This is a genomic window from Streptomyces venezuelae, assembly GCF_008642355.1.
GTDB classification, from domain to species: Bacteria; Actinomycetota; Actinomycetes; order Streptomycetales; family Streptomycetaceae; genus Streptomyces; species Streptomyces venezuelae_B.
Genome location: NZ_CP029193.1, coordinates 3,697,351 through 3,753,019, shown reverse-complemented (window position 1 = coordinate 3,753,019; position 55,669 = coordinate 3,697,351). Strand labels below are relative to the sequence as shown.

Annotated in this window: 51 protein-coding genes, 2 pseudogenes and 1 riboswitch (2 of these 54 running past the window's edge); of the genes and pseudogenes, 25 read left to right on the top strand and 28 right to left on the bottom strand. The window is 71.2% G+C overall.

Annotation, left to right across the window (positions count from 1 at the left end; translation table 11 throughout):
- Together DEJ47_RS17275 and DEJ47_RS17270 are read right to left on the bottom strand one after the other, a co-directional pair.
- Positions 1-229, bottom strand: partial view of a response regulator gene (locus DEJ47_RS17275; RefSeq protein ID WP_150169358.1) — the start only. It extends 428 nt beyond the left edge of the window; only the first 229 of its 657 coding nucleotides appear in the window; it begins with the start codon at positions 227-229; its stop codon lies beyond the left edge, outside the window.
- A complete protein-coding gene (locus DEJ47_RS17270; protein ID WP_150175704.1) occupies positions 226-1,413 on the bottom strand; it encodes a sensor histidine kinase in 1,188 nt (395 codons plus the stop codon). The genes DEJ47_RS17275 and DEJ47_RS17270 overlap by 4 nt, the downstream gene beginning before the upstream one ends.
- A 383-nt stretch (positions 1,414-1,796) precedes the next feature.
- Here DEJ47_RS17270 and DEJ47_RS17265 point away from each other — a divergent pair, with 383 nt between their 5' ends.
- The 4 genes from DEJ47_RS17265 (at position 1,797) to DEJ47_RS17255 (ending at position 5,767) form a co-directional block, all read left to right on the top strand.
- The gene (locus DEJ47_RS17265; RefSeq protein WP_150169356.1) at positions 1,797-2,354 is read left to right on the top strand and encodes a GlcG/HbpS family heme-binding protein; all 558 of its coding nucleotides are present in this window, start codon (positions 1,797-1,799) and stop codon (positions 2,352-2,354) included.
- A gap of 74 nt (positions 2,355-2,428) precedes the next feature.
- Complete coding sequence (locus tag DEJ47_RS36940; RefSeq protein ID WP_223828393.1) at positions 2,429-3,031, top strand: ankyrin repeat domain-containing protein; 603 nt, start codon at positions 2,429-2,431, stop codon at positions 3,029-3,031.
- Positions 3,028-4,212, top strand: coding sequence for a YncE family protein (locus tag DEJ47_RS17260; RefSeq protein WP_223828392.1), 1,185 nt, complete (start codon positions 3,028-3,030; stop codon positions 4,210-4,212). The genes DEJ47_RS36940 and DEJ47_RS17260 overlap by 4 nt, the downstream gene beginning before the upstream one ends.
- Before the next feature lie 73 nt (positions 4,213-4,285).
- Entirely contained in the window at positions 4,286-5,767 is a 1,482-nt protein-coding gene (locus DEJ47_RS17255) for a M1 family metallopeptidase (RefSeq protein ID WP_398337585.1), read from the top strand.
- Between the two features lie 16 nt (positions 5,768-5,783).
- Here DEJ47_RS17255 and DEJ47_RS17250 read toward each other — a convergent pair whose 3' ends face one another.
- The 3 genes from DEJ47_RS17250 to DEJ47_RS17240 are packed head-to-tail and all read right to left on the bottom strand — an operon-like array spanning position 5,784 to position 7,738.
- Complete coding sequence (locus DEJ47_RS17250) at positions 5,784-6,293, bottom strand: GNAT family N-acetyltransferase (RefSeq protein WP_150169354.1); 510 nt, start codon at positions 6,291-6,293, stop codon at positions 5,784-5,786.
- A gap of 10 nt (positions 6,294-6,303) precedes the next feature.
- On the bottom strand, positions 6,304-7,392 hold the full coding sequence (locus DEJ47_RS17245) for a hypothetical protein (protein WP_150169352.1): 1,089 nt from the start codon (positions 7,390-7,392) through the stop codon (positions 6,304-6,306).
- Positions 7,370-7,738 (bottom strand): PadR family transcriptional regulator, encoded by a 369-nt coding sequence (locus tag DEJ47_RS17240; protein ID WP_150169349.1) that lies wholly within the window; start codon positions 7,736-7,738, stop codon positions 7,370-7,372. Before DEJ47_RS17240 ends, DEJ47_RS17245 begins: the two co-directional genes overlap by 23 nt.
- 347 nt (positions 7,739-8,085) lie before the next feature.
- Here DEJ47_RS17240 and DEJ47_RS37635 point away from each other — a divergent pair.
- Positions 8,086-8,768: pseudogene (locus DEJ47_RS37635) on the top strand (DUF397 domain-containing protein).
- 26 nt (positions 8,769-8,794) lie between these two features.
- Here DEJ47_RS37635 and DEJ47_RS17230 read toward each other — a convergent pair.
- The gene (locus DEJ47_RS17230) at positions 8,795-9,973 is read right to left on the bottom strand and encodes a helix-turn-helix domain-containing protein (RefSeq protein ID WP_150169345.1); all 1,179 of its coding nucleotides are present in this window, start codon (positions 9,971-9,973) and stop codon (positions 8,795-8,797) included.
- 146 nt (positions 9,974-10,119) lie between these two features.
- Between DEJ47_RS17230 and DEJ47_RS17225 the strand changes: the two genes are divergently transcribed.
- The 4 genes and pseudogenes from DEJ47_RS17225 (at position 10,120) to DEJ47_RS17210 (ending at position 13,005) form a co-directional block, all read left to right on the top strand.
- Positions 10,120-10,353 (top strand): hypothetical protein, encoded by a 234-nt coding sequence (locus tag DEJ47_RS17225; protein WP_150169343.1) that lies wholly within the window; start codon positions 10,120-10,122, stop codon positions 10,351-10,353.
- A 1-nt stretch (position 10,354) separates the two neighbouring features.
- A complete protein-coding gene (gene tgmB / locus DEJ47_RS17220) occupies positions 10,355-11,302 on the top strand; it encodes an ATP-grasp ribosomal peptide maturase (RefSeq protein ID WP_150169341.1) in 948 nt (315 codons plus the stop codon).
- Complete coding sequence (locus DEJ47_RS17215) at positions 11,299-12,456, top strand: methyltransferase domain-containing protein (RefSeq protein WP_150169339.1); 1,158 nt, start codon at positions 11,299-11,301, stop codon at positions 12,454-12,456. The genes tgmB and DEJ47_RS17215 overlap by 4 nt, the downstream gene beginning before the upstream one ends.
- Positions 12,457-12,524: 68 nt before the next feature.
- Positions 12,525-13,005: pseudogene (locus tag DEJ47_RS17210) on the top strand (DUF6879 family protein).
- 91 nt (positions 13,006-13,096) lie between these two features.
- On the opposite strand, the gene DEJ47_RS17205 reads toward DEJ47_RS17210, so the two are convergent.
- The gene (locus DEJ47_RS17205; RefSeq protein WP_125513572.1) at positions 13,097-13,672 is read right to left on the bottom strand and encodes a TerD family protein; all 576 of its coding nucleotides are present in this window, start codon (positions 13,670-13,672) and stop codon (positions 13,097-13,099) included.
- A 187-nt stretch (positions 13,673-13,859) separates the two neighbouring features.
- On the opposite strand from DEJ47_RS17205, the gene arfB reads away from it, so the two are divergent.
- The gene (gene arfB / locus DEJ47_RS17200) at positions 13,860-14,288 is read left to right on the top strand and encodes an alternative ribosome rescue aminoacyl-tRNA hydrolase ArfB (RefSeq protein ID WP_150169337.1); all 429 of its coding nucleotides are present in this window, start codon (positions 13,860-13,862) and stop codon (positions 14,286-14,288) included.
- A 43-nt stretch (positions 14,289-14,331) separates the two neighbouring features.
- On the opposite strand, the gene DEJ47_RS17195 is transcribed toward arfB, so the two are convergent.
- Positions 14,332-14,823, bottom strand: a complete 492-nt coding sequence (locus DEJ47_RS17195) for a flavin reductase family protein (protein WP_202456513.1) — start codon at positions 14,821-14,823, stop codon at positions 14,332-14,334.
- A 536-nt stretch (positions 14,824-15,359) separates the two neighbouring features.
- On the opposite strand from DEJ47_RS17195, the gene cdgB reads away from it, so the two are divergent.
- Both cdgB and DEJ47_RS17185 read left to right on the top strand, forming a co-directional pair.
- Complete coding sequence (gene cdgB, locus DEJ47_RS17190; RefSeq protein WP_150169335.1) at positions 15,360-16,997, top strand: diguanylate cyclase CdgB; 1,638 nt, start codon at positions 15,360-15,362, stop codon at positions 16,995-16,997.
- Between the two features lie 87 nt (positions 16,998-17,084).
- Positions 17,085-18,089: a carbohydrate-binding protein gene (locus DEJ47_RS17185; protein ID WP_150169333.1), complete on the top strand. Its 1,005-nt coding sequence runs from the start codon at positions 17,085-17,087 to the stop codon at positions 18,087-18,089.
- Between the two features lie 250 nt (positions 18,090-18,339).
- On the opposite strand, the gene DEJ47_RS17180 is transcribed toward DEJ47_RS17185, so the two are convergent.
- From DEJ47_RS17180 to DEJ47_RS17160, 5 genes are all read right to left on the bottom strand, one after another.
- Positions 18,340-19,188 (bottom strand): ketose-bisphosphate aldolase, encoded by an 849-nt coding sequence (locus DEJ47_RS17180; protein ID WP_150169331.1) that lies wholly within the window; start codon positions 19,186-19,188, stop codon positions 18,340-18,342.
- A gap of 68 nt (positions 19,189-19,256) precedes the next feature.
- Positions 19,257-20,192 (bottom strand): 1-phosphofructokinase family hexose kinase, encoded by a 936-nt coding sequence (locus DEJ47_RS17175; RefSeq protein ID WP_150169329.1) that lies wholly within the window; start codon positions 20,190-20,192, stop codon positions 19,257-19,259.
- Between the two features lie 154 nt (positions 20,193-20,346).
- The gene (nagA, locus tag DEJ47_RS17170; protein WP_150169327.1) at positions 20,347-21,486 is read right to left on the bottom strand and encodes an N-acetylglucosamine-6-phosphate deacetylase; all 1,140 of its coding nucleotides are present in this window, start codon (positions 21,484-21,486) and stop codon (positions 20,347-20,349) included.
- A complete protein-coding gene (locus DEJ47_RS17165) occupies positions 21,486-22,526 on the bottom strand; it encodes an ROK family protein (RefSeq protein ID WP_223828391.1) in 1,041 nt (346 codons plus the stop codon). The genes nagA and DEJ47_RS17165 overlap by 1 nt, the downstream gene beginning before the upstream one ends.
- Positions 22,527-23,107: 581 nt before the next feature.
- Positions 23,108-24,016 (bottom strand): SIS domain-containing protein, encoded by a 909-nt coding sequence (locus DEJ47_RS17160; RefSeq protein ID WP_150169325.1) that lies wholly within the window; start codon positions 24,014-24,016, stop codon positions 23,108-23,110.
- A 301-nt stretch (positions 24,017-24,317) separates the two neighbouring features.
- On the opposite strand from DEJ47_RS17160, the gene DEJ47_RS17155 reads away from it, so the two are divergent.
- Genes DEJ47_RS17155 through otsB form a run of 3 tightly spaced genes read left to right on the top strand, consistent with a single transcriptional unit; the run spans position 24,318 to position 26,757 of the window.
- Positions 24,318-25,535, top strand: a complete 1,218-nt coding sequence (locus tag DEJ47_RS17155; RefSeq protein ID WP_150175700.1) for an ABC transporter substrate-binding protein — start codon at positions 24,318-24,320, stop codon at positions 25,533-25,535.
- 9 nt (positions 25,536-25,544) lie between these two features.
- Positions 25,545-25,820: a DUF3263 domain-containing protein gene (locus DEJ47_RS17150; protein WP_150169323.1), complete on the top strand. Its 276-nt coding sequence runs from the start codon at positions 25,545-25,547 to the stop codon at positions 25,818-25,820.
- Between the two features lie 19 nt (positions 25,821-25,839).
- Entirely contained in the window at positions 25,840-26,757 is a 918-nt protein-coding gene (gene otsB, locus DEJ47_RS17145) for a trehalose-phosphatase (RefSeq protein WP_150169321.1), read from the top strand.
- Between the two features lie 181 nt (positions 26,758-26,938).
- Here the strand turns inward: otsB and DEJ47_RS17140 are convergent, their stop codons facing one another.
- The 3 genes from DEJ47_RS17140 to DEJ47_RS17130 all read right to left on the bottom strand — a co-directional run bounded on the left by DEJ47_RS17140 (position 26,939) and on the right by DEJ47_RS17130 (position 29,753).
- A complete protein-coding gene (locus DEJ47_RS17140) occupies positions 26,939-28,345 on the bottom strand; it encodes a trehalose-6-phosphate synthase (RefSeq protein WP_150169319.1) in 1,407 nt (468 codons plus the stop codon).
- A 129-nt stretch (positions 28,346-28,474) separates the two neighbouring features.
- Positions 28,475-28,729: a hypothetical protein gene (locus tag DEJ47_RS17135; RefSeq protein ID WP_150169317.1), complete on the bottom strand. Its 255-nt coding sequence runs from the start codon at positions 28,727-28,729 to the stop codon at positions 28,475-28,477.
- A 79-nt stretch (positions 28,730-28,808) separates the two neighbouring features.
- Positions 28,809-29,753 (bottom strand): glucosyl-3-phosphoglycerate synthase, encoded by a 945-nt coding sequence (locus DEJ47_RS17130; RefSeq protein WP_150169315.1) that lies wholly within the window; start codon positions 29,751-29,753, stop codon positions 28,809-28,811.
- 156 nt (positions 29,754-29,909) lie between these two features.
- Positions 29,910-30,057: riboswitch (SAM riboswitch) on the top strand.
- Here DEJ47_RS17130 and thrC point away from each other — a divergent pair.
- From thrC to groL, 4 genes are all read left to right on the top strand, one after another.
- A complete protein-coding gene (gene thrC, locus DEJ47_RS17125) occupies positions 30,051-31,406 on the top strand; it encodes a threonine synthase (protein WP_150169313.1) in 1,356 nt (451 codons plus the stop codon). It overlaps the preceding riboswitch by 7 nt.
- A 125-nt stretch (positions 31,407-31,531) precedes the next feature.
- Positions 31,532-31,807, top strand: a complete 276-nt coding sequence (locus tag DEJ47_RS17120; RefSeq protein WP_150169311.1) for a ubiquitin-like small modifier protein 1 — start codon at positions 31,532-31,534, stop codon at positions 31,805-31,807.
- A gap of 418 nt (positions 31,808-32,225) precedes the next feature.
- On the top strand, positions 32,226-32,429 hold the full coding sequence (locus DEJ47_RS17115) for a cold-shock protein (RefSeq protein ID WP_005315736.1): 204 nt from the start codon (positions 32,226-32,228) through the stop codon (positions 32,427-32,429).
- A 322-nt stretch (positions 32,430-32,751) separates the two neighbouring features.
- Positions 32,752-34,377, top strand: coding sequence for a chaperonin GroEL (gene groL / locus DEJ47_RS17110; protein WP_150169309.1), 1,626 nt, complete (start codon positions 32,752-32,754; stop codon positions 34,375-34,377).
- Between the two features lie 94 nt (positions 34,378-34,471).
- Here groL and DEJ47_RS17105 read toward each other — a convergent pair whose 3' ends face one another.
- Positions 34,472-35,752: an esterase/lipase family protein gene (locus DEJ47_RS17105; protein ID WP_150169307.1), complete on the bottom strand. Its 1,281-nt coding sequence runs from the start codon at positions 35,750-35,752 to the stop codon at positions 34,472-34,474.
- Between the two features lie 2,103 nt (positions 35,753-37,855).
- Between DEJ47_RS17105 and DEJ47_RS17100 the strand changes: the two genes are divergently transcribed.
- Together DEJ47_RS17100 and DEJ47_RS17095 are read left to right on the top strand one after the other, a co-directional pair.
- Positions 37,856-38,068 carry a hypothetical protein gene (locus tag DEJ47_RS17100; protein WP_150169305.1) on the top strand — a complete coding sequence of 71 codons (213 nt, stop codon included), beginning with the start codon at positions 37,856-37,858 and terminating at the stop codon, positions 38,066-38,068.
- A gap of 35 nt (positions 38,069-38,103) precedes the next feature.
- On the top strand, positions 38,104-38,316 hold the full coding sequence (locus tag DEJ47_RS17095) for a hypothetical protein (protein ID WP_150169303.1): 213 nt from the start codon (positions 38,104-38,106) through the stop codon (positions 38,314-38,316).
- Positions 38,317-38,330: 14 nt separating this feature from the next.
- Here the strand turns inward: DEJ47_RS17095 and DEJ47_RS36440 are convergent, their stop codons facing one another.
- From DEJ47_RS36440 to DEJ47_RS17075, 5 genes are all read right to left on the bottom strand, one after another.
- Positions 38,331-38,483, bottom strand: a complete 153-nt coding sequence (locus tag DEJ47_RS36440) for a hypothetical protein (RefSeq protein ID WP_190415447.1) — start codon at positions 38,481-38,483, stop codon at positions 38,331-38,333.
- Between the two features lie 23 nt (positions 38,484-38,506).
- Positions 38,507-38,776 carry a type II toxin-antitoxin system RelE family toxin gene (locus DEJ47_RS17090; protein WP_150175699.1) on the bottom strand — a complete coding sequence of 90 codons (270 nt, stop codon included), beginning with the start codon at positions 38,774-38,776 and terminating at the stop codon, positions 38,507-38,509.
- Between the two features lie 241 nt (positions 38,777-39,017).
- A complete protein-coding gene (locus DEJ47_RS17085) occupies positions 39,018-40,529 on the bottom strand; it encodes a PTS transporter subunit EIIC (protein ID WP_150169301.1) in 1,512 nt (503 codons plus the stop codon).
- 50 nt (positions 40,530-40,579) lie between these two features.
- Entirely contained in the window at positions 40,580-41,560 is a 981-nt protein-coding gene (gene murQ, locus DEJ47_RS17080; protein WP_150169299.1) for an N-acetylmuramic acid 6-phosphate etherase, read from the bottom strand.
- Positions 41,561-41,609: 49 nt separating this feature from the next.
- A complete protein-coding gene (locus DEJ47_RS17075; RefSeq protein WP_150169297.1) occupies positions 41,610-42,536 on the bottom strand; it encodes a MurR/RpiR family transcriptional regulator in 927 nt (308 codons plus the stop codon).
- A 132-nt stretch (positions 42,537-42,668) separates the two neighbouring features.
- Here DEJ47_RS17075 and DEJ47_RS17070 point away from each other — a divergent pair, with 132 nt between their 5' ends.
- Together DEJ47_RS17070 and DEJ47_RS17065 are read left to right on the top strand one after the other, a co-directional pair.
- A complete protein-coding gene (locus tag DEJ47_RS17070; protein ID WP_150169295.1) occupies positions 42,669-43,025 on the top strand; it encodes a hypothetical protein in 357 nt (118 codons plus the stop codon).
- On the top strand, positions 43,022-43,288 hold the full coding sequence (locus tag DEJ47_RS17065; protein ID WP_150169293.1) for a DUF4031 domain-containing protein: 267 nt from the start codon (positions 43,022-43,024) through the stop codon (positions 43,286-43,288). The genes DEJ47_RS17070 and DEJ47_RS17065 overlap by 4 nt, the downstream gene beginning before the upstream one ends.
- Here DEJ47_RS17065 and DEJ47_RS17060 read toward each other — a convergent pair.
- From DEJ47_RS17060 to DEJ47_RS17040, 5 genes are all read right to left on the bottom strand, one after another.
- A complete protein-coding gene (locus DEJ47_RS17060) occupies positions 43,245-47,972 on the bottom strand; it encodes a caspase family protein (protein ID WP_150169291.1) in 4,728 nt (1,575 codons plus the stop codon). The genes DEJ47_RS17065 and DEJ47_RS17060 overlap by 44 nt on opposite strands.
- Before the next feature lie 10 nt (positions 47,973-47,982).
- A complete protein-coding gene (locus DEJ47_RS17055) occupies positions 47,983-48,375 on the bottom strand; it encodes a hypothetical protein (protein WP_150169289.1) in 393 nt (130 codons plus the stop codon).
- A gap of 60 nt (positions 48,376-48,435) precedes the next feature.
- Positions 48,436-49,662 carry a Cmx/CmrA family chloramphenicol efflux MFS transporter gene (locus DEJ47_RS17050; protein WP_150175698.1) on the bottom strand — a complete coding sequence of 409 codons (1,227 nt, stop codon included), beginning with the start codon at positions 49,660-49,662 and terminating at the stop codon, positions 48,436-48,438.
- 131 nt (positions 49,663-49,793) lie between these two features.
- On the bottom strand, positions 49,794-50,870 hold the full coding sequence (locus tag DEJ47_RS17045) for a GNAT family N-acetyltransferase (protein ID WP_190415445.1): 1,077 nt from the start codon (positions 50,868-50,870) through the stop codon (positions 49,794-49,796).
- A 25-nt stretch (positions 50,871-50,895) separates the two neighbouring features.
- The gene (locus DEJ47_RS17040; protein ID WP_150169287.1) at positions 50,896-51,540 is read right to left on the bottom strand and encodes a hypothetical protein; all 645 of its coding nucleotides are present in this window, start codon (positions 51,538-51,540) and stop codon (positions 50,896-50,898) included.
- 108 nt (positions 51,541-51,648) lie between these two features.
- Here DEJ47_RS17040 and DEJ47_RS17035 point away from each other — a divergent pair, with 108 nt between their 5' ends.
- Positions 51,649-52,326 (top strand): maleylpyruvate isomerase family mycothiol-dependent enzyme, encoded by a 678-nt coding sequence (locus DEJ47_RS17035; protein ID WP_150169285.1) that lies wholly within the window; start codon positions 51,649-51,651, stop codon positions 52,324-52,326.
- Positions 52,327-52,377: 51 nt separating this feature from the next.
- Here DEJ47_RS17035 and DEJ47_RS17030 read toward each other — a convergent pair whose 3' ends face one another.
- Positions 52,378-53,310, bottom strand: a complete 933-nt coding sequence (locus DEJ47_RS17030; RefSeq protein ID WP_150169283.1) for a hypothetical protein — start codon at positions 53,308-53,310, stop codon at positions 52,378-52,380.
- Between the two features lie 173 nt (positions 53,311-53,483).
- Between DEJ47_RS17030 and DEJ47_RS17025 the strand changes: the two genes are divergently transcribed.
- Positions 53,484-55,669, top strand: the 5' portion of a protein-coding gene (locus tag DEJ47_RS17025; protein ID WP_150169281.1) for a heavy metal translocating P-type ATPase. The gene runs 136 nt beyond the window's last position; only the first 2,186 of its 2,322 coding nucleotides appear in the window; its start codon is at positions 53,484-53,486; its stop codon lies beyond the right edge, outside the window.

Below are 55,669 nucleotides of genomic sequence, written 5' to 3'. Positions count from 1 at the left end.
CCTCCACGCCGTCGATGCCCTCGCCGAGCTGCAGGTCCATCAGGACGACGTCCGGCGTCAGCTTCGCGGCCAGCGCCACCGCTTCCTCACCCGTGCCCGCCTCACCGACCACCTCGATGTCCGGCGCGCTGCCGAGCAGGGCGAGCAGGCCCGCGCGTACGACGACGTGGTCGTCGCAGACCAGCAGGCGGACCGGGGTGGGAGCGGGGGTGGGGGACGTGCCGGTCACTGTGTCTCCAACGGGATCAGCGGGATCAGCGGGATCGATACGGACAGGACCGCGCCCTCGCCGGGCGCCGACTCGATGGTCAGTGTGCCGCCGAGCTGGTGGGCCCGTGCGCGGATCGCGGGCAGGCCGTGCCCGCGTACGCCGGTGGTGGCGCCTGTGGCGGCGCTCCTACCCGCACCCGCAGCCGCACCTGAGGCCGCCCCCGGGGCGAAACCGCGGCCGTCGTCCGCGACGTCCAGGACCACCTGATCGTCGAGGAACGTGAGGGTCACCGCCGCCGTGGTCGCGTCCGCGTGTTCGCGTACGTTCGCCAGGGCGCCCTGCGCGATGCGCAGCAGCGCCGAGCTGACGCGGTCGGGCAGCGGCGGCGGGGCGCCCTCCGCGTGGAAGCGGACGGTGAGTCCCGCGCCCGACTCGCGCTCCGCGAGTGCCCGCAGTGCCTGTGCCACGCCGCCGCCGTCCGCGAGGTCGGCGGGTGCCAGGTCGTGGACGAAGCGGCGCGCCTCCGCGAGACCGTGCTCGGTGATCGACTCGGCGGTGCGGACGTGGGTACGGGCCTTCGCCGGGTCCGCGTCCCAGACACGGTCGGCGGCCTGCAACAGCATCTGCTGGCTGGACAGGCCCTGCGCGAGGGTGTCGTGGATCTCCATGGACAGGCGCTGGCGCTCGGCGAGGGTGCCCTCGCGCCGCTCCGTGGCGGCCAGTTCGCGGCGCGTACGGATCAGGTCGTCGATCAGTTCGCGCTGGCGGGCGGCCTGACGCTGCATGTACAGGAACACGGCGGCCGCGACGGCGGCCCAGGCGGGCGGCGCGAACAGCAGTATCGGGTCGAAGGAGCCCGCGAGCTTCAGCTGCGCGACGACCACGAACGCGGTCAGGACGGCCACCAGGAAGAGGGCGGCGCGCGGCGGCAGCGTACGGAGCCCCGTGTAGAAGAGCGGCACCGCGCACCACGCGAAGCTCGGCGCGAGTATGACGATCACGACCCAGACGGCCACGACCAGGCTCAGCCAGATCAGGCGGCGCGGCGCGGTGGGGCGGGCGCCGACGGTGGGGCCGAGTACGTAGAGGAGCGCGAGGGAGACCGAGAGCGCGATGATCCACGGCGTGCGGGGCTCGCCGGGGTGCCGCATCAGGAAACGCGCCAGCGACGACCCCAGGAGCAGGAAGAACGCGGTGTGCATGACGGCCGCGAGCCAGCGGGCGTCGGGGTCCGGGGCGCGGGGATCGAGGCCCGGGGCGTGGGGGTCGAGGCCCGGGGCGTGGGGGTCGAGGCCCGGGGCGTGGGGGTCGAGGCCCGGCGTGTGCTGTCCCACTGCGGGGCCTCCTTCTCGTACTGCCGTTCCCTATCGCCGTTCACCCAGTCGCTGAACTGGGCAAACACCCTCATTGTGGCCCGCCGGGACCCCGCAGGGGTCAACCGAACGGTTGACCCCCGTGTCGGCCGAGCAGCGCGCGGCAGCGAGCCGGTCCGTGGAGGGGTGGGACCCGGGTGCGGCCACAGCATTGAGTGCAGAGGCAAGAACCCCTCGAACGCCCCACGACTCGACCACCCCAGGAGCCCCCGATGCAGAAGCTCTCCCGCCGCACCCGCGTCCTCACCGTCGCCGCCACCGCCGCCGTCCTCGGCGCCGGCACCTTCGGCGCCGTCTCCGCCACCGCGGGCACCCCCGACGCCGCCGCCAAGGCCGCCGTCACCGCCGACGCCGGCAACAAGAACCTGACGCAGTCCACGCACCTCACGGTCGCCGCCGCCACCAAGGCCGCGCAGGCCACCCTCGACGCCGCGAAGAAGGAGAACCAGCGCGTCTCCGTCGCCGTCGTCGACCGCAACGGCAACACCATCGTCCAGCTGCGCGGCGACGGCGCGGGCCCGCAGTCCCCCGAGTCCGCCGTGAAGAAGGCGTACACCGCCGTGTCCTGGAACGCGCCCACCTCCGAGCTGACCAAGCGTCTGGAGCAGGCCCCGAACCTGAAGGACATCCCCGGCACCCTCTTCCTCGCGGGCGGCGCGCCGGTCACCGCCAAGGGCGCACCCGTCGCGGGCATCGGTGTCGCGGGCGCCCCGAGCGGCGACCTGGACGAGAAGTTCGCGAAGGCGGGCGTGGCGGCGCTCGACCGCTGATCTCCTTGCTGCGCAGGCTGTTCCCGGCCCCCGTGCCCGTCCGCGCGGGGGCCCGCACGACGAGGAGATCCGCCATGAACACCACCGCTGCCGACCGGCGGCTGCTCGACGCCGCACGGGCCGGGAACGCCGCCGAGGTGACCGCCGCCCTCGCCGAGGGCGCACGCGTCGAGGCCCGCGACACCGAGCTGCGCAGCCCACTGCTGCTCGCCGCGCTCGGCGACCACGTCGAGGCGGCCCGCGTGCTCGTCGCGGCCGGCGCGGACGTCGACGCGCAGGACCACCGTTCCGACAGCCCCTGGCTGGTCACCGGTGTGACGGGCAGCGTCGCCATGCTGCACGTGCTGCTGCCCGCCGGACCCGACCTGAAGCTGCGCAACCGCTTCGGCGGGATCTCTGTGATCCCCGCGTCGGAACGCGGGCACGTCGCGTACGTACGGGAAGTGCTGCGCGTCACCGACATCGACGTCGACCACATCAACGACCTCGGCTGGACCGCCCTGCTCGAAGCCGTGATCCTCGGCGACGGCGGCCGTCCGCACCAGGAGATCGTCGAGCTGCTCCTCACCGCGGGCGCGACGCCGGACCTCGCGGACCGGGACGGCGTCACGCCGCTGGCGCACGCGGAACGGCGCGGGTTCGACGGGATCGCGGAGCTGCTGCGGGACGCGTCGTGAGGGGGCGCGCGGCAGCGGCCCCGCGGGCCCGCGCCGTGGCGACGGCGGTACTGGCTGCCGCGGTCCTGGTGGGGTGCGGCACGGGTGATGACGGCCGCGCGTCGGCCGCCCCGGACCCCACACGCCCCACCGTCACCGACACCCTCCCCACCACCGACACCCTCCCCACCACCACACTCCCCGCCACCACCAAGACCCCCGAAGGCACCCTCCTGGTCGCCGACTTCGGTTCCGACACCGTCACCTTCGTCGACCCGGAGAAGGGCCCCGTCGACTCCGTGAAGGTCGGTCAGGCCCCCTACGGGCTGACCGTCGGCGAGGACGGCCGTGCCTGGGTGGCGACCGCCGAGGGCGTGGCCGTCGTCGACACCGTCACCCGCAAGCGCGTCGACCGCATCCCGTACGAGACGGAGACGGCCTCCGGGACAGGTCCCGTCACGACGGGCGAGTACCGCGGCGGCGGCATGGGCATCGCCCTCGCGCCCGACGGCGAACACGTCTACGTGGGCGTCAACGTCCCGGGCGGCGACGGGACCCTTGAGGTCATCGACACGGGCGAGCGCGAGGTCACCGACACCGTGCCCGTCGGGCGGCGGCCCTTCGACGTCGACGTGTCGCAGGACGGCCGCGAGATCTACGCGACCGGCCACGACTCCTTCGACGTGACCGTCGTACGCGCGGACTCGCTCGAGCCGCGCCGCATCGACGTCGCCCCCTACGGCACGGAGGGCGGCCTCGGGTCCTGGCTGAAGCCGCACTACGCGGCCGTGCGGCCCGCCGACGGCAAGCTGCTGCTGCCCTTCGAGGGCGAGAAGCTCGTCGTGCTCGATCCGCGCACCGGCGAGTACGACGTCGAGAAGATGACCGCCAACACGCACCAGCACGGCGTGACCGTCACGGACGACGGCACGCTGTACGCGGTCGGCACCGGGCCCATCGACCCGGACGCCGACGAGGGTCCGTCGCTGACGGTGCGGACGAAGAGCGGCAAGGAGCGGGTGATTCCGCTGGACGGGCCGCACGAGGACGTCGCCGTGTCCGAGGACGGCCGTACCGTGTACGTCACGGGCGGCTTCACCCGCGACGGCTACTGGAACGGCATCTCCGTCGTGGACACGGAGGACGGATCGGTGCGCCGACTCCCGGCGGGGGAGCGGCCGTTGGGCATCGCGGTGCTCTGACCTGCCTCCGCCGCGACATCGGGCGGCGGCCATACCGCCCCGCTCCGAACATTTGCCGCATAAGATCACCGGCGTGCACCTGCGATCCACGGCCGCCCGGGCCAACACCCGTGCCGCCACCCGAGCCGCCGCCCGACCCGCGACCCGAGCCGCCACCCTCACCTGTGCCCTCGCCCTGCTCGCGACCGTCTCCGGATGCAGCGGCGCGGGCGTCGACGGCACGCCGGGCGCCGACGGCGTGCGCGACCCGTACTTCCCCAGGCTGGGCAACGGCGGCTACGACGTGGCGCACTACGGCCTGACCCTCGGCTACGACCCCGACTCCCGGCACCTCACGGGGACCGCGGAGATCACCGCCCGCGCCACCAAGAACCTCAGCTCCTTCAACCTCGACCTCAAGGGCCTGGACGTCTCCGGCATCACCGTCGAGGGCAAGGCCGCCCGCTTCCAGCGCGCGGGCCACGAGCTGCGGGTCCGCCCGGCCGACGAGCTCGACCGCGGCGAGACGTTCCGCGCGGTCGTCCGCTACTCCGGCACACCGGAGACCATCACCGACGACGACGGCGCCGAGGAAGGCTGGCTGAAGACGGAGGACGGCGCGCTCGCGCTCGGCGAACCGGCCGGGTCGATGGCGTGGTTCCCCGGCAACCACCACCCGAGCGACAAGGCCTCGTACGACATACAGGTCACCGTTCCCAAGGGCCTGAAGGCCGTCTCCAACGGCGAGTTGACCCGCGAGTCGACGAAGAACGGCCGCACCACCTTCGCCTGGCACAGCGCCGAACCCATGGCGAGCTACTTGGCGACCGTCGCCATCGGTGACTACGAGATGCAGACCTCGACGACGAAGGACGGGCTGCCGGTCATCACGGCCGTCGACCCCTCGCAGGCGAAGGCGAGCAAGAAGGTTCTCGCGAAGATCCCAGACGTCATCGAGTGGTCCGAGTACAACTTCGGCCCCTACCCCTTCTCCTCCATCGGCGCGATCGTCGACCGCGAGGACGACGCGGGTTACGCGCTGGAGACCCAGAACCGCCCCGTCTTCCCCGGCGCCCCCGGCACCGACCTCCTCGTCCACGAGCTGGCCCACCAGTGGTTCGGCAACTCCGTCACACCCAAGTCATGGCGCGACATGTGGCTCAACGAGGGCTTCGCGACGTACGCGACGTGGCTGTACGACGAGGACCATGACGGGGACAGCGCGCAGAAGACCTTCGACGCGCTCTACAAGGGCGACTACTACGAGGACGAGGCGGACAACGAGGCGATCTGGGCGTTCCCGCCCGCCAGACCCACGGACGCCGCGAGCATCTCCGATCCTCCCGTCTACGACCGGGCCGCCATGGTCATCCACAAGATCCGGCAGGCCGTCGGCGACGACGCGTTCTACGACATCGTGCAGGGCTGGACGAAGACGTACCGGCACAAGAACGCGGACACGAAGGACTTCACGGAGTACGTGGAGCGGAACGCGGGCGGCGACGAGGCGCGCGACAAGGTCAGCCGGATCTGGGGCGACTGGCTGTACGGGGACGGCAAGCCGGACAGCCCCTGACCTGTGCATCTCCCTGTCAGAGGGGCTTGCGCAGGACCGCGCACGGGCGGTGCCGCGCGCGGTCCTCGCGGTGCCCGATGACGAGGTAGCCGAGCGCGGTCCAGAAGCGGAGCGCCTTCGGGTTGTTCTCCAGGACCGCGAGGCGTACGGCGTCCCGTCCCGCCGCCCGGAACCGCTCCTCGACGAGCGCCGCCAATTCCCTGCCCACCCCCGTGCGGTGGAGGTCGGCGTCGACCATGAGGAGCCCGATCCACGGGTCGGGGTCGGTGGGGTCCGGATGCCGGGCGAGGGTCAGTACGACGCCGACGAGACGGCCGCGCGAGCGGGCGAGCAGCACCTCGGCGTCCGGGTGCGCGAGTTCGTCGGCGAGGGCCTTGGCGACCTGCTCGACGCGGATGTCGTCGGGGTCGGGGAAGTCGCCGCTGAGTGCGAAGAACGCACGGTTCGACGCGTAGAGCCCGGTCACCTCGGTGAGGAGGTGGCCGGGCAGCGCGCCGTCGACGGCGACGAGCGGTTCGAGGATCATGCGGGGCAGGTTATGGCTTGGGGGCCGCGGGGTCCGCGAGGTCCGTCAGAGCCGCGCGTTGCTTGCGCAGGGTGCGCCATTCGCTGAAGGCACCCCAGGCGGCGCAGCCGAACGCCCCCACGTAGCAGGCGACCCAGCCGGACGCGCGCTCCTGCGGGTCGATCAGCTTGTCGACGGTGAGGACGCCGAAGAACACGGCCGAGGCCAGGGCGCCGTAGAACTTCTGGCGCGTGATGCGCTGCTGCCTGCGCGGGCCTTCGGAGAGGCGCAGGGCGTAGATCTCGACGTCGCCGAAGGCGTGCTCGGCGCGGATCGTTGCGGGCGCCGCGGCGAGGTGCTGGCGCACTTCCTCCACGTGGGCGCGGGCCTCGGCGGTCTTCATGCCGTGCCGCCCGCGCAGCAGCCCGTCCAGACGCCTCAGCCACTGCTCATCGCTCAGGCCACCCGCCGGGCGGGCGGGCGTGAACCAGCGGTTGATCCTCTCCTCCGGGAGCAGGAACGCGGCGACGGCCAACGGGACGCCGACCAGCATGAGGACCGGCGCGGGCACGCGGAACAGCCGCTCGTCGGAGAGCGTGTCGGCGAGGGCGACGGTTGCTGCGAAGGCGAGGGCCGCCCCCGCCAGGAACCACCACATGCCTCGGAACAGCCCGGCGGCACGGGCGACGAACGCGACGCATCCCGCCGAGACGCCCACGCCGATCCCCGTGATGGTCGCGACCGAGGACCAGTTCACGCCGACCCACAGGCCGTCCTGGATCCAGACGAGCCCGAAGACGGCGAACACGAGGAACCCCATGGAGCCGAGCGCGGCGGCGAGCCGTTCGGCGGGCCGCAGCCCACGGGTGTCGATCCCGGCCCGGTACGTCTCGCTGACCCGCTCGGCGGCGACGCCACGGGCGTACGCGGCCGGGTCCCCGAGCACCTCACGGGCGGGCTGCCCGGCCTCTTCGACGAGTTGGCGGGCCTCGGCGAGCACCTCGTCGGCGAACCCGACCGGCACTTCCTCGTCGAAGGCGAGCCGCACTCGAACGGCATCGGCCCAGTCCTCGTCCTCCTTGCGCGCCCAACTGATCTCAGGCGCGGTTGTCTTGCTCATGTGCTTCCCCCTCGGCCTCGGCCGGCAGGAGCGAGGCGACGGTACGGGAGAAGTTCCCCCATGCGGCCTGGTCGCGCCGCAGTCGTGCCTGCCCCTCCTCGGTGATCCGGTAGTACTTCCGCCCTGGCCCGCCGTCGCCCGCCCCCCACTCGACCTCGACGGCGCCTTCCTCTTCGAGGCGCGTGAGGGCGGGATAGAGGGTCGCGGGCTTCACTCCGTCGAGCCCCGCGTCGCCGAGCCGGCTGAGCAGGGCGTACCCGTAACTCTTCGGCTCGCCGTCGAGAATCCCGAGCAGACAGAGGGGGAGCGTGGCGCGGGTCCAGGCGGTGGGTGGGGTGACGGCCACGGGTTCCTCTCTTCGGCGTGCGGGTCGTGTTTTCGGTTTCGCGGACTATTCCAGTATCCAGAATAGTCGGGGTTCTGCAAAACTCCGTCCCGCCGCGGTCTCACCGAATCTCGAACCAGACGCTCTTGCCCCTGCCGTGCGGACGAGCCGCAGGCCCCAACAACCTTGCCCCGGGGCAAGGTTGTCGCCTTGAGTTCACCCGAGTGAGCGGACCGGCTCATCGCCACACGGCAGACGCGGGCCTGAAGGGAAAGTGACGATGCCGCTGAGAGAAAACCCCACCGCTCGACAGGCCAGACTGGGCGCCGAGCTGCGGAAGTTGAGGGAACTGGCAGGCAGGACGGCACGTGAAGCTGGTCGAGGCGCTGTGCGTCATCGTGGGGGAGTCGCGCGGGCAGGGCTGGTGGGACGAGTACAGGGGTGTGCTGCCGCCGGATTTCCTGAACATCGCGGAGCTGGAGCACCACGCAACGCATCTACGCAGTGTGCAGACGCTGAACGTGCCCGGTGTTCTCCAGACCGAGGAATACGTGCGAGCGCTGCACGCAGGCGTGCTTCCACGCTACCCGCCGCGGAAGTCGACGTACGCGTGGAGTTCCGACTGAGGCGCCGGAGGATCTTCGAACGGGACGATCCGCCGCCGTTCAACGCGATCGTGCACGAGGCGGCGTTGCGTATGCGCTTCGGCGGCCGAGAGGTCGCCAAGGGGCAGCTGGAGTACTTGCTGGAGGCATCGGAATGGCCGACGGTGACGGTCCGGGTCATCCCGTTCACCAACGAGCACTTCATCGAGGTGAGCAGCCCGCTGCTGTACGCGGGAGGCGTCGTGCCGCAGTTGGATACGGCGCAGATCGATACCCCCGTGAGCAATCACTTCAAGGGTGCGAACTGTGTCGAAGTGGCGCGGTTCGAAGGGCACCTCCTGCTCCGCGAGAGCGACGACCCGGACACGGTGATGGCCACCATGCCCGCGGGCCTGACCGCCTTGGTCCGCTGGCAGAAGTCCCGCCGAACTGACGACCGCGGTTGACCTAGGTCAGGAGGTCCCGCGCTCAGCTAGACCTTGATCCCCGACAGTTTCGACAGTCTCAACAACTCCGCGTTGCTCCGGCGGTGCAGGGACGACAGCACGCGGAACACCTCGCGGCCCATCGGATGGATGCGGGCGAACTGGGGAGCGGCGTTCCATGCGATCGACAGGTTCTCCAGGGCCCCGTCACGGTCCCCCGTGTCGAGCTGCGCCCGTGCCGCGTTGATGTACGTCGGTGCCACTCGCGTGGGTGGCATCCCCGTCAGAGCGGCGGATAGGTCGTCTGTGAGGGCCAAGGCTTCGCGTGGTCTGCCGAGATCCACGCATGTGGCCAATCGGTGGGTGAACACGTTCTGTGGGCCGACCGTCAGGCCGTGTACGTCCAGTTCGCGGCCTATCCCCTGGGCAGTGTTCAGGGCCGACCTGATGTGCCGGTCCGCTTCTCGCTTCGCTTCCCTCTTGTCCTTGAGCCTGCCCGCCAGGGTCATGCCGCGAAGGTTGAGGACGCATACGGCAATATCGCGATTGGTGCTGTCGAGCGCCCCCTGAGCCTTGGTGATGGCCATGTCCACGAGGCTGAGACCACGCTCGACGTCGCCGAAATTCAGGTACGTGCCTGCACGGTCCCGAGCCGCTATGGCCTCGCCCAGCGGATTTGGCTGCTGTTCGACTGCCCACCTCTGGCGCGTCACAGCCAGCTCCGCCATGTCCATCCAGCGGTGCCGCGCGGCGAGCCAATAGACGGTGCTGTAGACGTCCGCAAGCATCATCCAGGCGCCGGGATTGTTCGCGGTGTGCGCGTGCGTGGTGGCGTCCCTCAGCAGCTTGGGGAGCATGGGGAGCAGCTTGGTGACATCGGCCTTCTTGCGGTACCTGTCCATGGTGCCCAAGTGGGCGCTCAGCCTGCTGTCCTCGGTCGCCCCGGGGCCTGGTAGGTCGTAGTCCCTGATGGCCGCCCGCAGGTCCTCCAGGGGTTGTTTCGCCCGTCGTGCAACCGCTGCTGTTCCCAGCACCTCGGCCATGGACAGTCCCATGGGCTTGCCGACGGCGGCCGCTACCGCTGGGGTAAGCGTCCGGTCCCCTACCTCGATCTTGGACAAGAGGGAGACTGAGATATTCGCCTTCTTGGCCAGGTGTGCCTGTGACCAGCCGCGTTCTTTCCGGAGCGCTGCCAGATTCGCGCCCGGGGCGAGATCAGTGCTCATGTGCTCAGTCTCCTCGCGGAAACGGGTCCTGTCAGCCATCGTCACAGGCGGCACGGGTGCCCGAACGCCCGTTGTGCAAAACCTGTGCAAGTTCCCGCCAGTGCAGGGGCGTTGACTGGGCGTCGGCCACCCAGGAGGTAAACATCATGAGCACTGCCACCGGCACGCCCGTCCCGTTCGGCGTCCGTCACCTGATCTCGCCCCCGGCATCGAACAGTGAAGCGCCCGTCATCGCGTACAGCGAGAGGCTTCAGCTCAACGTCTCCGCCGAGGGCAACCCGTGGCACGCGATCACGGCCGAGATGCCCGAGACGCAGACCGAGACCAGCAACGGCGACGGCTCGGGCCCCGGCTCCGACTCCGGAACCGACCTGTACTGACATGGGATCCGTCCTCATCCTGACCGGCCGGGAAGACCTCACGGCCGACGCGGTGGTCGAGGAGCTGGTGAAGCGCGGGGAGACCGTCGTCAGGTATGACACTGCCGACTTTCCGACCGCTTCCCGTCTGGCCGCCTCCCTCACCGGAGACGGCTGGACGGGCCCCCTCACCGGCACCCGCACGGTCCGCCTGGAAACCGTCAAATCGGTGTGGTGGCGTCGCCCCGAGGAGTTCCGGACCCCCGACGACTGGCCCGGACACGCTCGGGCGCTCGCGGTCTCGGAAGCGCGATCGGGACTCCTCGGCGTTCTCGGCTCGTTGCCCGTCCGCTGGATCAACCACCCCTCGAGGGACGCCGCCGCGAACTACAAGCCCGTCCAGCTCGCCGTAGCTGCCCGCTGCGGACTCTGCGTGCCCCGCTCCATGATCACGTCCGACCCTGCATACGCCCGCACGTTCATGGGCGACGACATGGTTGTCTACAAAGGGCTCGGCGGTGGTGTGCTGGGCCCTGGGGGAAAGCGTCAGTTCCTCCCCGTGGTACTCGTCTCTGCCGAGCAGGTGGACGACGGGGTGAGCGGTACCGCCCACCTGTTCCAGGAGCGTGTGGAAAAGGCGTACGAGGTGCGCTTGACCGTGATTGGGGACCGCATGTTCCCAGTGGCCATCCACGCGGGCAGCGAGGCCGCGCTACTCGACTGGCGCACGGATTACCGGTCCCACAGGTACGAGGTGGCGAGTCTTCCCCCCGAGGTCGAGAAGCGGGTCCGCCGCCTCATGGACGAGCTCGGTCTGTTCTTCGGCGCGCTTGACTTCGCCGTCACGCCCGAGGGGCGTTGGGTCTTCTTCGAAGTGAACCCCAACGGCCAGTGGCATTGGCTTGCTGTCAGAGCCGGGGTGCCGCTCGTTGAAGCCATGGCTGATGCACTGCAAGGAGTGGCCGCATGACCGAAGCGCCCGAATGGACCGCCGCCGCTGGTGCCCTCGCCGACAAGGTGACCGCGAACGCGCCCGGATGGCATGAAGCGGTCAGCAACACCCCACGCCACCAACTCGTCCCGCGATGGTGGCGCCGAATCCTGGACAGCCCCACGCAGGAATGGGAGTTGGCGAGCCCGCCCGAGCGCTCCGCCGAGCTGCTGCGCGCCGCCTACACGGACGAGACGCTCGTGACCCGCGTCGGTCCCACACACGCCGACCACGCGGCCCCTGGCGAGCACGGGATGGGTGACCCCACCTCGTCCAGCACTCTGCCGGGACTCATCGTGTCCATGGCCCATCGACTCGATGTGCAGCCGGGGCAACGTGTGCTGGACGTGGGTACCGGTTCCGGGTACTCCGCCGCTCTGTTCGCGCGTCGCTTCGGGGACGAGTACGTGACGAGCGTGGACGTGGACCCGTACTTGGTCGAGGCTGCCCGGACGCGTCTCGCCGGGTTCGGGCGAACCCCTCGGCTGGAGGCTGTCGACGCGACGGGGGAACTCCCCGACACCGAGTACGACCGCATCATGGCGACCGTGTCCGTGCGACCCGTCCCCGCCTCGTGGCTCCGCGCGCTCCGCCCCGGGGGACGAGTCGTCACGACCGTTGCTCACACCGCCCTGCTGATCACGGCGGACATGGGCACGGACGGGATTGCGCGGGGCACGGTCCAGCCCGATCCGGCGACGTTTATGGAGACCCGGCGCGAGGCGGATTACCCGGGGAAGCTGGACGACGTGTTCGTGGCTGCCCGAGTGCGCGAGGGCGAGGACGTACGGGCCCCCGAGGGAGCGATTCCCGACCTGTGGCAGGAATGGCCGCTCCGGTGGCTGTTCGAGCTGAACACACCCGGGGTCGAGACCCGCGCGGCCACGTACCCGGACGACGGCCGGCGCGTGGTGTGGCTGCTCGCTGCGGACGGATCGTGGGCCCGGGCCGAGGACGGGACGTCGCCCGTGGTGCACCAGGGTGGCCCTCGCCGGCTCTGGGACGCCCTGGAACGTGTCCGCAGGAGGTGGGAGGAGAACGGCAGGTTCCCTCTGCACTCGTTGCGCGCGGAACTCTCCCCCAAGGGCAGCCGCCTGGTGACGCCTGACGAGTCTTGGCGTTTCCCCATCTGACACCGCCCTGTGTCGACGGGGGGAAGAGCTTGTCGAGATCCACGAGGATGTTCTGAGGGAGGGTGTCCATGTTCTTGGCCGGTGATGCGTGGGCCGCGCGCTTCGAGAACTTCCAACGGGAAGCGTGGCGCCTCGAGACCCTGCCGCAGTACCTCATGCCGCAGGAAGCGGAGGAGTTCCAGGTGTTCTGTGACGGCGTACGCATCGACCCCGCGACGGTCCACAACGAGTACACGGACCGACTCCGTCGACAGGCGGCGGAGGGGCGCGTTCAAGGACGCGTCCATGTCGTCACTCGTCCTCTGTCGCGGTATCTGCGGTTCGAGTTCTCCCAGTACTACCGGCCGCATCTCTTGGCCGGGGAGCAGATCCGCATTCTCGACGTGACCGGCCGACCCCACCCTCTTGAGGGGGTATGAGCCGGACGGGAAGCAGATCAACCGCGAGGTATTCGGGTGCGGCGATGTGACCCGGTTCATCGAGTACCAGCGAATCGCGGTAGCTGAGTCCCTGCCCTTCGAGGAGTACGCGAAGGGCCTTGGTCTTTGAACCTGAAAGGCGATGAAGAAGCCCCCCGGACGTAAGTCCGGAGGGCTTCGTGCTGACCAACCCGGCGTCAGCCCAGGTCGGGCGCCTAGAACTAGACGTTCACGCCGAAGTCCTGGGCGATGCCGACCAGGCCCGAGGCGTAGCCCTGGCCGACCGCGCGGAACTTCCACTCGGCGCCGTTGCGGTACAGCTCGCCGAAGACCATGGCGGTCTCCGTCGCGGCGTCCTCGGAGAGGTCGTAGCGCGCGATCTCCGTGCCGCCGGCCTGGTTGATGATGCGGATGAAGGCGTTCCGCACCTGGCCGAAGTTCTGCGAGCGGTTCTCGGCGTCGTAGATCGAGACCGGGAAGACGATCTTCTCGATGTCGGCCGGGAGGCCCTCGAGGTTCACGTTGATCTGCTCGTCGTCGCCCTCGCCCTGGCCCGTGACGTTGTCACCGGTGTGAACGATGGTCTGGTCCGGCGTCGCCTTGTTGTTGAAGAAGACGAAGTGCTGGTCCGAGAAGACCTTGCCCTGGGTGTTCACCGCGATCGCGGAGGCGTCCAGGTCGAAGTCGGTGCCAGTGGTGGTGCGGACGTCCCAGCCGAGGCCCACGGTGACGGCGGTCAGGCCCGGAGCCTCCTTGGTGAGCGAGACGTTGCCACCCTTGGACAGGCTTACTGCCATTGTTGGGAGTCCCTTCCCTCGTTGCATACGTACGGGCTTCGTACTGGGGACGAAGCTACCGTCACCCCTAACAACGCGGACCAGGGTCCCCAGGGTTCCGCATCGCTTTACTTTCTTTACCCGTCTCCGCGGAGAAGCGCGCGAAAAGCGTGTGACGTGAGCCCGACAGGCGCGGGACCATGGAGGCATGTCCGGTCCCCATGTCATCCGCGGCTCCGTCTCCCTGCCCGAGGCCGAGCTCATGTGGCGTTTCTCGCGGTCGTCAGGGCCGGGTGGGCAGCACGTGAACACGAGCGACTCCCAGGTCGAGCTGCGGTTCGACCTCGCGAACACGGACGCGCTGCCCGAGGTGTGGAAGCAGCGCGCCCTCGAACGGCTCGGGCCGCGGCTCGTGGACGGTGTCGTCGCCGTACGCGCGAGTGAGCACCGGTCGCAGTGGCGGAACCGGGAGATGGCGGCGACACGGCTGGCTTCTCTGCTCGCCGAGGCGACCGCGCCGCCGCCGAAGCCGCGGCGTGCGACGAAGATTCCCCGTGGCATCAACGAGCGGCGGCTTCGCAACAAGAAACAGCGGAGCGAGACCAAGCGGGGGCGCTCCGGGCGGGGCTGGGGCTGACCCCGCGACGTCGCGTCGCAGGGCGCCCTGCCAGGGGCGCGCGCTAGCCCAGGCTGCGGTAGCGGCCTCGGAAGTACGTGAGGGGGCCACCTTCGCCGCTCGGTACTGACGCGGTCAGCACGCGGCCGATCACCAGCGTGTGGTCACCCGCCGGCACCGACTGCTCCGTGCGGCACTCCAGCGTCGCCAGCGCGCCGCCCACCATCGGGGCGCCGGACGCGGAACCCCGTACGTAGGGGATGTCCTCGAAGAGGAGGCGGTCGCTGATGCGGCCCTTCATCGCGAAGCGGCCCGCGATGTGGCGCTGGCTCTCGGCGAGCACCGACACCGCCCACAGCGGCTGCTCGGCCAGCAGGTCGTCCATCCGGGAGCCCTCGCGCAGGCTGACCATGACCAGGGGCGGGTCGAGGGAGACCGAGAGGAAGGCCGTGGCCGTCATGCCCACGTCCTCGCCCATCGGGGCGGTCGGGTCGTCCGGGTCCAGGCCGGGCTCGCGCGCCGTCACCAGGACCACGCCCGCCGCCAGGCGGGACATCGCCGCGCGGAACTCGTCGTTGCTCACCCCATCAGCATGCCCATCCGGTGACGGGGAACGTGGGGCAGGCGGGGCCGGGAGAGTCTTCAGTACGTGAGCCACATCGTCGAAGCTAGCCCGTGGGTGTCATACAAAACATCGGGCTGTGGGCCCAGAGGGGTCCTAGGTCCGGCGGCGGACGTCCCGGCGGCAGACGCCCGCGCGGCCCGTGGCACGCAGTGCCGCGCCTGCGGTGGACTAGTCCAAGGGACTGGACCAACGGCGGCTGCTCACCTGTGACTTGAGTCACAGGACCCATATTTTGTTGACCCTGTGTACCGAGTGAGCTGCTCGCTGTGATTCAGTGACGGTGGCAATCAGACAATGGACGTCAGTGAAAGACACTGAGGGCACAAAGGCACAAGGTCAAGGTCACGGAAGACCACCGCCAACAGAGGTCCACACCGAAGATCACTGCACCGAAGAACACCGCACCGAAGAAGACTGCGGGCGCCGCGCATCCTGGAGTTGCTGTCGAGGTCTCGGGGAGAACGAGCATGGAGACCGAGTCGGAGCCGTACGTCCGTCTTGCGACCCTGCGGCAGCTGCACCAGGTGGTAGCGGAGCTGAACACGGCCCGGAGCCTGGCGGACACGCTGCAGACCGTCGCCGACGGAGTAGTCAACGGCCTTGGCTATGAATTGGCATGCGTCAATCTCGTGCGCCCGGACGGCGACCTCGTCGTCGCCGCCTTCGCCGGCAACCCCTCCGCCGAGGCCCTCATCACCGGACGCGTCGGCTCCCGCGACGCCTGGGAGCGCCGCCTCGCCATGGGCGAGGCCTGGGGAGCGCTGCGCTTCATCTCGTACACCGAGGGCTGGGTCCTCGACGACGACGACGTCCCGCAGTGGTACACCGAGGGCCCCGAACCGCGCTTCGAGGACGAGTGGCACCCCTCCGACCGCCTCTTCGCGCCCATGTACGCGACCGGCGCCGCCGGCGGCGAACTCCTCGGCGTGATCTCCGTGGACCGGCCCCGCAACGGCCGCAGGCCCGGCGCCTGGGGCCGCGAGGCCCTCCAGATGTACGCGTTCCAGGCCGCCATCGCGATCAGCAACGCCCGCCTCCGCGCCAACATGCAGCGCGCCCTGGTCCGCCTGGAGCGGGAACAGCAGGCACTGCGGGCCAGCGAGGAGTCGTTCCGGCAGGCCTTCGAGTACGCGCCCTCCGGCATGGCCATCGCCGAGATGGGCGGCGACCAGCACGGGCGGATCCTCCGCACCAACGACGCCCTCTGCCGCCTCCTCGGGCGGCCCGCATCCGCCATGCGGCGCTACTCGTTCTCCGACCTCGTCCACCCCGAGGACATCGGGACGCTGCTCCGCACCAGCGCCGAGGGCGGCCGCGCCGAACTGCGGCTCGCACGGCGCGACGGGACGTACGTGTGGGTGTCGCTGCGCAACTCCGTCGTCGCCGACGCCGCCGACGGGCCCCGCTTCCTGCTCACGCACGTCGAGGACATCGAGGACCGCAAGCGCCGTGAGCTGCAGCTCGCCCACCGGGCCAGCCACGACTCCCTCACCGGACTGCCCAACTCCGCCGAACTCCGCGCCCGCCTCAGCGCCCGCCTCTGTCGCAGGCCCCACGCGGGCCAGCCCAGCGCGGTGGACTCCCTCGACGCGGCCTACGAACACGGCTTTGACTTCGGGCACGCCTCCCACCAGCAGGAAGAGGGCTTCGACCACCACGTGCACACCGTCGCCCCCGAGGGCCGCGACGGCGACGTCGACGACGGCACGAAGGGTCTCGCCGTCCTCTTCTGCGACCTCGACGGCTTCAAGTCCATCAACGACCGCTTCGGCCACCACACCGGCGACGCCGTCCTCATCGAGGTCGCACGGCGTCTCACCAGCGGGGTGCGGGACGGGGACACCGTGGCCCGGCTCGGCGGCGACGAGTTCGTCGTCCTCGCCGACGGGCTCGGCCGCGCCGACGCCCAGGATCTCGCCGTCCGGCTGCGGAACGCGATCATCCCGCCGATCCGCGTCGACGGAAGAGCGGTCCGCGTAGGGGCAAGTTTCGGCATCGGATGGGCCCACTGCGGGATGTCGGCCGACGAAGTGTTGCACTCCGCTGACCAGCGGATGTACGTGGAGAAACGGTCACGTGCCAAACAGCACAGGCGGGCCGGATAGCGCCCTGGGTGAGGCCGACGCCACCCCTTGGCCGCCACGGGACCGGGTAGGCTCCCCGCGTCAGCGATGTGAGGGAGTGACCAGGGAATGACGCCCGGCAATAACGGCGAGAACACGCCGAGCGCGCCGCAGGGCGACGACGATCCGTTCGGCTACCTGTACGAGGACGGACAGGCCGCCGGAGCGACCCCGCCCGGCGGCGGGGGCGGCTACGGGTACCCGGGGCCCCGGTCCTCGTACAACCAGGTCCGCGCGGTCGGCGACCGGCGCCCGGCGTACGGCCAGCAGACCTACGGCGGCCAGCAGACGTACGGCCAGCAGGTCCCGCACCAGCAGACCCAGCAGCCCCAGCAGAGCTACGGGCAGCCCAACGCGCACTACACCGCCCCCGAGGCGCAGCCCGGCGGCGCGACCGTCGCGTCGCCGCAGTACGCGCCCGCGGGTGGTGGTGGCGGGGGGCGTAGCCGCGGGCCGAACACGAAGGGCCTGCTGATCGCGGCGGTCGCCGTCGTCGCGGTCGTCGCGCTCGGCATCGGCGCCGCGCTGATCACCGGCAACGACGACGACAAGGGCGCCGACGCGGGAGCGTCCAACACTCCGTCGCAGGCCGAGAGCGTCAAGCCCAGCGAGAAGCCGACCAAGAAGCCCGCGCCGAAGGCGGAACTCCCCGAGACGGACGCGAAGGCCCTGAAGCTGGAGGGCGGCACGACCACGGCGTCCGACATCAAGGGCGCCAAGGCGGGCGGCGGGGTGTACGTCGCCGGACTCAACAATGTCGGGGCGTCCGTGACGTGGACGGTCGACGACATTCCGAAGAGCGGGGCCTACACGCTCTTCGTGGGCTACGGCGTGCCGGGCAAGGACGCCGAGACCACCCTCGCGGTGAACGGCAAGGTCTCCGAGCGCAAGCTCCGCATGGGCAATTTCGCGAACGCCGAAGAAGGTGCCTGGGACAAGGGCTGGACGTACACCTACGTGTACGCGGAGCTGACCAAGGGCACCAACACGTTCACGGTCTCCTGCCAGCAGGGTGACCAGTGCGACGCCAACCTGGACCGGTTCTGGTTGAAGGCTGGTCACGTGAAGAAGTGACCGCGCGGACACCGACGCGAAGCGCCGCTCGACCGGGACCTTCCGGTGGAGCGGCGCTTCTGTTCGGTCCGAGGCTGGGGCCGGTCCGAGGCCGAGGACTCAGGGGCCCACACGGCGATGCTCGTGACCACGAAGGGGGTGGCGCTGGTTGCCGGACTGGTTCGACACCGTGCGCGTACCGCCGCGGCGGAAGTGGGCTGTACGGCGGCGATCGGGAGGGTGGCGGGTCCGATATGCAGAGGTAAACCCCTCAAGCCATGAACTGCTGGAAATGCGCCACCGTTTCCGCCACGGCCTCCCGCGCGGGCGCCATGTACTTGCGCGGGTCCACCGCCGACGGCTGCGCATCGAGGAACGCCCGCACCGCCCCGGTGAACGCGGTGTTGAGGGCCGTGCCCACGTTCACCTTCACGATGCCGGACGCGACGGCGCGGCGGATCTCCTCGTCCGGTACGCCACTTGAGCCGTGCAGGACGAGGGGGACGGGCACGGCGGTCGCGAGGGCGGCGATCAACCCGTGGTCCAGGGACGCCGTGCGCTCCGTCATCGCGTGCGAGGAGCCCACCGCCACCGCGAGGGCGTCCACGCCCGTCTCCGCGACGTACGCGGCCGCCTCCGCCGGATCGGTCCGCACCCCCGGCGCGTGCGCGTCCAGCGGCGCCTCACCCTCCTTGCCGCCCACCTCGCCGAGCTCCGCCTCGACCCAGATGCCGCGCTCGTGGCCCCAACGGACGGCGTCCGCCGTCGCCTTCACGTTCTCGCCGTACGACAGTTTCGACGCGTCGAACATCACCGAGCTGAAGCCCTCGGGGTGTGCGGCGCGCAGCAGCTCGACGTCCGTGACGTGGTCGAGGTGGAGGGAGAGCGGTGCCGACGACGCGCGGGCCACCGCCGCCGTCGCCGCCGCGATCGCGGAGAGGCGGCCACCGTGGAATTTCACCGCGTTCTCGGATATCTGCAGGATCGCGGGGGCCCCCGTCCGCTCCGCGCCCAGCGCGACCGCCTCCGCGTGCTCCAGGGTGATGACGTTGAACGCGGCGACGCCGTGACCCGCGGCGCGGGCCCCCGAGACGAGTTCGCCGGTGCTGACCAGTGGCACGGTTCTCCCCAGTTGCTCCAGGCCCCTCGCCATCGCTCCGGGCCGATTGCTTCAGGTGGTGCGGAGGTTCAGGCCGCGGTGACCTGCCCGGTCACCGCGACACGAGGCAGCAGATCTTCGTACGTTGCCGCATCGAACTCACCCGCCACCGGCGCCACCACCGTCGCCGCCGACAGGGCCACGGCGCGGGCCAGGCGATCCGGCCACGGGAGGTGTTCGGCGAGGCCCGACAGGAGGCCCGCGACCGCCGAGTCGCCGGCGCCGGTCGGGTTGCCGCGGACCCGCTTCGGGGGGCGGGCGCGCCAGCCGCCGTCGGCGGTGACCGCGAGGAGACCGTCGGCGCCGAGTGAGGCGACCACGGCGTGGGCGCCCCTGCGGCGGGCGTCGCGGGTGGCCCGGTCGGGCTCGTGGGAGCCGGTGAGCTCGGCGAGTTCGTCCGCGTTGGGCTTGACGACGTCGGGGCGGGCGGCGACGCCGCGGCGCAGCGGTTCCCCGCTCGTGTCGAGCAGGACGGGGACACGGGCCGCGCGTGCGGACCGTATGAGCAGGGCGTACGCGCCGACGGGGACGCCGGGGGGCAGGCTGCCGCAGAGGGCGACCGCGGCCATGCCGTCGCGGCGCACCAACTCCTCGTAGGAGTCGAGGAAGGCGGCCCACTCGGCGGGGGCGACGGCCGGGCCCGGCTCGTTCAGCTGCGTGGTGTCGCCGGTCGCCGCGTCGACGACGGCGACGGTGCGGCGGGTGGCGCCCGCGACCGGGGCGAGGGCGTCCGTGATGTGCGGCTCGGTGGCGAGGCGGTCGCGCAGGGCACGGCCGGTGTCGCCGCCCGCGAAGCCGGTGACGGTGACGTCGTGGCCGAGGGCGGCGAGCACGCGGGCGACGTTCAGGCCCTTGCCGCCGGGGCGTTCGGTCACCTCGGTGACGCGGTGCGAGGCGTGCGGGGTGAGCGCGGGGACGCGGTAGGTGATGTCGAGCGCGGCGTTCAGCGTGACGGTGAGGATCATCCGTACCACCCCCGAAGTGCCTGTTCGCTCGACGTTCTCAGTGACCTGCTCAGTGACGTTCTCAGAGCTCTGATCATGCCAAACAGAAGGCGGTTGGCCCAGGGGTGGGGGCCAACCGCCTTCTGTTCGGGTGGGGTTCGGGGGGCGTTGTCGGTTAAAAGGGTTCAACCACCCATTCACCCTTGCGCATCACGCCCTTGACGTCGAACGCCGCGTCCAGGACCACCAGGTCCGCGTCCTTGCCGGGCTCCAGGGAGCCCACCTTGTCGTACTGGCCGAGGAGCTTCGCCGGGTTCGCGGAGATGGCGCGGACGGTGTCCTCCACGGACAGCCCGTCGACGGTCACCGAGCGCTTGAACGCGCGGTCCTGGGTCAGGGTCGAGCCCGCGATCGAGCCGCCCTCGACGAGCCGCGCCACGCTGTCCTTCACCTCGACCTCCAGCGGGCCGAGCATGTAGCGGCCGTCGCCAAAGCCTGCCGCGTCCATCGCGTCGGTGATCAGTGCGACGCGGTCCGTGCCCGCGTGGTGGAAGGCCAGCTCGAAGGCGGCCGGGTGGAGGTGGGTGCCGTCGTTGATGAGCTCGACGGTGATCCGCTCGTCCTCCAGGAGCGCGGCGATCGGGCCCGGGGCGCGGTGGCCGAGGCCCGGCATGGCGTTGAACAGGTGCGTGGCGACGGTGGCGCCCGCGTCGATCGCCTCGACGGTCTGCTCGTACGTCGCGTCCGTGTGGCCGACGGCCGCGATGACGCCGTGCTCGGCGAGGAGACGTACGGAGTCGATGCCGCCGGGGAGTTCGGTGGCGAGCGTGACCATCCTGGCCTGGCCGCGTGCCGCGTCGAGGAGCTTGCGGACGTCGGCGGGGTCGGGGTGGCGGAGGAGTCCCTCGCTGTGGGCGCCCTTGCGGCACGGGGAGATGAACGGGCCCTCGAAGTGGATGCCCGCGAGGTCGCCCTGCTCGGCGAGTTCGGAGAGGATGCCCGCGCGCTGGGCCAGGAAGTCCATCTCGCCGGTGACGGTGGAGGCGACGACCGTGGTGGTGCCGTGCAGGCGGTGCGTGTGGATGCCCTTCAGCACGTCCTCGACGGTGCCCGAGGTGAAGGAGGCGCCGCCGCCGCCGTGGTTGTGGATGTCGACGAAGCCGGGAACCAGCCAGTGGCCGGTGAGGTCGATCGTCTCGGCGTCGGCGGGAGCGCTCCCGCGGATGCGGCTTCCCTCGACGATCACTCGGCCGTCGGTGAGGGTCCCGGTGGGCAGTACCACCTGTGCACCGGCGAGAACCTTGCTAGTGGCCATCAGGTGGGTACCTCCGTGGGGTGGGTGGTGTTGTCGGGGGTGGTGTTGTTGCGAGTGGTGTTGTCGGGGGTGGTGATATCGGGGGTGCTGTTGTCGGGGGTCGTGTCTTTCGAGGGTTCTTCGTCGACCAGGTCCCAGGCCAGCAGGCCCGCTCCCAGGCAGCCCGCCGTGTCGCCGAGCGCCGCGGGGACGATCTCCGGGAGCGTCTGGAACTGGACGACGCGCGCCGCGACGGCGGCCCGCAGCGGCGTGAACAACGTTTCCCCCGCCTCGGCCAGGCCGCCACCGATGATCAGGGTCTGCGGGTCCAGCAGAGTGAGGGCCGTGAGCAGGCCGTCGGCCAGGGCGTCGACGGCGTTCCGCCAGACCTGCTGGGCCCTCGGGTCGCCGGACTCCACGGCCTTCGCGCAGTCCGCGGCATCCGCCTCGGGGTCGCCGCTCGCCTCCGCCCACGCCTTGCTGACCGCCGACGCGGACGCGAGGCGCTCCAGGCAGCCGCGCTGGCCGCAGCCGCAGGGCGGGCCGCCGGGGCGTACGACGATGTGGCCGATCTCGCCGGCCGAGCCGTGCGCGCCCGGCTCGATGGCGCCGCCGATGCCGATGGCGCCCGCGATGCCGGTGCCGAGGGGCACGAACAGGAAGCGGTCGGCGCCCTTGCCGGCGCCGATGCGGCCCTCGGCGAGGCCGCCCGTGCGGACGTCGTGGCCCAGGGCCACGGGGACGCCTTCCAGGCGGGTGCTGAGGAGGTCCCGGAGGGGGACGTCGCTCCAGCCGAGGTTCGCCGCGTACACGGCGATGCCGCGGTCGGCGTCGACGATGCCGGGGACGGCCACTCCTGCCGCTGCCGCGGGTTCGCCGTGGTTCGCGATGCCGTGGGCGCGGAGGTCCGCGGCGAAGTCGAGGATCGACTCCACGACCGCGTCGGCGCCGCGGTCGCGGCGCGTGGGCCGGCGGGCCTCGTGCAGCAGGGTGCCGTCCGCCCCTACCAGGGCGGCCTTCATTCCGGTGCCGCCCACATCGAGGGCGATGACGTGTCTCACGGGAACAGTCTCGCGCGTCGGCCTTGAGAGGTCTAGTCCACTTCGGGGTCCCGTGTCGGGGCGGAGGTCCTTTTCGGGGGCGTGTCACCGTTTTTGCCTCGCCGTCGGGCATCCCACTCCGCCGCTCCGCGGCGGTTCTCCCACCCGCCCACCCGTTGCCCCGCGCCTGTCGCCCCCGGCAAAGCTCCGCCGCTCCGCGGCGGACTGTCCCACCTTCGGGCGCCGTCGCAACCGTCCAGCCTGCCTGCGTTGCCCCGCACCTGCCGCCCCCGGCGGAACTCCGCCGCTCCGCGGCGGTTCTCCCACCCGCCCACCCCGTATCCCGCACCTGCCGCCCCCGGTAACGCTTCGCCGCTCCGCGGCGGCTCCTAGGGGGCGGGGTGGTGCGGGGTGAACGGGTGGGTGGGTGGGAGTGATCCGCCGCGGAGCGGCGGTTCAGGGTGGTTCGCCCTCCCGCCAGGCGGGAGGGCGGGAGGGAGTCGCCGCTGGGCGGCGGTTCGGGTGTTCCGCCCGGCCGCCCGTCCCCGGGGGAGGGCAGGCCCCGGCGGGCGGGCGGCTTTCGTGGGGGAGCCGTGGCTCGGCTACTGGTGGGGGCGCCCCGCCAGAATCACGCTGCGCGTGAGGTTGCGCGGGTGGTCCGGGTCGTAGCCCCGGGACTCCGCCAACGCCACCGCGAGCCGCTGCGCGCGGATGAGGTCGGCGAGGGGGTCGACCTCCTGGCGGGCGACCAGTTCGCCGCCGACGCGGGCCACGTCCTCCGCCAGGCCGTCCGGCAGCATGCCGAACATCCAGGCCACCCGGCCAGGGCCGGTGATGGAGATGGGACCGTGGCGGTACTCCATCGCCGGGTAGGACTCCGTCCACGCGCCCGCCGCCTCCCGCATCTTGAGGGCGGCCTCCAGGGCGAGACCGTACGTCCAGCCGCGGCCGAGGAACGTCCACTGTTCCGCGCCGACCACCGACGCCGGCAGCGGCTCGGTCACCGCGAGTTCCGCGTCCACCGCCGCTTCCTGCACCGTCTTCAGGCCGGGGACGTGGCCGAGACCGGCGCGCAGGAAGGCGAGGGCCGTCGTGGCGAAGCGGGTCTGGACGACGGATTCCTCGTCCGCCCAGTCCAGGACCGCCACCGAGTCCGCCGCGTCCATGACGGGCGTCTTCGGGTCGGCGGTGAGCGCGAGCGTCGGAACCGTGCCCTTGAGGCGGTTCAGGAGGTCGAGGACCTCCGTCGTCGTGCCGGAGCGGGTGATCGCCACGACGCGGTCGTAGGTGCGGCCCGCCGGGAACTCCGACGAGGCGAACGCGTCCGTCTCGCCGAGGCCCGCGGCCTCGCGCAGGGTCGCGTAGGCGATGGCCATGAACCAGGACGTCCCGCAGCCGGTGACGGCGATCCGCTCACCGGGCCTCGGCAGGTCGTCGAAGGCGGCGGCCGCTTCCACCGCCCGGCGCCAGCAGGCGGGCTGGGTGGCTATTTCTTCTGCGGTACGCGACATGCGCCAAGGCTCCTCGTCAGTGCGGTGTGTTCGAGCGGTGTGGTCGAGCGGTGTACCGATGTGCCGTGCATGAACGTCCGGGGACCTGATGTGCATAGCAGTCGCCCCGCGCGGCCTGCAACGCCCGGGGCCCGTGGGACGCCGTTGCACAAGTGAGACTCGGGTGGTGTAGACCTTGTGTCCGGACTCGGGAGAAAATCGCAGTTCGGCAAGGTGCGGAACGTAGAAGCAAAGCAATGAGGGTGGGACAGCTGTGCAGCGGCGCGTGACAGGTCTGACCGCGGCGGTGGCCGCACTGGGCATGGCGGGCGTGCTCGCCGGCTGCGGCGGTCCGGGCGACTCCGGTGACGTCACCCTCAAGCTGGTGGCCGCCGACTACGGCGACTCCGCGGCGAACAGCTCCAAGAAGTACTGGGACAAGGTCGTCAAGGGGTTCGAGGCCGAGAACCCCGGCATCAAGGTCGACGTCACCGTCCACTCCTGGAACGACGTGGACCGTGAGGTCAAGGAGATGGTCAAGAAGGGCGACGCCCCCGACCTGGCGCAGATCGGCGCCTACGCCGACTACGCCGCGCAGGGCAAGCTCTACGAGGCCGACGAGCTCCTCTCCATCGCCACGCAGGCCGACTTCCTGGCGCCGCTCTCGCGCGCCGGTGAGGTCAACCGCATCCAGTACGGCATGCCGTTCGCCTCCTCGACCCGCCTGCTCTTCTACAACACCAAGCTCTTCAAGGACGCGAACCTGACGCCGCCGCAGAGCTGGAGCGAGCTGCAGGCCGACGCGAAGGCCCTGAAGGCGCGCGGCGTGAAGATCCCGTACGCGCTGCCGCTCGGCCCCGAGGAGGCGCCCGCGGAGACGCTGATGTGGATGCTCAGCGGCGGCGGCGGTTACACCGACAACGTCGGGTCGTACGCGATCGACTCCCCGCAGAACGCCAAGACGTTCGCCTGGCTGCGGGACGAGCTGGTCGGCAAGGGCCTGACGGGTCCGACGGCGCCCGCGGAGATGAACCGCGCGGAGGCCTTCGCGGCGTTCTCGCGCGGCGAGGTCGGCATGCTCAACGGCCACCCGACGCTGATGAAGATGGCCGCCAAGAAGGGCGTGAAGTTCGGCATGGTGCCGGCGCCCGGCATCAACGGCAAGGCGCAGGCCACGATGGGTGTCGCCGACTGGATGATGGCGTTCAAGGAGAACGGCCACCGCAAGGAGGCCGGCAAGTTCCTGGACTACGCCTACAGCAAGAAGAACGTCCTCGACTTCTCGAACGAGTACGACATCCTGCCGGTGACGACCTCCGCGTCCCAGGAGATGGCGAAGGACCGCGGTCACACGGCGCTCGGCAAGTTCCTCGACGAGCTCCCGACCTCCGAGCTGTATCCGGTGGGCAAGACGTCGTGGGCGCAGGTCTCCGCGGACATCAAGAAGGACATCGGCAAGACCGTCGGCGAGGGCGGCAACCCGAAGTCGGTGCTCAGCCGCATCCAGAGCCGTGCGATGACCATGGAGAACGCCGAGTAGCGTGCTGGCATGACCGTTCACGACCCGGATGAGCCGGACGGCGGCACGGAGGACGTCCCGGGCGCCCTCTCCGACCGCGACCGTGCCGTGCTCGCCCTCGAACGGCGGCCGTGGCCCGGCCCCGGTGCCAAGGAACGGGCCATCCGCGAGGAGCTCGGGATGGGGCCGGTGCGCTATTACCAAATCCTGAACGCCCTTCTCGACGACACCCGCGCGCTCGCCCACGACCCGATTACGGTCAATCGGCTGCGCCGGGTGCGGGAGTCCCGGCGCGACGAGCGCTGACGCGGCTAAGGTCGGGCCCATGGGTGACCCTACGTACTCACAGTCGGACCTGCCCGAACCGTCCGAACCGTCCGGACCGGCCGGTCCCGCCGGTCCCGCCGACCCGTCCGGACCGCCCGAGCCCGTGACGCCCGCCGGGCGCGACGGCCTCGCCGCGGTCCTCGCCCGGCCCGAGCGCGCGGTCGTCGCACTCGACTTCGACGGCACGCTCGCCCCGATCGTCGCCGACCCGGAGCAGGCGCGCGCCCACCCCGACGCGGCGCGCGTGCTCGCCGCGCTCGCGCCGCGCCTGCGGTCGGCGGCCGTGGTCACGGGCCGCCCGGCGGGCGTGGCCGTGCGCTACGGCGGCTTCGCGGGCGTGCCGGGCCTCGAACACCTCGTCGTCCTCGGGCACTACGGCGCCGAGCGCTGGGACGCCGTCACCGGCACCGTGCGCGCCGCCGAGCCGCACCCCGGTGTCGCGGCCGTGCGCGCCGAGCTTCCCGGGTTCCTGGACGGGATCGGCGCCTGGCGCGGCACGTGGATAGAGGAGAAGGGGCGGGCCGTCGCGGTGCACACGCGCCGCGCGGAGGACCCGCAGGCCGCGTTCGACGCGCTGCGGGAGCCGCTCGACGAGCTGGCGCGCCGGCACGGCCTGATCGTCGAGCCGGGCCGCCTCGTCCTCGAGCTGCGCCCGCCCGGCATGGACAAGGGCGTGGCCCTCGCCGAGTACCTGCGGGAGGTCGGCGCCGAGTCCGTCCTGTACGCGGGCGACGACCTCGGCGACCTGCCCGCCTTCGGCGCAGTGGAGAAGCTCCGCTCGGAGGGTGTGGCGGGACTGCTCGTCTGCAGCGGCAGCTCGGAGGTCGCGGAGCTCGCGGGCCGGGCGGACCTGGTGGTGGACGGACCCGCGGGCGTGGTGCGGCTGCTGTCGTGGATCGGTGCGCAACTGCGCTGAGAGGCGCTCGCCTCGATTGCGGTGCGCGTCCGCGGGCCGTCGTGGGCTGGTCGCGGACGCCACCGACCCCGTAGGGGCGGGCAGTGTGCCTGCCGGACGCGGAGTCATGCCGCGGACCGTAGTGGCCGACTCCGCGCCGGGCCCATGGACAAACGCGATGGGGGTCTTGGACTGTCCGGGGTCAGCCGGTGAGTGCCCGCAGCTGGTCCAGGAACCACTGCGCGGGCGGCAGCGCGGTCGCCGCCGCCGCGAGGCGCTTCGTGCGTTCGGCGCGCTCTTCCCGCGGCATGAGCAGGGCCGCGTGCAGCGCGTCGGCCGTGGCCGTCACGTCGTACGGGTTCACGGTGAGCGCGTCCTCGCCGAGCTCCTCGTGGGCGCCCGCCTCCCGCGAGAGGACCAGCGCGCAGCCGTCGTCGGAGACGACGGGGACCTCCTTGGCGACGAGGTTCATGCCGTCGCGGATGGGGTTGACCAGCGCCACGTCCGCCATGCGGTAGGCGGCGAGCGAGCGTGCGAAGTCGTCCTTGACGTGCAGGACCACCGGGGTCCAGCCGTCCGTCCCGTAGGTGGAGTTGATTTCCGCGGCGACCCGGGAGACCTCTTCCGTGTAGTCGCGGTAGACGGCGAGGTCCTGCCGGGAGGGGTAGGCGAAGGCGACGTGCACGACACGCTCGCGCCACTCGGGGCGGGTCTCGAGGAGTTCCCGGTAGGCGAGGAGGCCGCGCACGATGTTCTTGGACAGCTCGGTGCGGTCCACGCGCACGATCAGCTTGCGCGGCTCGCCGTCCTGCTCGCCCGCCTGCTCCCGCAGCGCCCGCATCCGCTCCTCGACGTCGTCCCGCCGCGACCGCTCGCGCAGGAAGTCCGCGTCGGCGCCGAGCCCGTGCACCCCGATGCGGGTGCCCGACGTGCCGCCCACGACCCGCACGCAGCAGTCGGTGAACGCGTCGGCCCACCGCCCCGTGAGGAACCCGAGCCGGTCCGCGCCGAGCATGCCCCGCAGCAGCTGCTCGGCGACGTCGTCCGGCAGCATCCGGAAGTAGTCGGCGGGCGCCCACGGGGTGTGCGAGAAGTGGCCGATGCGCAGGTCCTCGCGGAGCTCGCGGAGCATGCCGGGGACCAGCGCCAGGTGGTAGTCCTGCACCAGGACGGCCGCCCCCGGTGCCGCCTCCCGGGCCAGCGCCTCGGCGAACGCCCGGTTGTACGTCTCGTACGCCGCCCACTGCGCGCGGAACTCCGGCCCGAAGGCCGGCTCCAGGGGCGTCTGGTAGAGCATGTGGTGGACGAACCACAGCACTGAGTTCGCGATGCCGTTGTACGCGTCCGCGTGGACGCGCGCGTCGATGTCCAGCATCCGCACGCCGGGCTCGCCGACGCCGCGCCGTACGGCCTCGCGGTCGCCCTCGCCGAGCGCCGCGCACACCCAGAGGGCGTCGGCCTCGTCGCCGATCGCGCTGAGTCCTGAGACGAGGCCTCCGCCGCCGCGCTTCGCGGTCAGCTCACCGTCCTCTCCGACGGTGTACGAGACGGGGCCGCGGTTGGACGCGACGAGGACCTGCGCTGCTGACGATGCGGACTCGGAGACCATGTGGCAAAACGTAGCCCGTCCCGTAAACCCTCAAACGTACGGAAGCCGCACTCCCTGAGAAGGGAATCCGACCGGCGTGTGCCGTCGTGTGTCGGCGTGTGCCGTGCGTGGGCCGCTGTGCCGGGTGGGTCAGTCGCGGCGTCCGCGTGCCGCGATGATCACCAGGACGCCGAGCCCGCAGAGTGTGGCCGCGGCCCCGCTGAAGAGCAGGGTCCGGGAGCTGCCCGTGTCGGCGAGCTCGGCAGGACCGGACCGGGCCTGCCGGGCCTCCTTGTGCGAGGCGGCCGTGGCGGCGGGCGCCGCGGCGAGGAACCCGGCGGCGACCACGGCGGCGACCGCGGCGGTGGCGAGCGCCAGTCCGGCCGCCCTCCGCATGACTCTCAAGGCGTCTTTTGTCCATGTACATCTGACCCTCATAAACCGCATAAAGGGCAATGTAGGCAAAGCGGATGATCTACGGTGGTTACGCCACGCGCCGGTGCGCGTACTCGGCGACATCCGCCATCGGCGGCCTCTCCTCCGTGTCCACCGGATGCGTCCTCGGCTCGAACCCGCCCTCGCCCCGGACGAACTGCGTGAGCTCGGGACGTACGAGATGACCGCGCGCCAGCCGCACCTGCGCCGTCCGGTAGATCGCCGCCGCCATCCGCCCGAGCGCCTGCCCGTCCTGGTGCCGGTGCCTGCGCACCCCCACGTCGACCTGCGCCAGCGCGTCCAGGCCCACGGTGTGCAGCGCGTCGACGAGCAGGCCCAGCTCCACGCCGTACCCGACGGGGAACGGCAGCCGCTCCAGGAGCGACCTGCGCGCCGCGTACTCGCCGCCCAGCGGCTGCACGAACCCCGCCAGCCGCGGCCAGTGCATGTTCAGGAGCGGCCGCGCCATCAGCTCCGTCACCCGGCCGCCCTGCCCGCCCGCCCCCGCGAGCGGCCGGTCGTACATCGCCTTCACGAACGCCACGTCCGGGTCGGTGAGCAGCGGGCCGACTATCCCCGAGACGAAGTCCGCCGAGAACTCCTTCAGGTCCGCGTCGACGAACGCCACGATGTCGCCGCTCGTCGCGAGCAGCGAGCGCCACAGCACCTCGCCCTTGCCCGCCACGGCCGGAAGGCGCGGCAGGATCGCGTCGCGGTGGACGACCTTGGCGCCCGCGGCGGCGGCGACCTCCGCCGTACGGTCCGTCGAGCCGGAGTCGACGACGAGCAGCTCGTCGACCAGCGGAACCCTCTCCATCAGCTCACGGCGGATCTCGGCGACGATCTCACCGACCGTCCCTTCCTCGTCGAGCGCGGGCAGCACGACGCTCACCGACGCGCCACCCGCCCGCTTGGCCGCGGCCAGCAGGTCCAGCGGGCGGTCGGCGACGGACCAGGAACGCCTGCTCAGCCAGTGCTCGACCTCTTCCAGCACGGTCGTGGTCCTCCCATATGTGATCCATCTCGCGGTTCGGACGACTATCTCAAGGGTCCGGGGCTTCGGTTACAGTCTTGAACAACGCCGGTGGCCATCGCATGTCGGGGTCACCACCGCGTTCGCCGACGACAATCGAAACTCACAATCGAATACCGCTCATCCAGAGGGGCAGAGGGATACGGCCCGTTGAAGCCCCGGCAACCACCCAGTCGGTCTCGCGCAGTCAAACGCAGCGAGGCTCCCGGCCGGCGAAGGTGCCAATTCCGTCTCGCGGCGAAATGCGTCGCGAGGAAGATGAGGAGAAAGGGCCTCGCCTCCATGGCTGTGCAGACTGTCGCCACCGAAAGCACCTCCGAGAGCACCTCCGGAAGCACCTCCGGAAGCGCCGCCTCTTCCGTGGACCTCGGGCCCGCGTCCGGCCTCTCCTGCCGTGAGTGCGGCACCACGTTCCCGCTCGGCCCGATCTTCGCCTGCGCCGAGTGTTTCGGCCCCCTCGAAGTCGCGTACGACCTGCCCCTCGGCGACCCGGAGGCCCTGCGCAAGCAGATCGAGGCAGGCCCCGCCAACATCTGGCGCTACGCCCCGCTCCTGCCCGTCCCCGCCGACGTGGCCGACAAGCCGAACCTGAACCCCGGCTGGACCAAGCTCGTCAAGGCCGACAACCTCGCGAAGGAACTCGGCGTCCAGCAGGGCAAATTGTTCGTCAAGGACGACTCCGGCAACCCCACCCACTCCTTCAAGGACCGCGTCGTCGCGCAGGCGCTCGAAGCGGCGCGCGCCTTCGGCTTCACCACGCTGTCCTGCTCCTCCACGGGCAACCTCGCGGGCGCGGTGGGCGCCGCGGCGGCCCGCGCCGGCTTCCGGTCCTGCGTGTTCATCCCGCACGACCTGGAGCAGGGCAAGGTCGTCATGGCCGCGGTCTACGGCGGCGAGCTCGTCGGCATCGAGGGCAACTACGACGACGTGAACCGCTTCTGCTCCGAGCTCATCGGCGACCCGCTGGGCGAGGGCTGGGGCTTCGTCAACGTCAACCTGCGGCCGTACTACGGCGAGGGCTCCAAGACCCTCGCGTACGAGATCTGCGAGCAGCTCGGCTGGGTCCTCCCCGACCAGCTCGTCGTCCCGATCGCGTCCGGCTCGCAGCTCACGAAGATCGACAAGGGGCTCAAGGAGCTCATCGCCCTCGGCCTCGTCGAGGACAAGCCCTACAAGATCTTCGGCGCGCAGGCGGAGGGGTGCTCGCCCGTGTCGGCGGCGTTCAAGGCGGGCCACGACGTGGTCCGTCCGCAGAAGCCGAACACGATCGCCAAGTCGCTTGCGATCGGCAATCCGGCCGACGGGCCGTACGTGCTCGACATCGCGCGGCGTACGGGGGGTGCGGTGGAGGACGTCGACGACGAGCAGGTCGTCGACGCGATCAAGCTCCTTGCCCGTACGGAGGGCATCTTCGCGGAGACCGCGGGCGGTGTGACGGTGGGCGTCACGAAGAAGCTGGTCGAGGCGGGCCTCATCGATCCCTCGCTGACCACGGTGGTCCTCAACACCGGGGACGGCCTCAAGACGCTCGACGCGGTCGCCGAGACGTCGCAGGCCACGGCGACGATCAAGCCGAGCCTCGAGGCGTTTCGCTCCGCGGGCCTTGCCGGTTAGTCGCCGTAGGGCCTGGTGTCCGCTGCCGGCAGCGGGTCGTGGTCCGTCCTCGCGCAGTTCCCCGCGCCCCTTCGGGGCGCCCCCGACGGGGCGCCTTTCCCATCCCGTACTTCTGAGGTGAACCCATGAGCGTCAACGTCCGGATTCCCACCATTCTCCGCACCTACACCGGCGGCAAGGCCGAGGTCGCCGCCGAGGGGGCGACCCTCGGGGAGGTCATCGCCGACCTGGAGAAGAACCACACCGGCATCGCCGCCCGCGTCCTGGACGACCAGGGCAAGCTGCGCCGCTTCGTCAACGTGTACGTGAACGACGACGACGTCCGGTTTGAGCAGGGTCTGGAGACGGCCACTCCGGACGGCGCGGGTGTCTCGATCATTCCCGCCGTCGCCGGCGGCTGATCTTTTCGCGAGCACCCTGCGTTATCTGAATTGCCCCCTCCGCGAGAGAAACGGAGGGGGCAATTCTGCATGGTTGAGCGCGGTACAGTTGGGAAGCGCGCTCCGCCGCTCGTGCCGAGCGCATATACGAAGTCGGCCTCAGGCCGACAAGAAGCAGCCAAAGAGCACTGCCCATTTAAGCCTTTTGCGGCTTTTGCCTGGCCCGACTTGCCCTGGATCCGGACGGAATCTCCGTATATTACCGATCGGGCGCGCCCAGAATTCTCGTCCGATTGACCTGTTGCAGACGGCAGTTGGACAGATACATTCAGCGGCGGTCGACGCGTTCCGGCGCACACCCCTACCAGTGGGGGGTGAGGTCTGACCCGGGTCCGCGAAGTGCGGTCCTGTGCAAGGGCCAGTAATAGGGGAGTTAGGCATGGCTCAGGGCACCGTCAAGTGGTTCAACGCGGAGAAGGGGTACGGCTTCATCGCGGTCGACGGTGGTGCGGATGTTTTCGTCCACTACAGCGCGATCCAGATGGACGGTTACCGCACCCTTGAAGAAGGTCAGCGAGTCGAGTTCGAGATCTCGCAGGGCCAGAAGGGTCCGCAGGCGGACATGGTCAAGCTCGCCGTCTAGCTCGGCGCGACCGACCACCGAAGCAAGCATCGCGAGGGGCCCGTATCCCGTCAGGGGTACGGGCCCCTCGTGTGCGCCGGGTCGCGCCCCGGTCCCTCCCCGGTTCCTCGCCGGGATCCGTGAGAGGCGCTTGCACTCGCAGGGGTCGAGTGCTAATCATTGGGCTTAGCACTCTCCCAGTGAGAGTGACAGAACTTGGATCGGGTCGGTGAGGCCCGCAGGCCGGGTGGGGCAAGGAACCACAAGGGCTGCAGGCCGTCCGTCGCGGGCATCTGCACGATCCGTTTTTGCGTTTCCACCCCGTCCGGGAGGACCACTTCACATGGCCAAGATCATCGCGTTCGACGAGGAGGCACGGCGCGGCCTCGAGCGCGGCATGAACCAGCTCGCCGACGCCGTCAAGGTGACCCTGGGCCCCAAGGGTCGCAACGTCGTCCTCGAGAAGAAGTGGGGCGCCCCCACGATCACCAACGATGGTGTCTCCATCGCCAAGGAGATCGAGCTCGAGGACCCGTACGAGAAGATCGGCGCCGAGCTGGTCAAGGAGGTCGCGAAGAAGACGGACGACGTCGCCGGTGACGGCACGACGACCGCGACCGTCCTGGCCCAGGCCCTGGTGCGCGAGGGTCTGCGCAACGTGGCCGCCGGTGCCAACCCGATGGCCCTGAAGCGCGGCATCGAGAAGGCCGTCGAGGCCGTCTCCGGCGCCCTGCTCGAGCAGGCCAAGGATGTCGAGACCAAGGAGCAGATCGCTTCCACGGCCTCCATCTCCGCCGCCGACACGCAGATCGGCGAGCTCATCGCCGAGGCGATGGACAAGGTCGGCAAGGAAGGCGTCATCACCGTCGAGGAGTCCCAGACCTTCGGTCTGGAGCTGGAGCTCACCGAGGGTATGCGCTTCGACAAGGGCTACATCTCGGCGTACTTCGCCACCGACATGGAGCGTATGGAGGCGTCGCTCGACGACCCGTACATCCTGATCGTCAACTCGAAGATCTCGAACGTGAAGGACCTCCTTCCGCTCCTCGAGAAGGTCATGCAGTCCGGCAAGCCGCTGCTGATCATCGCCGAGGACGTCGAGGGCGAGGCCCTGTCGACCCTGGTCGTCAACAAGATCCGTGGCACCTTCAAGTCCGTCGCCGTCAAGGCCCCGGGCTTCGGTGACCGCCGCAAGGCCATGCTCGGCGACATCGCCATCCTCACCGGTGGCACCGTCATCTCCGAGGAGGTCGGCCTCAAGCTGGAGAACGCCGGTCTCGACCTGCTCGGCCGCGCCCGCAAGGTCGTCATCACCAAGGACGAGACGACCATCGTCGACGGTGCCGGTGACAGCGACCAGGTCCAGGGCCGCGTCAACCAGATCCGCGCCGAGATCGAGAACAGCGACTCGGACTACGACCGCGAGAAGCTCCAGGAGCGCCTGGCGAAGCTCGCGGGCGGCGTGGCCGTCATCAAGGCCGGTGCCGCGACCGAGGTCGAGCTCAAGGAGCGCAAGCACCGCATCGAGGACGCCGTCCGCAACGCGAAGGCGGCCGTCGAAGAGGGCATCGTCGCCGGTGGTGGCGTCGCTCTCCTCCAGGCCTCCGCGGTCTTCGAGAAGCTCGAGCTCGACGGTGACGAGGCGACCGGCGCCAACGCCGTGAAGCTCGCCCTGGAGGCCCCGCTCAAGCAGATCGCCGTCAACGGTGGTCTCGAGGGTGGCGTCGTCGTGGAGAAGGTCCGCAACCTCACCGTCGGCCACGGCCTCAACGCCGCGACCGGTGAGTACGTGGACATGATCGCCGAGGGCATCCTCGACCCGGCGAAGGTCACGCGTTCCGCCCTGCAGAACGCCGCGTCCATCGCCGCGCTGTTCCTCACCACCGAGGCCGTCATCGCCGACAAGCCCGAGAAGGCCGGCGCTGCCGCCGCCCCGGGTGGCATGCCGGGCGGTGACATGGACTTCTGATCGACCTCTGGTCGATCACTGTCCTGACGTACCGAGGGCGGCACTCCTTCTCACGAAGGGGTGCCGCCCTCGGGCGTTTCCCGTGCGGGATGCCCTACGGCAGACGCTCCAGGATCCAGCCACACAGCTCCTCGGTGACCAGAGTGTGGGGCTCGTTCCGGGAGGCGCAGAGGAATTCGTCGAGTTCGCTCTCCGTCTCCGCAGCGGCCGTCACCGGCTCGTACAGCTTCTCGTGCGTGTCGATGTCGCGCAGGGCGATCGCGCTGACCGTCGGCACGAAGCAGTGTTCGCGGATGTCCGCCTCGGAGCGGAGGCCGATCAGGGCCGGGATCTTGTTCAGCTCGTCGGCGAGGATGCCGAAGCCTTCCAGGGTGCCGCCGGGCGCGCCGTCGATCTCGGGCAGCCCGGACGTGTTGACGTGCGGCCGCCGCAAGGTGACGACCCGCAGCTGCGCGACGAGTTCGTCCTCGCCCGCGGACTGCGTGTAGAGCCGCGTACCGGTGATCGCCAGTCCCTTCCCGTGGAACGCCTGCTCACCGGGCCGTATCCCATTGCTCTCCCCGATACGCGTCCCGTTCGCCACACCGATCTTCTTCGGCCGCGACGGCCATCCGCCGACCCGCTCCAGCTCGGCGAGGAACGTGCCGCGCTCCTTGTCGGTCTCCGGTGTGTCGCCCCACTCGCTGATGTGCCGCCACAGCAGCTGCCGCGCGGCCGGGCTGTTCATCTGGTTCGAGAACGCGGCGTTGAGGCTGCGGATGTAGTGCGCGAACGCCTGCAGCGCGATCGGGATCCACGCGCCGCGGTGCGGGCTGTCGTACGAGAAGTACAGCGCCGTCTGGTGGTCGTTCGCCTGCCCGCCCTCGTGCTCCATCTTCGCCAGCGCGTACCGCGCGACGAGGCCGCCCATGCTGAAGCCGCCGACGGTCAGCGGGTGGTCGCCCGAGCGGCGGGCGATGGCCTCCAGGATGGCCGCCCGCACGACTTCCGCGTTGTCCAGGATCGACGCACTGCGCTCGTCGAAGCCGAGCAGGATGACGTCGCGGCCGCGGTTGCGCAGCTCGCTCAGGAACGGGTACGGCCCGCGTTCCAGTATCTCCCACGAGAAGTTGAGCTCGCTGGAACCGCTGTTGAACCCGTCGCCGATGATGACGGGCCGGGTCAGCCCCTTCTTCGCGTCGGCGAGGTACACCCAGGCCGTGCCGCCGGGCAGCGCCCACTCGTCGTCGGGCGCCGGCGCCTCGGCGGGGGCCTCGCGCGCCTCCCTCGGGCCGGGGGCCAGGGTGATGCGGGCGGCGGCGCCGATCGCCTCGGCGACCTCGCGCTCGTCCAGTTGCTCCAGGTCGGGCTGAGTGGGTTCGTTGGAGTCGGTCATGAGGGTCCCCTCCGGTCGTGTCCGGTCATGTGGCGTCCGGTCATGTGACGTCCGGTCGTGTCGTGCCCAGTCGTGTCCAGTCGTGTCGTGTCTGGTCATGCCGTTCCGATGACGTGGGGTGCCATCATCGGCACGGGGCGTGATCGGGTGCGGGGCTTCAGCGGCCTTTCGGACAGCAAGCGTTCGGCCGTTCCCGGGCGGGGCGGGAGAGGGACTTGGCCCTCCGGTCGGGGGTGACCGGGTGGTACGGGAGGGGGGCGGCGGCGGAGCGGTGGTGCGTCGGCCATGGGAGGGGGCTGGGCGGGGGGCCTCGGCTGCCTGCCCGGTGCGGAAAGTATGTCGCGAAGACGACGCGTGCCAGTCGGCGTAGTTCTTCAGCTTCTCGGTGTGTGTGACGGGGGCGGGGGCGACTTCGGTGGGCCCGCGTCTTCGATGCTTGCCGGGGCCGCCCGGGGTTTTGCGGAGTGTGGCGGTTCCGGGCCGGCAGTAAAGGGCGCTCCCTTCGGTCGCGTCGGCTGCGCCGATTCCGCTGCGCTCCACCCTTGACTCCCGTCCCTCCACCGCGAGCTGCTTGTTGACCCGGACGGCCAGGGGTGGGGGCAACGGGGACCGCTGGGTCAGTCGTCAGCTTTCGCTGCCGGGTGCGGCCCGGTTCATCGTGGGCGGCGGGTCACGGTCACGGCCCCGCCCGCCGCGCGGCTCGGCCGCTCGGGTCATCCGCTCGCGCTGCCGGGTGCGGACCGGCTCATCGTGAGTCGCCCTCACGGTCCGGGTCGGGTCATCGGCTTGCGTTGCCGGGTGCGGTCCGGTTCATCGTGGGCGGGAGTCATGTTCGATGAGCTGTATCCGGCCGGGGGCCGCCCCCCCTCCGGCACCTACTTGGGGAAAGTTGCGAATGAGGTTGCCGCGCGCCCCCTCTGTCGAGCCATGCGCGCCCCTCTCTCATGCGGGCTTGCCCCGGTGGATGCGCGCGATGAGGGGTGGGTGGGGGCGGCGTGCGGTGGTGCGAAGGGGGGCGCGCGCCGGTAGGGTTCGCAACTTTCCCCAAGTAGGTGCCGGAGAGGACCGCCCGACCCGACCAAACCCCGAATCCCCGAATCCCCGGGGGGCGTACGGGGCTTGGGTGGGGGCGCGCGGCGAAGGCTTTCGCAACTTTCCCGAAGTAGGTGCCGGAGGGCGCGGCCCGAGGCGCTCCCGGACGGGCACGGCACATCGACCATCACTCCCGCCCACGATGGACCGGGCCGCACCCGGCCACGAGAGCAGATGGCCCGCCCCGGACGGTGAGGGCCACTCACGATGGACCGGGCCGCACCCGGCCGCGCGAGGCGATGACCCGAGCCGCAGGGCCGCCCCCGGACGGTGAGGGCGGCTTGCGTTGGACCGGGCCGCACCCGGCAGCGAAAGCTGATGGCCCGAGCAGCGGTCCCCGTTGCCCCCACCCCTGGCCGTCCGGGTCAACAAGCAGCTCGCGGTGGAGGGACGGGAGTCAAGGGTGGAGCGCAGCGGAATCGGCGGAGCCGACGCGTAGCGCAGCGGAGCGCCCTTTACTGCCGGCCCGGAACCGCCACACTCCGGTCAACACCGGGCGGCCCCGGTGACATTCAACGTCTCCGGCCCGCCGGAGTCGCCGGGGGTGGCATGTGCGTCAGCTGTTCTTGAGGTCCGTCACGAACGCGGACCAGCTCGCGGCCCGGCACCTGCTAACTCCATGAGCTTCGGCGCTCCGGCCGCCACCGACCTCGCGTCGCAGAGCGGCTTGTCAAGAACGGCCCAGAACAACGGCGTTGTTGGGTCGTCCAGAAGCCATGTGAGCATCGATCGTCTCCTGCGTAGCCGTCGGGTGGTAGGCGCGGAACACCTCCTCCGCGTACGCCTTCGTCGGCCTGGCAGTTGCGGGCGAAGAAGCCCTCCGGGCCGAGGCGTTCGTCGAAGTACACCGCGGGAGGGGCCGAGGTCTTTGGGGACGGGTCATGGGCCGACCTCCGCGGGGCGCGGCGCCCGGACACGGAGGGGTGTTGGGTCGCCAAGGCTTTTAAGGCTGCGCAGAAGCGGACACTCTGAGTGATGGAACAGCAACACTCAGTGTGAGAGGCGGAGGTCATGGCGCTGACGGCGGAGGAACAGGTGCGGGCGGCCGAGGAGGCCGTACTGCAGTTGAAGGCGGGCCTCGCGGAGGCAGGGGTCACGTTGCCGTCGCTGCGGGTGGACCCGCTGAGCGTGGCGAGTGAGGGGCTGCCGCTCGTGGAGCTGGGGCGGTGCAATCTGGACACGGCGTTGCGGCTGGCCGCGGTGCTGGAAGGGGAGAAGCGGTGATCGGGACGGGGACGGGGACGGAGGAGGATCCGTGCGTGCCGGAGGCGGGGACGTACGCCGTGGACCACCGGGACGGGAGCGTCGGGCAGGTCGTGGGGTGCGAGGGAGGGCTCGTGCAGCTGCGGCCGCTGAGCGGGGGGCGGGAGTGGGACTGCCCGCCGGAAGCCGTGGGGGTGGCGGATCCGGGGGAGGTGCTGCGGGAACGGGTGCGGGAACTGAACCGGCAGGTCCAGGCGCGGCCCCGGTGAGCGGGTCGCGGGAGTCACGCCGCTGGGTGGCCGAGGGATCTGACCTCTTCGTGGTCGGCGTCGAGGGCCATGTTGTCGAGGGCCATGTTGCGGGGGCGTTCATGGCCGGGGCGGTGCGGCGCGGGGTCGGGACCGCGTCCGAGCCGTCGGTGCGGGAGATCCTGCATGGCGGCAGCTCCATGCGCCGGTCCTACAGGCCGCGGTAGGCGACGCGTCGGTCGCCGGCGTGGACGACGAGGATCACCAGGACGTCGTTCTGGATCTCGTACACCACGCGGAAGCCGCCGACGCGCAGCCGGTACAGGCCGTGGTGCCCAGTGAGTTTCTTGGTGTCGGCGTCGTCACGGTCTGGGTCGTCCCCGAGCGCGGTGAGGGCCGTGAGAATGTGCATCGCTTGTTGGCGGTCGATGGACCGGAGTTGACGATGGGCGAGCGCAGTGAAGCGAAAGGCGTACTTCACGCGACGTCGCCGGCTTTGCTGCCGCTGTGCTTGCCGTCCGTCACCCTCGAAGAGGTCCGCCAAGAGCTCGGCCATGCAATCCGGTGAGGTGACCGTGCTGACGCGCAAGGGGAGGCGCGTGGCCGCCCTCGTCCCCATAGAGGTTCTGGACGCCCTGGACGAAGCAGCCGACGAACTCGCGGCACGCGACCGGGCGGGCGGGGCGCGGCCAGGTGGCCCGGCGTCGGCCCGCCCGGCGACCTCAGATCGTCGCCGGTGCCTTCGCCGGGGTCGGTTCCGCCTCCGCTCGGGCCGTGGGGGACTCGCCCGCGTCGACGTCCGCGTTCAGGTCGACCAGCATCTGCTTGCTGAAGCCGAAGAAGTAGGTGGCGAAGAAGCCGACCAGATAGCCGATCAGGAGGCCACCGGCGTAGATCGCCGCCGTCAGGCCGAGGTTCTTGTTGCCGTCGAGCAGCGGGAAGAGCGCCCAGCCGGACGGGCCGATCGCCGTCGAGCCGACCTTGTCGCCGAGCATCGAGAAGAACCCGATGAACGCGCCGCCCGCGGCCCCGCCCACGCACGCCGTGACGAACGGGCGGCCGAGGGGGAGTGACACGCCGTAGATGAGGGGCTCGCCGACGCCGAGGAAACCGGCGGGGAGCGCGGACTTGATCGTCGTACGGATCGAGGTGTTGTGCCGCAGGCGTTTGTAGACCGCGATCGCGCAGCCGACCTGTCCCGCGCCCGCCATCGCGAGGATGGGGAGCAGGACGGTGAAGCCCTGCTGCTCTATGAGCGTGGTGTGGATGGGGATGAGGGCCTGGTGCAGGCCCAGCATGACCAGGGGGAGGAAGAGGCCGCCGAGGACCAGGCCCGCGAACGCGCCCGTGTTGTCCAGGAGCCAGTCCGCCGCCGTACCGATGCCCGTGGACACCTCGCCCGCGAGGAACATCAGGCCGAAGATCGTGACGAGACCGGCGAGGAGGACCGTGAGGGTGGGCGTGACCAGGACGTCCACTGCCTCGGGGACCCATTTCCTGCACCACTTCTCGATGTACGTGGCCAGGACTGCCGCGCCCAGGGCGCCGAGGACGCCGCCTTGGCCCGGCGAGAGCTTCTGGCCGAACGCCTCGATGTTCGCGACGCCCGCGTACACGATGATCGCCGCGACCGCACCGCCCAGGATCGGCGTGCCGCCGAACTCCTTCGCCGTGTTGTAGCCGACGAACACCGCGATCAGCGCCATGAAGCCGGAGGCCATGGCCGCGAGCGCGGGCGTGATCGACGGCAGCCACTCCAGGTTGACCAGGAGGCCGTTGAAGCCCGCGATGATGCCGCAGCCGATGAGGGCGGGGATCAGCGGCACGAAGATGTTCGCGATCCGGCGCAGGAACAGTTTGAAGGGGGTGGCGTTCTTCGCCTTGCGTGCCTCTTTGATGGCCGCGCCCTGGGCGGCCAGTTCGGCGGCGGTGGGGGCGTGCTCGGGGGTCTCCGGCCGGGGCTCGGCGTCCGGGCCGCTCTCCGCCACCATCGCCTCCAGCTCCGGCGTGACCCGGGCGACCGTCCCCGGGCCGAGCACGATCTGGTACGTGTCGTCCTCGACCACGCCCATCACGGCGGGCAGGGCCTTCAGCGCGTCGTCGTCGACGAGCGAACGGTCGGCCAGGCCCAGGCGGAGCCGGGTCATGCAGTGGGCGACGGACGTGATGTTCTTGGCACCGCCGACGAGCGGGAGGATCGCGGCGGCGGTGGCGCGGTTCTTGTCAGGTGCCATGGTGCTTGTGCCTTGCTGTGCGGTGGAGCGGCGGTGCTTCGAGGCGTGGTCTAGCTCGTACGGGAGTTGTCCAGGGCCGCGCGGAGGTGGCCGTCGGACGTGGCGAGGAGTTCGGCGGCGGTGGGGCCGTCGACCTGGCCGAGGATGGTGAGGATGGCGTTCTTCACCTCCCCGTCCGTCGCGGCGAGGGCGGCCTCGATCTCCTCGTCGGAGGCGCCGGTGGCGAGGGCGACGATGCGGCGGGAGCGGGCACGCAGCTTCTCGTTGGACGCGCGCACGTCCACCATCAGGTTTCCGTACGTCTTGCCGAGGCGGATCATCGTGATCGTCGACAGCATGTTGAGGACGAGCTTCTGGGCCGTGCCCGCCTTGAGGCGGGTCGAGCCGGTGAGGAGTTCGGGGCCGACGACGACCTCGATGCCGTGCTCGGCCGCGGCGGCGAGCGCGCTGTCGGCGTTGCAGGAGAGGCCGATGGTGAGCGCGCCGTAGCGGGACCGGGCGTACTCGACGGCGCCGATCGCGTACGGCGTACGGCCCGACGCGGAGATGCCGACGACGACGTCGTCCTCGGTGAGGTTCAGGTCCTCCAGGTCGTCGGCGGCGAGCTCCTTGCTGTCCTCCGCGCCCTCGACCGCCTTGACCATGGCGGTCGGGCCGCCCGCGATGAGCCCGACGACCTCGCTCGGGTCGGTGTTGAACGTGGGCGGGCACTCCGAGGCGTCGAGTACCCCGAGGCGTCCGGCCGTGCCCGCGCCCGCGTAGATCAGCCGGCCGCCGCGGGCCATGCGCTCCGCGGTGCCGTCGATGGCGGCGGCGATGGCGGGAAGCTGCTCGGCGACGGCGGCGGCCACGGAGGCGTCCTCACCGTTCATGATCTTCGCGATCTCCTCGGTGGGCAGACGGTCGATCTCGGAGAGCTCGGGCCGGAACGCCTCGGTGGTGAGGGTGGCGAGCTGGGCGCGGAGCTCGCCGTAGGTGTCGCGCGGCTCGCTCGCGCCGCTGGTGCCGGTCGCGTCAGTGGTCGAGGTCATGGCGTCTGCGGCTCTTTCGTGTGCGGGGGGTGGTCGGGGGAGGGGTGAGTCAGCGGCTGGTGCCGCCGCGCGGGCGGTGGCGGTGGGCGAGCGCTTCGTAGGACGCGGCGAGCGCGGGTGCCGCCGTCTCGTACGTCCGCTGCGCCACGCCCACGAACAGGCAGTCCACGACGAGGAGTTGACTCGTACGGGACGACATCGCGGCGGGGCGGAGCTCGCTCTCGCGGGCCGTGGAGGTGGTCAGTATGTGATCGGCGTACTGGGAGACGGCCGCGCCGGGCCGCCCGGTGATCGCGATCGTGGTCGCACCGTGCTCGAAGGCGACGCGGAGGGGTTCGATGACGTCTCCGGTCGAACCGGAGTGGGTGATCGCGATCGCCACGTCCTTGGCGCGGAGCGTCACGGCGTTGGTGACGGCGAGGTGCGGGTCGGAGTGCGCGTGCGCGATGTGCCCGATGCGGAGCAGCTTCTGGGCGAGGTCCTGGGCGACGAGGCCCGAGGCGGCGACGCCGTAGATCTCGACGCGGCGGGCGGTGGCGAGTGCGGCGACGGCGGCGCCGAGCTGCGCGGTGTCGAGTCCGGCGGCGGTGTCGGCGAGAGTCTGCTGCTCGTCGTAGGCCAGCTTCGCGACGACGTCCGCGATGGGGTCGTCGACGGCGATGTCCGCGGTGACGGCGGGGGCGCGGCCCGACTGCTGCTGGGCGGCGAGTCCGGCGAGGGCGAGGCGCAGGTCGCGGTAGCCGGGGTAGCCGAGGAGGCGGGCGGTGCGCACGACGGTCGCCTCGCTGGTGCCGGTGAGCTCGGCGAGTCCGGTGACCGTGAGGGCGGCGCATCCCGCGGGGTCGCCGGCGACGGCCTCGGCGACCCGCTGCATGGAGCGGGTCATCGACGGCGCGAGGGTCCGCACCTTGGCCGCGAGGGCGGCGGGGGCGGGGGGCGCGGCGTCCGCGAAAATTTCCTTCACGTCATGGGTCACATCTGAAAGATATTTTCGGACTGGTGGCCGGTCAATACCCCGTTGGTCCCGATCTCGGCCGGGACCAACGGCCTCCGGCCCGCAGCTCCGGCTCCTTTTCGCGGTTGTCGCGTACGGGGCGACAATGGCTGCATGGACACGATCGACCCCCTGGAGCAGGCGTTGCACGCCGCTCGCGCCCTTGTCCTCGCCGACCTGGTGGCCCGCGAGGTCGCCCAGGCCGAGGTCGTCTCGCTCGTCGAGGAATCGGTGGCGCACCGCCGCTGGTGGGTCGAGCAGTGGCCGGAGGGCATCGAATACGTCGCCGGTCTCGTCGCCCAGGACGTCCAGGACGCGCTCCTGGAGCGGTACGGGAGGTGGCCGCTGTGCCCGGTCTGCGGCTCGGGCGACCCGCACGCGCTGGACGTGGAACCGGAACTCGGTCCCGACCCGCATTGGGTGTGCGGCAAGGCGGGCGTGGTCGTGGCACCGGTCGGTGGCCTGACGTGACCGTCTACATAGACCCGCCCACGTGGCCGGGCCACGGCCGCATGTGGTCCCACCTGGTCAGCGACGTCTCCTTCGAGGAGCTGCACGCGTTCGCGGCGTCGGTGGGCTGCCCGCGACGCGCCTTCGAACGGGACCACTATGACGTCCCCGCGGAACGGTACGCGGACGCGGTGCGGGCGGGCGCGGTGGAGATCGGCTCGAAGGAGCTGGTGCGGAGGCTTACGGGGGCGGGGTTGCGGAGGCCCAAGGGGCGGGCGGTGTAGGGGCCGGGGGGTTCCCCGGTTCCGCCGGGTCCGGGGCGAACCAGCCTTCCGCCTCGTGGCGCAGGCCCAGGTCGGTGGCCTTGCGGGCGACCTCGTGGAAGGGGAGGGAGAGGCGGGCGGCCACGGTCACGAGGGTGGTGAGGGAGAGCGGTGGGTGGTCCCAGTCCCCGAGGGTGAGGTCCGGGGTCTCACTTTCGAGGGCGCGGGTCAGGTCCCATTCCACGGTGCGGGCCCGGTTCCACTCCGGTGTGACGGGGGCGAGCTCGTAGCCGAGGCCGCGCAGGGTCCGTGTCATGTCGTCGACGTCCGGGCCGTACTGGCCGGTGTGCAGGGCGGCGGCGTACTGGTCGGGCAGGGAAACGGTGCCCTGCCGCTCTGGATCGGGCACGCCGGACCCGAAGCGCACGACATAGACGTCTTGGGGCCTCATCGCGGCGAGCGTGGCCGTATCGACCGAGCACGCGTACCCGAGGGAGGTGAGGCGGGCCGCCGCTTCGACGAGTGGGACACCGGCCTCCTGTGCTGTGTCTGCGACGTCCATCAGCGACAGGGGTGCGCTCTCCGGGACATGGCACACCAGGTGGCCGAGGAATTCGAGGTCCTTCTTGCAGAGCCGCTCATCGCCCGGCCGTGGGGGCGAGACGTCGAAGCCCAGTGCCCGCAGCCGTTCCGCCACGGCGGTGACAGACCCGATTCGCCGGGCCGCGGCCACCACGTAGGCCCAGGGCACCGGCTCGTTCGGGTCGGGCTGAACTCCTTCGTAGCTCATGATCGACCGGTCGTCGTCGGACAACTCGGTCTGCGGAGCCTCGACGGTGAAGCCGAGCCCGACAAGCACTTCGGCGACCTGCTGGATGGGGTGGCCCGACTCGTAGGCCACGATGGTCAGTTGGGCGGGCGTCAGCTGGGACGCCACGCCGGAGGCCAGAGCGCTGAGGCCAGACGACCGCAGATTGCCGAGAATGACCGTGTCCTCGTCGGTCCAGGACTCGCGGACGGGGACCTCCGACGGCACGGTGAAGCCCAGCTCCCGCAGCCGCTCCGCGGCCTGCGGCGTCGGGCAGTCGGCCTGCAGCGCGCTGAGACAGACCTGAGCGGCGGTGAGCGTCGCTCCGGGCGCCAGCCACCTGCCGACGGGGGCGGACAGCAGGCTGAGGTCCTCCGGACGGACGGCCGAGCACCCGCCCAGGGACTCGACGGAGTAGCCGAGTGCGGTCAGGCGGGCGACGATGTCCGCGGCGGGCCGCTCACAGTGCGCGACGCGGTTGAAGACTTCCGCGGCCGTGAGCGGCCGGTCCGGTTCCCGCCAGGGAAACAGCACCCGGAGGCTGGGGGCGCCGGACTGGAACAGGCTCTGCGACGGCTGTGTCCCGCCCCAGCCCGTGCCGTGCTGCCAGGTGGCGTAGTCCCTGTCCCAGCGCGTAAACCGGCCGTGCCTGCTCAGCAGGGCCAGGTCGGAAGGGAGGGCGCACGGATCCGCGGCAGCGGGCATCCCGGCGGCGAGCGGCGTGTCACCGAGCCCTGCCCGGTACATCGCCGACAGACGCCAGCGCAGGACGGCTGACGGGATGTTGCAGAGGTACGACGCCCCCTGCGAGGTGCCCTCCTCTGGGAAAGCGCCGGTGACCAGGGGCAGTAGGGCCATGTCGGGAAGGAAGAAGCCGACCTTCCTGTACGGCAGTACGGTCTCGTGACCCATGTCCCACGGAACATCCGCGTCGCGTGCCTGGGCGGCGACGCAGTCGGCCAGCGCGACGGACACCTCGGACAACCGAGTGAGCCAGGACACCGTCGCCAGGTGGTCCTGGGTGGTGAAGAGACTGGGAGCGGCCGCGGCGATCCGTCCTTTGACGTGATCCCAGTCGAAGTCCTGGATGTTCGAGCGGCTGACGCTCAGCTCGGGTTGCTGGTCGCCGTACAGGTTGAGTACAAACCCATGGAGGTCACCCATGTTGCGCGTCGAGGCCCACAGGCCGTCCGCCAGCAGCCAGCCCTTGCCGTCGACCCACCACAGATCGGGGTCGGACGATGCCTGGATCGTGGTGCTGCGCAGGCTCACCGGGATGCTCTGCGCCGACGAGGCCTGGACCAGCTCCATCCCCGTGAGCGACGGCTCTCCAGGCGACCACTCGTGACTGCGCGCGCCGTGTTCGGCCGTCGTGCGGTACGGGGCCACCCAGAGCACCTCCTGCAGCACGTCCACACAGGAGACCGGTGACCTGTGCCGGGTGAGCAGCAGGCGCACTGTCGTACCGCATGCGTCCCCGGGGCCGAGGTCCTCGACCCGGAAGAGGTTTCCCGGGCCCGCGATCGACACCTGGAGCAGCCGTCCGGGGCGGCCGTCCTTGCCCAGGCGGCAGGTTCGTACGACGATTTCGTCGGCCAGCATGAAATAGCTCAGGACCCCGATGCCGAAACGGGAGTTGGGGTGCAACTCGATCTTCGGACCGGGCAGTTCCGCCCAGGCCGCCTGCTCCTCGATGTACTCGGGCAGGTCCACGAAGCGGGCGCCGCCCTGGGAGAAGACGTCGCGGAGTTCTCGTACGCTCATGCCGATGCCGTTGTCGCGACACTCCAGGTAGGGGCGGCCGTCGTCCCCCACGCCCTGGACGAATTCGATCCGCCCCTCCCAGGGCGCGGTCGGACGGCCGGTGCGCCGCAGGTACTCCCTGCGGCGGTCGGCGTACCGCACCGCGTCCAGCGCGTTCTGGTAGACCTCGCGGACGGCCAGATCACGTGCCCCGTAGAGAGCTTCGCCCATCAGGAGTTCCTGGACCCGGTCCTCCGCCAGCTGGAAGCGGATGCCGTCCGAGAGCTGTTCCGGTGTGTTGCCGCCGAGGCGGACGCGGGAGCCGTCCGCGTAGGGCGGCAGCGTCGAGAGGGGCGCGAGCGTCGGATTGTTCGCCTTGTTGATGTCACGGAGCAGGCCGTCCACGCGCGACGCGTGCTCGCGCAGGGCGATCTGCACCGCCGGGTGGCCGCACACCGCGTTGAGGGAGCGGCCCGTGCCCGACGTGCGCCAGTCCGAGCCCCGGACCGTGGCGCGGAGTTCGTCCAGGTCCACGCTGTCCGAGATGCCCAGGTGTTCCACGACGATCTCGGGGAGGTCGACGGGGGCCACCGCCATCGCGTACGCCGCCTTCGTGAGCGCCGCGACCAGCGGCTCGCGCACCTCGTGTTCGTCGGGCGCGCTCGCGGCGACCGTGTCGCGGTCGTGCAGGGCGTCACCCCGCGAGGTGGCGAAGGGGGCGGCGCGGTGCTCCTGGAGGAAGCGCATCAGGCGCTTCTCGGAGAGGGAGTCGGTCACCCAGCGCGGGTGTTCGGACGCGTTCGCCGGGCCGCCGATCAGCAGCTTCAGGGACTCCACCGCGTACACCTCCGGCTGCTGGATCAGCCAGCGGTGGTACAGCCACCAGCGGATCCGCTCCACCGATCCGTCCGTCACCTTGGCCTGCTCCAGGGCGCGCAGCCTGCGTTTGATCCGCGGGAAGCCCTGGGCGAACTTGCGGAAGCGGTCCCGGTCCGGGGCCGGGCCCTGCGTGTCGTCGGACAGGACGTTGCGGCGGCGCTCCGCCTCCTGTGCCCAGAAGGTCTGCTCGACCAGGGGGAGGAGGACGGCGAGCGCGGCCTCGGACGGGGACAGTTCCACGTCGTTCGCGAGCCGGTGCGTCAGGAAGCCGAGCCTGTCGTGGGTGCGCAGGGCCAGTTCGGAGTCGTGCCACGGGTCGGCGTGGAGCGCGGCCGCCGCCTTCTCGTACGCGGCGGCGAGACCCGTCGCAAGGGTGCCGCAGAGCTCGTGCAGGGTGTCCCGGGCCGGGCCGGGGCGCGTGCGCTGCCACACGGGGTGCTGGGCGGTCGAGCGGATCCACGGGTGGGCCTCGGTGTGCCGGTCGGGGCCGGGGAGGAGGAGGAAGTCCTGTTCTCCTGGGGGCAGTTCGGAGACCACCCTGATTTGCTGCGGGGCGCGGTCCGGGCTTTTGTAGGCACGGTGCAGGGCAGTGACGCGGGTCTGGACCTCCTGGAAGAACTCCTGCAGCCGCATCGCGTGCGGGTTCTTCTCGATCGCGTCGCCGACGGCCCGCGTGAAGAGGCTGAAGGACTCGCCGGGCGCGATGCCGGCGTCGGAGCCGGGCGCCGCTCTGTCCGACTCGCGTACGAACAGCGACTGTTGCGACGCCGAGCATCCGTAGACGTACGCCACCTTGCGGCGCAGCGACGCGGCGACCGCCCGACGGGTCCAGCTCCGCATGCCGGGCGGGCCCGCCTTGGCGTCTCGTTGGACGCCCTCACGGCAGGCGTCGATGAGGAAGACGACGTGGCTCGCGGGGGACTCCTCCAGCTCCCGGCGCCAGTCGATCTCGACGCACGCGTCGGAGAACGGATCAACGGCGTAGGTCGCGTCCTCGGGGACGAGGTAGTCCTGGCCCTCGAAGTGGAAGCCGTGCCCGCTGAGCAGGATCCACAGCGTGTCGTCCGGCCGCGCGTCCCGCAGGAACGCGCGGGCCTGGGTGTGGATGACGCTGGGGATGATTCCCCGCTTGCTGTCGACGATCTCCGCCGAGCGGAAGCCGCGGTCGGTGAGGATGTCCCGCAGCCGCGCCAGGTCGTCCTGGATGAACGGCAGGCTGTCCAGGAGCGGCTCGTCGTAGTCGCTCGCCCCGATCAGCAGGGCCTTGTGCGCCACCGTCGCGCGCTCAGGCCGTCGGGCGCTTGAACGTCAGGGTCAGGCCCCTGGTCCCCTGCACCTGCCCGGTGCCGATGAGCTGGATGGAGCCGCTCGCGGTGACCTGGAACGACAGCTGTGCCTCCGCGAAGGCGAGCGTGTCGTCCCGGTCCGCGACCTCTTTGAAGACCTGCTGCAGCGCGTCGACCGTCTCGGCGAGGTTCTTGCGGAGCGGGCCGAGGGGGACGGAGCGCAGGACCGCGTCGCCGTCCCGGCTGAAGAGGCCCTTGGAGTCGGCGCCGGGGCCTTCGAGGTCCGTGTCCTCGGCGGTCGCCTCGACCCAGAAGGCCAGCGACCGGCCCTCGATGCGGCCCTCGGTCCGGGCCTCGATCCGGTCCGTCGCGTCGTCGTTCGCGGTCGTCATGCTGCCCCACCCCTGGTCAGTGAACCCCGGGACCGACCTGATCGCCGGGGTCCGTCAACTTTAGTTCCAGGAGGGGCTTTTGGTGACATCCTCGACGGGGCCGGGGGACGGTACGGAGGAGGTCGTGATCACGCGGCTCGGGGATTTCCGGTGCAGGCGCAAGGACACCGCCACCGCCGCGATCGCCGTCGCCGTCATCGCCGCTCCCGCCCACGCCGTCGCCTCGTAGCCGAGCTTCAGGTCGATCACCGTGCCGCCCAGCCAGGGGCCGCCCGTGTTGCCGAGGTTGAAGGCCGCCGTCGTGGTCGCGCCCGCCAGGGTGGGGGCGGCGCCCGCGACGTTGAACATGCGGGCGTTGAGCGCCGGGGCCGTGTAGAACGCGGAGACGCCGAGGAGGAAGGAGAGGGTGATCGCGGCGGCGGGGGTCGCGGCGAACAGGGCCAGGGAGATCAGGAACACCGTGGACGCGGCGATGCCGGTCAGGAGGACGCCGAAGAGGTGGGCGTCCGCCACGCGGCCGCCGATCGTCGTGCCGACCAGCGCGCCGACGCCGAAGAGGCCGAGGACCGAAGGCACCCAGCTCTCGGAGAGTCCCGACACGTCCGTGAGGAGCGGGGAAAGGTACGAGAACGCGCAGAAGACGCCGCCCGCGGCGAGGGCGGTGATGGCGATCGACAGCCAGACCTGGCGGTCCGTGTAGATCGACAGTTCCTTCTTCAGCTGGGGTTTCTCGGCGGGGAGCGGGATACGGGGGATGAGGGTGAGGACACCGACGAGTGCGACGGCGGACGCGGCACCGACCGCCCAGAACGCGGAGCGCCAGCCGAGGTTCTCGCCGAGGAACGCGCCCGCGGGGACGCCGAGCACGTTCGCGATGGACAGGCCGCCGATCATGACCGCCATGGCGCGGGCCCGCTGGTTGAAGTCGACCATCGCGATGGCGACGGCCGCGCCGACCGCCCAGAAGCCCGCGCAGGCGAGGGCGCTGATGACTCGGGACGCGAAGAGGATCTCGTACGTGGGAGCCAAGGCGCCTGCCACCTGGCCCAGGCCGAAGACCGTGATGAGGGTGATGAGCGTGGTGCGGCGTGGGAGGCGCAGGGTCGCCACGGCGAGGAGGGGCGCGCCGATGACCATGCCGATGGCGAAGGCGGAGATGAGGAGGCCGGCGCGGGGGATGGAGACGTTCATGTCGTCGGCGATGGGCGGGAGAAGGCCGGAGAGCATGAACTCGCTGGTGCCGAGTGCGAAGACGGCGAGGCCGAGCATGTAGACGGCGACGGGCATGCGGGTGGCCTGGGCGCCGGGCTTGGGTGGTGGGGGGACGGAGTTCGGCATAACAGGAGTGAACGTGGCAGTGGTTGCTGTCATTCCCCCGGTGGCTTCACCCCCCCCGGGGGGGGCCTGTCCCGCCGGGGCTACGGACGCCGGAGGCCGAACGCGTAGTGCGGCGCGCGGTCCGGGAGGCGTGTGTAGCCCGCGGATGTCGCCACCTTCTGCGACGGCACGTTCTCGGGGGTCGTGAGGGCGAGCAGGGAGGTGACCTCGGGGTGCGTCAGGGCCCAGGCGGTGAGCGCGCGGAGGGCCGTCGTCGCGTAACCGTTGCCGCGTGCCTGCTCCACCAGGTCGTAGCCGACCTCCACGCACCCGTCGTCGTCCGGCGGCCCGTGGAAGCCCATGCCGCCGACGGCCACCTCGTCCGCGGCGCGCACCAGTGCGTACAGGCCCCACCCGGGCCGGTGCACCCCGGCGACGTACGCCTTGAACAGCTGGCCCGCTGCCGCCCGCGTGCCCCCGAAGGGCGCGCCGCCGAGCCACGCGAGTCCGCCCGTGCCGCCCTCGGCGAGGTCCGCCGCCGCCGCGGGGGTGACCTCGCGGAGGGAGAGCTCGCCCGCGGGGAGCGCGTGCGGGTTGTGCCAGCGCCACCGCGTGACGCGGGCACGGCCCGGCAGGTCGCCGCGGCCCGTGGCCCACAGCAGGGTCGTCCAGGGTGTGCCGTCCGCGGGCGTCGGCGGGACGTGCGGGAAGAGGTGGGACAGGACCGCCTCGGCGAGGACGGCGGGCGGCTCCGGGTCCACGTCCAGCGCGTGAGCGATGTCGTACGTGTGGAGCAGGAGCTCCGTCACGCCCATCGCTGCGAAGCCCGACGCGTCCGCGCCGCCCGACGGGTAGGAGTGGTGGGCGCGGACACCGCGCGGTGTCGTACGGACCACGGCGGACAGCAGCCCGCCGGCGGCCTCGATCGCGTGGATCGCCCCCTCGGGGCCCGTGCCCTCGTCGAGGGCGGTGTCGAGCGGCACCCAGCCGTCGGTGGCGCGGCCCGTCAGCTGGCACGCGTACGCGGTGAGGACGCCGGCGATGTGTTCGGACGTCTTGAGGCCGCTCCAGTCGCCCCCGTCCGTCTTCGCGTCCCAGTCGCGGTCCGCCACCGCGCGCAGCACCGCGGTCGCGTGCGCGACGGCCGCGTCGATCTGGTCCCCACCCATGTGCACCATGGGGGAGAGCGTACGTACGGGGTGGTCAGGGCGACAGGAGTTTTAGTTCCGTCGCCAGGTTGTCTCGTGCGGGGCTCTCCCAGTTCGACGCCCCGTACGGGGTACGGAACAGGCGGGGCAGCGCCATGAGCTGCCGCAGGACCTCCGCCCTGCCCTGCCGGAACGCCTCGTCCGGCACGAACGCGTACTCCTCGCGGACCGCCGCCGCGTACGCCGCGTATGTGTCCGCGGGTGCCGCGAGGATCGCCAGGTCGGCGTCGCACAGCGTCTCGCCGTTGGTGTCGCCCTCGGCCGGGTCGTGCGTGACCGTGAGCCGGACCAGACGGGCGACCTCCGCCGTCCTTTCCTCCGTCAGGCCCGCCTCGGACAGCGCGCGTTCGGCGAGGCGGGCGGACCGCTCCTCGTTCTCGGAGCGGTCGGGCGCGTACACCGCGTCGTGGAACCACGCTGCCAGGCGCACGAGTTCGGGGTTCTCGGCGTGCTCTTCCAGCACGTCGATGTGGTCCAGGACCGCCGCCAGATGGTCGGTGGTGTGGTAGCGGCGCTGCGGCTCGGCCCAGCGGGCGAGGAGGCGCTCCGCGTAGGGGGCGGGGTCGGCGCCGGACGCGCCTCCGCTCGCGCGGAGCAGAGTCGTGGCCCAGCGGGCGTGGAGGTCCTTGTCGTCGGCCATGCAGCCGACCCTAGCCCGGGGGCCCGGACCGGGCCGCGCCGCCGTCGCGCCGCATGGCCGAACCGTTCCGCCGTTGCCATGCGCGCCCGTACGCGGTTGGCTGCCGCCATGACCGCCATCGACGAGAAGACATACGACCCCGAGCGCGCGGGACGCCTCCTGCGCTCCGAACGCGATGCCCTCGTACCGCTGTTGCGGGCCGCTCCCGACGACGCGTACGCCATCCGCACCTGCTGCCCTGGCTGGACCGTCCGGCACGTCGTCGCGCACTGCGGCTCCGCGCTGATGCGCGTCGTGGAGGGCCGTTTCGAGGAGGGCGTGTTCTCGCCCGAGTGCAACGAACGCGACATCGCCGAGCGCACCGACTGGTCCCACTCCCGCGTCGTGGACGAACTGGAGCACGCCATGACGGAGGCCGGGCCCGTCCTCGCCGCCGCGAAGGGGTACCTGGACGGTGTCGCGCTGGGTGAGTGGGTGCACGCGGGTGACGTGCGCGAGGCGTGGGGGAAGCCGGGCGCGTACGGAGGTGACGGGCTCGACGACGCACTGGCGCTGCTCGAACAGTTCAGCAGGTCGGCGCATGCCGCGTCGCCGCTGCCGCTCCACGCGGACCTCGACGGCAGGGACGAGCCGCTGACCCTGGGCGTCGCGGACGGCAGGCGTCCGCCCGCCCGCTACATCGGGGACGCCCCGACGCTGATCCGGCTGTGCGCGGGCCGCCCGCTGGCCGGTACGCGGTACGAGCTGGCGGGCGCCACGGAGAAGGAGCTGTCGCTGTTCGGCTAGGGGAAGCGAGCGTGTACCGGGGGCGGTGTCATACGGTCGTCGGCTCGGCCGTCAGTGCTGGTGCCCGCCGCCCCCCTTCTCCGCCGCCCCGCCCGCGTACACCGTGAACGCCGCCGTACGGACCTTGCCCCCGTGCTTGAAGTCCAGGAACAGGCGGTACGCGCCCTTGCTCGGTGCCGCCGTGCCGAACGAGATGCCGGGGCCCGCCTCCGTCTTCCCGTCGCCGGGTGTGCCGTTCGGGTGGACGTGGAGGTAGGCGAGGTCGCCCGAGCGCAGCGCCACCAGGTGGCCGTACGCCCCCAGGTAGGGCTGCAGGTCGGTCACCGGCCTGCCGTTCTTCGCCACGCTCAGCGTGAGGTCGCCGCCCGCGCCCGTCTTCAGCTCGCCCTTCAGCGTGACGTCGTAGCCGTCGACCTTCGTGGTGGTGCTGTGCGCGGGCAGGTTCCGCGGTTCGTACGGTCCCGCCACGCCGAGGTCAGCGCCCAGCGTCAGGCCCTCCTTCGCGCCCGCGGGACGGAAGTCGGCGAAGACGCGGTAGCCGCCGGCCTCGGGGAGGCGGACATCGGTCGACCAGGTGCCGTCCGCCGCGCGCGTCGGGTGGAGGTGGCGGTAGGTGGTCAGGTCGCGTGAGGCGACGATGAGGTGCAGCTCCTTGTCGTGCTCCCTGGTGTACGCGGTCACGTTCCGGCCCGTCGCGTCCTCGACGACGGTGAAGCGGAGCGACTGCTTCTTGTCCGCCACGAGGTGGGTCTCCGCCAGTTCGAGCGTGTAGCCGCGGTCGGAGATCTGGAGGCCGCCGGGGGTGTGTCCGGCCGTCTTGGTTCCCTCTGGCTCCGGCTGCTCGTCCTCGTGTTCCCCGTGCCGGGCCGTCGGTGTCCTGTCCTTGTCCGTGACCGGGTCGATGCCCGTGCCCACGCCGTACGCCGTGCCGAAGGTCGCGGCTACGGCGGCGGCGAAGGCGGTGATCTTCAGGCCGGTGTTCATGACGGCTCCCCTGCGGTTCGAGGTGGTGTGCGATGACTCGACGATACCCCTAGGGGGTATCGAGTCAAGCGGAGATCTCGCTTGCGTTGGGTACCCCCCAGGGGTATACATGGACCTCGTCAGCGGTACCCGTCCCGGGTATCGGCGTCCCCACCCGTACAGGAGACCCAGACATGGCCACCACCACCCCCGGCGCCGCCGAGGCGGCGGCGCCCGCCGCGTCCGCCGCCTCCGCGGCAGAGGTCGAACTCGCCATCGGTGGCATGACCTGCGCCTCCTGCGCCGCCCGCATCGAGAAGAAGCTCAACCGCATGGACGGTGTCGAGGCGACCGTCAACTACGCCACCGAGAAGGCCAAGGTCACCTACCGCGGCGACGACGTCTCCGTGCGGGACCTGATCGCCACCGTCGAGGCCACCGGCTACACCGCACAGGAACCCGCCCCCGTGCGTGCCGACGCGGGCGGCGGCGACGGGGACGACGGTGGCGGCGACGAGCGCGCCGCCGACGACGCACTGCGGCCCCTGCGCCAGCGGCTCACCACCGCCGTCCTCCTCTCCGTGCCGGTCATCGCGATGGCGATGGCCCCCGCGCTGCAGTTCGAGTACTGGCAGTGGCTGTCGCTCACGCTCGCCGCACCCGTCGTGACGTACGCGGCCTGGCCCTTCCACAAGGCGGCGTTCACCAACGCGCGGCACGGCGCGGCGACGATGGACACACTGATCTCCGTCGGCACGTCGGCGGCGTTCCTCTGGTCCCTGTGGGCCCTGTTCCTCGGCACCGCGGGCACGCCCGGCATGACGCACCCCTTCGAGCTGACCATCGCCCGGAGCGACGGCGCCGGGAACATCTACCTGGAGGCAGCGGCCGGCGTCACCGCGTTCATCCTCGCCGGGCGCTACTTCGAGGCCAGGTCGAAGCGGAAGGCCGGCGCCGCGCTCAAGGCGTTGCTCCAGCTCGGGGCGAAGGACGTCACCGTGCTGCGGGAGGGCGGGCGTGAAGAGACCGTCCCCGTGAGTGCCTTGAAGGCCGGCGACCGGTTCCTGGTGCGGCCCGGCGAGAAGATCGCGACGGACGGCAGGGTCGTCGAGGGGACCTCGGCCGTGGACGTCTCCATGCTCACCGGCGAGTCCGTGCCCGTGGAAGTGGGCGTGGACGACTCGGTCACCGGTGCCACCCTCAACGTCGGCGGACGGCTCGTCGTCGAGGCCATCCGCGTCGGCGCCGACACGCAGCTCGCCCGCATGGCCAAGCTCGTCGAGGACGCGCAGAACGGCAAGGCCGCCGCCCAGCGTCTCGCCGACCGGATCTCCGCGGTGTTCGTGCCGGTCGTCATCGGCCTGGCGCTCGCCACCCTCGGGTTCTGGCTCGGCAACGGGGCCGGACTCACCGCCGCCTTCACCGCCGCGGTCGCCGTACTGATCATCGCCTGCCCGTGCGCCCTCGGCCTCGCCACGCCGACCGCCCTCATGGTCGGCACCGGGCGCGGCGCCCAGCTCGGCATCCTCATCAAGGGCCCGGAGGTCCTGGAGTCCACCCGCAAGGTCGACACGATCGTCCTCGACAAGACCGGCACCGTGACGACCGGCAGGATGACGCTCCTCGCCACCCACACCGCCCCCGGCACCCCCGCCTCCGACGTCCTGCGCCTGGCCGGCGCCCTGGAGCACGCCTCGGAGCACCCCATCGCCCAGGCCGTCGCCGCCGGTGCCGCCGCCGAGGTGGGCGAGCTGCCCGCCCCCGAGGACTTCGCGAACGTCGCCGGGCTCGGCGTGCAGGGCGTCGTCGAGGGCCACGCGGTGCTCGTCGGCCGCGAGCAGCTGCTCGCCGAGTGGGAGATCCGGCTGCCCGCGGAGCTGGCGCGCGCCAAGTCCGAGGCCGAGGCGGCGGGACGTACGGCCATCGCGGTCGCCTGGGACGGCGAGGCGCGGGCGGTCCTGGAGGTCGCCGACGCGGTGAAGGACACCAGCGCCGAGGCCGTCGGGCGGCTGCGCGCGCTCGGCCTCACCCCGATCCTGCTCACCGGCGACAACAAGGCGGTCGCCGCGTCGGTCGCCGCGGAGGTCGGCATCGCCCCCGGGGACGTGATCGCCGAGGTCATGCCGCAGGACAAGGTCGACGTGGTGAAGCGGCTGCAAGGGGAGGGGCGCAGCGTGGCGATGGTCGGCGACGGCGTCAACGACGCTGCCGCGCTGGCCCAGGCGGACCTGGGGCTCGCGATGGGCACGGGCACGGACGCGGCGATCGAGGCGGGCGACCTGACGCTCGTACGGGGTGACCTGCGGGCGGCGGCCGACGCGATCAGGCTCTCGCGCCGCACCCTCGGCACGATCAGGTCGAACCTGTTCTGGGCGTTCGC

Coding starts and splice junctions, on each gene's coding strand:
- DEJ47_RS17270 (WP_150175704.1), bottom strand. CDS start 1,413: ATGCACACCGCGTTCTTCCTGCTCCTGGGGTCGTCGCTGGCGCGTTTC.
- DEJ47_RS17265 (WP_150169356.1), top strand. CDS start 1,797: ATGCAGAAGCTCTCCCGCCGCACCCGCGTCCTCACCGTCGCCGCCACC.
- DEJ47_RS36940 (WP_223828393.1), top strand. CDS start 2,429: ATGAACACCACCGCTGCCGACCGGCGGCTGCTCGACGCCGCACGGGCC.
- DEJ47_RS17250 (WP_150169354.1), bottom strand. CDS start 6,293: ATGATCCTCGAACCGCTCGTCGCCGTCGACGGCGCGCTGCCCGGCCAC.
- DEJ47_RS17245 (WP_150169352.1), bottom strand. CDS start 7,392: ATGAGCAAGACAACCGCGCCTGAGATCAGTTGGGCGCGCAAGGAGGAC.
- DEJ47_RS17230 (WP_150169345.1), bottom strand. CDS start 9,973: ATGAGCACTGATCTCGCCCCGGGCGCGAATCTGGCAGCGCTCCGGAAA.
- DEJ47_RS17225 (WP_150169343.1), top strand. CDS start 10,120: ATGAGCACTGCCACCGGCACGCCCGTCCCGTTCGGCGTCCGTCACCTG.
- tgmB (WP_150169341.1), top strand. CDS start 10,355: ATGGGATCCGTCCTCATCCTGACCGGCCGGGAAGACCTCACGGCCGAC.
- DEJ47_RS17215 (WP_150169339.1), top strand. CDS start 11,299: ATGACCGAAGCGCCCGAATGGACCGCCGCCGCTGGTGCCCTCGCCGAC.
- DEJ47_RS17205 (WP_125513572.1), bottom strand. CDS start 13,672: ATGGCAGTAAGCCTGTCCAAGGGTGGCAACGTCTCGCTCACCAAGGAG.
- arfB (WP_150169337.1), top strand. CDS start 13,860: ATGTCCGGTCCCCATGTCATCCGCGGCTCCGTCTCCCTGCCCGAGGCC.
- DEJ47_RS17195 (WP_202456513.1), bottom strand. CDS start 14,823: ATGTCCCGCCTGGCGGCGGGCGTGGTCCTGGTGACGGCGCGCGAGCCC.
- cdgB (WP_150169335.1), top strand. CDS start 15,360: ATGGAGACCGAGTCGGAGCCGTACGTCCGTCTTGCGACCCTGCGGCAG.
- DEJ47_RS17185 (WP_150169333.1), top strand. CDS start 17,085: ATGACGCCCGGCAATAACGGCGAGAACACGCCGAGCGCGCCGCAGGGC.
- DEJ47_RS17175 (WP_150169329.1), bottom strand. CDS start 20,192: ATGATCCTCACCGTCACGCTGAACGCCGCGCTCGACATCACCTACCGC.
- nagA (WP_150169327.1), bottom strand. CDS start 21,486: ATGGCCACTAGCAAGGTTCTCGCCGGTGCACAGGTGGTACTGCCCACC.
- DEJ47_RS17160 (WP_150169325.1), bottom strand. CDS start 24,016: ATGTCGCGTACCGCAGAAGAAATAGCCACCCAGCCCGCCTGCTGGCGC.
- DEJ47_RS17155 (WP_150175700.1), top strand. CDS start 24,318: ATGGCGGGCGTGCTCGCCGGCTGCGGCGGTCCGGGCGACTCCGGTGAC.
- DEJ47_RS17150 (WP_150169323.1), top strand. CDS start 25,545: ATGACCGTTCACGACCCGGATGAGCCGGACGGCGGCACGGAGGACGTC.
- otsB (WP_150169321.1), top strand. CDS start 25,840: ATGGGTGACCCTACGTACTCACAGTCGGACCTGCCCGAACCGTCCGAA.
- DEJ47_RS17140 (WP_150169319.1), bottom strand. CDS start 28,345: ATGGTCTCCGAGTCCGCATCGTCAGCAGCGCAGGTCCTCGTCGCGTCC.
- thrC (WP_150169313.1), top strand. CDS start 30,051: ATGAGGAGAAAGGGCCTCGCCTCCATGGCTGTGCAGACTGTCGCCACC.
- DEJ47_RS17120 (WP_150169311.1), top strand. CDS start 31,532: ATGAGCGTCAACGTCCGGATTCCCACCATTCTCCGCACCTACACCGGC.
- DEJ47_RS17115 (WP_005315736.1), top strand. CDS start 32,226: ATGGCTCAGGGCACCGTCAAGTGGTTCAACGCGGAGAAGGGGTACGGC.
- groL (WP_150169309.1), top strand. CDS start 32,752: ATGGCCAAGATCATCGCGTTCGACGAGGAGGCACGGCGCGGCCTCGAG.
- DEJ47_RS17105 (WP_150169307.1), bottom strand. CDS start 35,752: ATGACCGACTCCAACGAACCCACTCAGCCCGACCTGGAGCAACTGGAC.
- DEJ47_RS17100 (WP_150169305.1), top strand. CDS start 37,856: ATGGCGCTGACGGCGGAGGAACAGGTGCGGGCGGCCGAGGAGGCCGTA.
- DEJ47_RS36440 (WP_190415447.1), bottom strand. CDS start 38,483: ATGCAGGATCTCCCGCACCGACGGCTCGGACGCGGTCCCGACCCCGCG.
- DEJ47_RS17085 (WP_150169301.1), bottom strand. CDS start 40,529: ATGGCACCTGACAAGAACCGCGCCACCGCCGCCGCGATCCTCCCGCTC.
- murQ (WP_150169299.1), bottom strand. CDS start 41,560: ATGACCTCGACCACTGACGCGACCGGCACCAGCGGCGCGAGCGAGCCG.
- DEJ47_RS17070 (WP_150169295.1), top strand. CDS start 42,669: ATGGACACGATCGACCCCCTGGAGCAGGCGTTGCACGCCGCTCGCGCC.
- DEJ47_RS17055 (WP_150169289.1), bottom strand. CDS start 48,375: ATGACGACCGCGAACGACGACGCGACGGACCGGATCGAGGCCCGGACC.
- DEJ47_RS17050 (WP_150175698.1), bottom strand. CDS start 49,662: ATGCCCGTCGCCGTCTACATGCTCGGCCTCGCCGTCTTCGCACTCGGC.
- DEJ47_RS17045 (WP_190415445.1), bottom strand. CDS start 50,870: ATGGTGCACATGGGTGGGGACCAGATCGACGCGGCCGTCGCGCACGCG.
- DEJ47_RS17040 (WP_150169287.1), bottom strand. CDS start 51,540: ATGGCCGACGACAAGGACCTCCACGCCCGCTGGGCCACGACTCTGCTC.
- DEJ47_RS17035 (WP_150169285.1), top strand. CDS start 51,649: ATGACCGCCATCGACGAGAAGACATACGACCCCGAGCGCGCGGGACGC.
- DEJ47_RS17030 (WP_150169283.1), bottom strand. CDS start 53,310: ATGAACACCGGCCTGAAGATCACCGCCTTCGCCGCCGCCGTAGCCGCG.